This is a genomic window from Candidatus Aeolococcus gillhamiae, from assembly GCF_016464765.1.
GTDB classification, from domain to species: domain Bacteria; phylum Chloroflexota; class Dormibacteria; order Aeolococcales; family Aeolococcaceae; genus Aeolococcus; species Aeolococcus gillhamiae.
Map to the genome: position 1 here is coordinate 1 of NZ_JAEKNS010000038.1, position 42,400 is coordinate 42,400.

The following is a 42,400-nucleotide window of genomic DNA, read 5'->3' on the forward strand; positions in this document are numbered from 1 at the left end:
CGCCCGCGGATCAGCCGCGGGCGCTCGTTCAGCGGACCACGCTCAGCTCTGAGCGCCCCGACGTTGGCGGTTGTCACGCTGCCCGGCGAGGCGAGCGCTCCCCCGGGGGAAGGGAGCGCCGCCTCCGCTAGGAAGCGGGGACGAAGAGGAGACCGGTCGGCTTGACCCAGCCGGTGCTCACCGGGGTGATGAACCCTGTCTTCAGGTCGATGGTGCCGATGAAGCCGACCACACCCGAGTCGTTGGGTGCCTCGGTGAAGACGGTTCCCTTGGGCCCGGACCACTTGATGGTGTAGACGGCGTTCTTGCCGGCGTCGGTGACGAACAGGGTCCCGGAGTTCGCTGTCGTCCAGACGGTGTCGTCCTCCTGGTTGCCGATCGGCGTCTTGGTCACCGCCTGGTTGGCTGCGCCCGGGTTCGAGATGGTGATCAGGGCGGAGTCGCCCTGTGAGACGAGGACAACGTTGCCGTTCGGGTCGGTGGTGAATGAATCGGGATCGGTGAGGTTGAGGGTCACGGGCGCGTTGGCCACCGTGTCGGTCGCGGCCGCGTTGCCCATGAGCACCGGCCTGACCGTCGCGGAGTTGCCGGTGACGGTGATCTTGTCGACGGCAGGGAAGACGTTGTTGCCGTTGGCGTCGAGCGTGGGATTGGAGCAGGCGATGTACGTCGATCCGCCGACGAAGGCGAGGTCGTCGTAGCCGCCGCCGTGCGCCGTCGGCGACAGGGTGATCGACTGCGGCGTCGCGCTGGCCGGGTCGATGATGTTGAGCGCGGGGTTGCCGTCCTCATTGGAGGTCACCCACGCCTTGTGCGTGGCCGGGTCGATGCGCAGGCCGTCGGTGTGGCCGGGCACCGTCCACGTCCTCACGACGGTCCCGCTCGTCGTGTACTCGACGATGGTGCTGGTCTTGCCGTCACTGCCGTCCTTGGCGGTGACGTTCTGGTAGCCGACCCAGATATTGCTGCCGTCCTTCTCGATGGAGTCGGGGTTGGAGTACTTGCCACCACCGACCGCCCAGAGGGTCAGCGTCCAGCCGGGAGGGGCCACCAGGTGGTTCAGCAGCTCGGCACTCTGGGTGGACGTGGCGAACTGTCCCGGCGCCGGCGAGAACGCGGCGGCGTTCGACGACAACGGCGTGGCGGTGGTGGTGGAGCTGGAGCAGCCCGCCGTGAGCGCCGCGATGGCGATGGACCCGGCGACGACGATGCCGCGCTGTTTCCCCCGATGACCCATGGTCGAACCTCCACTCTCCCGTGCCGCGGCGGGCGGCGCACCGCTGCACAGGACACCACTTCGCCGGTTATGGACGTGGTAAGGAGCGGCGAGGGTTTGGTGGAGAGGCCGACCCGCCTACTTCCAGAGCCGGCGCCAGACACCGGCGCGACCGAGCGCCCTGCCGACGAGCTTGTTCTTGGCGCGGCGGGTGATGCGGCGTGGGTTGCCGCTGCTGACCGCCTCGATGTCGCGTGACGCGCGGGCGGCGCGGTAGAGGAATCGGGACAGGTTCACGCTGGGCCTCCTTGCCGCAAGCATCGTACGCGGCTCGAGCCCAACGCCGGGGCGACTGTCCGCGAAGGCACTGGGCTCGGCTATGCCGACTTCGCACCCCTGGTCACGCGCGCCGACTTGACCGCGCCCGGGCGGGCGCGGCCTGTTTTCCGCTGCCTGGCGAGTACCGCCGGGACGACGTCGCTCGCAACGCTGATCACCACTCGGTTGCGTCCCGCGCGCTTGGCCTCGTACAGCGCGGCGTCGGCGGCACGCACGAGCTGATCGGCGGTTCCGAGCCGCTCCGAGAACCCAGCCACCCCGAACGACGCCGTGACCGCACGATGGTTCCCGTGCGCGCCCAGCGACTGCTCGAGGCGCGTCCGGATCCGCTCGGCGACCTCGGCGCCTCCGACGACATCGGTTTCGTGGAGGAGGATGCCGAACTCCTCGCCACCGTAGCGGTAGGCGGTGTCACCCTCACGGAGCTCGCCGGTGAGCACCGCCGCCACCTCCTGGAGCACCTCGTCGCCGCGCTGGTGGCCGTGCTCGTCGTTGAATGTCTTGAAGTGGTCGACGTCCATCATCACGAAGGTCAACGGGCGTTGGTAGCGAAGACTCCGGCCCGTTTCAGCCTCGAGGTCGACCTCGAACCGGTGGCGGTTGAAGAGGTGCGTCAAGGCGTCGAGCTCGCTGCGCTCCTCCACCTTCTGGTGCAGACGGGCGGCCTCGATGGCGGTGCCGGCGTGGGTGGCGAGCGCGTCGAGGGATTCGACGGTAGCAGCGTCCGCGGTTCGCCCCTCAGAGTCGCGGACCTCGAGCACGCCGACCACCCGCGCGCCCACGATCATGGGAAGGGCCAAGCGGGTGCGCGAACCGTCCGGCCCGACGGCGGTGGCGTCGTCGCCATCGGTGGCGGTGCGGCCGTACTTGGCGGCCTTGCCCGCGCAACCTTCGCCCAGCGCCAACGGCTCGATGTCGATTGGCACACCGTTCGTTCCGTCACTGTCGTACGCGGCGACCAATCGATTCTGTTCGTCGTCGGTGAGCCACACGGTGGCTCTTGACCACCCGCTCACGACCGTCGCGCTCGTCGCCACAGCGCGGAGGACGTAGCGAAGGTTGAGGCTGCCCGCAACCTCGCGAGCGAGAGTCAGGATCTGCTGCAGGCGCTGAGCATTGTGAATCGCCTCCGACTCGCGAGCCAGCCGCGCCTCGCGCTCCTGGGCCAGCGACCGGGTCATCTCCGTCAGACCGCTGCTGATCTGGCGTAGCTCGAGCGGGCCGGATTCAGGAACTTTGGCGGCGAGGTCGCCGTCGCGAACGGCACGCATGGTGGCGAGGAGCCCGTCGACCGGCTGGACGATGTCGCGCTGCAGACGTCGATGCTGTCGCGCGGTGACGAACAACGTGATGGTGAAGAGGAACAACTCGAGTGCGGCGGCGACCCCCAGGACCAGGTACTGGTTGAAGCGCGCGGAGGACAGCTCGACGTCGATCTGGTTGGCCAGCGGGGTCTCAGCGGCCCGATACCGGTCGAAGAGGGTCTTGCCCGTGCTGAGGATCGGCTGCGCAGCGGCGACGCTGGTCGGTGCCGGTGCGGCGGCAAGGGGTTGCGCCCAGGTCGTGACCCAGATCTGCTGAGCGACCCGCGCCGGTATCAGGTAGGACTGCAGGATGGGACTGCCGGCCACCTCCGCATCAAGACGGGCGTTGAAGTCGGCGAGGTCCCGCGCGCCCTGGTTGTACGGCTCGAGGAAGGTGCGGTCGCGGGTGAACAGGTAGCCGCGCACGCCCGTCTCCTCGTTGAGCATCGCCTGCTGAACCTCGTGGGCGTTGTTGTTGACGTCGATCTCGCGGCCCAGCTGAGGTCCCACCACGAAGACCGACAACGCGAGAGTGATCAACGCGATGGCGAGCGCGCCCGCGATGATCACCGAGATCAGCCGGAAGGACGTCTGCAGCTGACGCGCGATGCTCGTCGGTGGGGAGGCGGGGGCAGTCATCCCAGCTGACCTTACGGGCGTGCCATCGGGGGAATGTCACGTGACCGTTGACAATCGCGCACAAGTCGAAACGGCGCTTGACAGCGGCTTCTGCGTGCGTCTACACTTACGGTAAGTGATGGCTAACGGAGAGGCGATGACCGCGCTCGGCGACCCGACTCGGCGGGCGATCTTCGAGCGGCTTGCGGACGGACCGCTGCCCGTCGGGGCGATCGCTCGCGGGTTGCCGGTGAGCCGGCCGGCGGTGTCGCAGCATCTGAGGGTGCTGAAGCACGCGGGGCTGGTGCGCGATCGCCCGGTCGCCAACCGTCGGGTCTACAGCCTCGACCCGCACGGTGTCGCCGAGCTGCGCGCCTACTTCGAACAGTTCTGGGACCACGCGCTTCGCGCATTCAAGACAGCCGCTGAAAAGGTGGAGGAGGAGACCCAGTGACGACACAGGCAGCCGACACGACCGTCCGCGCATCGGTGATGGTCGACGCACCGATCGACCGTGCGTTCACCGTGTTCACCAAGGAGATGGGAACCTGGTGGCCGTCGACCCATCACATCCTCCAGGGTGAGCTCGCCGAGATGGTGTTCGAGCCCCGCGTCGGCGGCAACATCTATGACCGCGCCACCGACGGCACCGAGTCCCGCTGGGCGCGCGTGCTCGCGTACGACCCACCGAACCGGCTGGTGTTCAGCTGGGACATCAGTAACCAGTTCCAGATCGAGGGCGACCCGGAGAAGGCGAGCCAGGTCGAGGTCATGTTCACCGCCGAGGGGCCGGGACGGACGCGCGTGGTGCTCGAGCACAGCAAGCTCGACGCCCACGGCGAGGGCTGGGAGCAGCACCGCGACATGGTCGGCAACCAGGACGGGTGGCAGCTCGGGCTGGAGGCGTTCGCCAAGGCGGCGGAAGCACAGAGCTAGCGCCTCGCGCGCCGCGCGCGTATCCGCGGTGCGTGCGCGCGCGTATCCGCGTGCGCGCGGGGGCGCGCCCGTCCGTGACGCGTGCGCGCGAAGAGCCCGTCTCCCCCTGCGGCGGCGGGCTCTTCGTCGTCCCCCGGGCCGCGGTCGAAGGCGTACCCGTGGTGCCAGAATCCGCGTCAACCGGGCCGACGGCCCGCGTCGTGGAGGGGGCTGTGCCTCGGTCAGGGCTGCTCTGGATCGGACTTGCAGCCGTTGCGGGGGCACTGCTGCCAAGCACGGCTGCGGCTGCGGGGGTGTCGTTCTCCACTCCGGCCGGCCTACCCGGGCTGCCACCACTGTTCGGCATCGTCTGCCCGAGCGCGATGACCTGCTACGCGGTCGGCGGCCTCAGCGGCGCCACGGTGGTGTCGACCAGCGACGCTGGCAGACACTGGACGACCACCACGGCGGCCGGCATCGACGAGCTCGACAGCGTCAGCTGTTTCAGCGCCACCCACTGCGTCGCCGTCGGACGTGCAGCAGGCACAGGCGCCGCAGCGATCACGCGCGACGGTCGCACCTGGACCGCCGCCGGCTCGCTTCCATCAGCGACGGCGCTCAGCTCGGTCTCGTGCGTCGCGTCGTCCCGCTGTCTGGCTCTCGGATCGACGTACACGACCTCGAGCTCGCAGTGGATCTCGTCGGAGCTGGTGTCGGTCGATGGCGGAACCACATGGACCGCGGCGGCGGCGCCCACCTCCCAGGGGATCCCCACGGGGCTCAACAGGGTGCAGTGCGCGACAGCGCAGCGCTGCTTCGTGGTGGGCGGGGGCACCTGGGTCAGCGACAACTTCGGCGGCTCGTGGAAGGACGTCTCACCACCGAATGGGTGCTCGGCAGGCCAGGGCTTCTGCCTGCCCGCGTACAGCGACCTCACCGGCATTGCCTTCACCAACGCGTCGCACGGCGTGGTGGTGGGCGGCGAGCAGTGCGGGGGCCAGGGGGTCACGCAATGCGCGTCCGCGTATTTCTCCACCACTGACGCGGGCGCGAGCTGGCGGATGTGGCCGGCACCGAACGGCAAGCAATACGCGTTCCTCGACGACGTCTACTGCAGCGGTGACCTGTGCCTGGTGGCCAGTGATTCGTCCGCCAGGTCCTCCATCCTGCAGACGTCCGACGGCACCAGCCTGACCAGCGTCGGGACAACCGCCGGAGTCGTGATCGCGATCACCTGCGCTCCAGCCGGACCGTGCATCGCGGTTGGCAGGAACGTCGACGCAGGGATCCTGCTGGTGTCCGGGGTGGGGATCAACCCCGCTGCTAGTGGCGGCGCTGGCGCTGGCACTGGCACTGGCGGGGGTGGCACAACGAACAACGTCGTGTCGAGCTTCAGCACGTCGCTGCCGACTCCCGCAGCGGTGGGCAGCTCCGCGCCGGCGCTGCTGCTCAGCGCGCTGCTGGTGCTCGCGCTGGTGCTGCTCGTCGTCTTCCCGTCGCAGCTCTTCAACCGCACCTATGACGAGAACCACGACCGGATCCGCGCGTGGTGGGAGCGCCGGCTGCCATGGACACGCGCCCGACGCGAACGCGCGCAGACCCGCGCCCTGCGGGGCGCGGCGGCGCTGGCAGCCGCGGTTCTCATCGGCGCCGTGCTCGGGTCTCTGCTCGACCCCCTCGCGGGTTTCAACGCCAAGAGCGCGGCGCTGTTCGCGGGGATCGTGCTGTCGTTCGTGATCTCCATGACACTGGGCGCCGCGGTGACCGCCGCATACCGGGGCGCGCGCCACCGCGGCACCCATTGGGAGCTGCGCGCGCTGCCGAGCGGGCTGGTGGTGGCCGCGGCCTGCGTGCTGGTCTCGCGCGTGGTCAACTTCCAGCCGGGGTACCTCTACGGGATCATCGGCGGGATCGCGTTCGCGGGCGCGCTGCCGCGGCGCGACGAAGGTCATCTCGTCGCGCTGTCGTCGGCGGTGACGCTGCTGGTGGCCGTGCTGGCCTGGCTGCTGTGGGTGCCGGTGAGTACCGCCGCGGCCAAGCCCGGAGCGGGGTTCGGGATCGCGCTTCTCGCCAACGTGCTCAGCGCGCTCTTCGTGGGCGGACTAGCGGGCGTAGTGCTGGGGCTGGTGCCACTGCGCTTCCTCCCCGGCGAGAAGCTCGCCGCCTGGCATTGGGGGGCGTGGGCGGCCATGTTCGCGGTGGCGATGTTCGGGCTGGTGCAGATCATGCTGCGTCCGCAGTCGTCGAGTGCGCACGTCGCCAGCGTGCCGCTATGGACGACGGTGGGATTGTTCCTCGCGTTCGGCGCCGCGTCGGTCGCCTTCTGGGGATACTTCCGTGCCACTGCCCGGCAGGAGGCTCCGCCCGGCTAGGTCGACGCGCGCCTCGCGGACGCGGATCAGTAGGCCCGGCTAGCCTTTCGGCTCATACCGCATCGCCACCGCCCCCGAGCCGAACTCCAGCTGGCTCACGAGCCTCAAATCGACAAGCCTCGAAAGCCCCGCGAACAACGTCGGCCCGTGGCCCGCGAGCCTGGGATGCACCACGAACTCGTACTCATCGATCAATCCCAGCTCCGTCAGCGCCAGCGGAAGCTTCACGCCACCCACGAACAGTCCCTGACCTGGCTCTTGCTTGAGCAGCTGAACGGCCTTTCCCAGATCCCCGCGCACGAGCTCCGCGTTCCAATCGACACGGTCGAGGGTGCTCGACACAACGTACTTCTTGGCGGCGTCGATCGTTCGGGCGAACTGTTCCATCCAATCGGGCCTCGCTCCCGTCGGCGCCGGCAGCCGCCACGCTGCCTCCATCATCTCGTACGTCACCCGGCCAAAGAGGAGGGCATCGGCCTGGCCGAGGTTCTCGACCGCGTGCCGATGCAGGTCTTCGTCCGCGACCATCGCACGATGATCGCAGCACCCATCCAATGTGACGTTGATGGAATACCGAAGGGGTCGCATGACGCAAGAGTACCGATTGGTCAGTGAGAGTCATCGAGCGGGGTTCAACGACGTCAGGCAGCGGCGGCCTCAGCTTGACGATCAGGTCGACGCCGTCACCGTCGCGCGGACGCCAGCCAGGCGGTCAGACGGTCCGATGTCGCGCTCGGCTGTGGTCGCAGTGAGTTCGCGCGCTCGGCCATGAGGCGAATGGACGGGTCGCTATCCAAGGCCCGGTGTCACGTTGGCTACGAATTGGCTGCCTCGGCCCGCCGACTCTGGAGATGAGCGCGCTCGGCGTCGTTGGTGACGAGCTCGAGGGCGCGGTCGTACGCCACGAGAGCGTCGGCGGTACGGCCGAGACGAACTAGCAGCTCGGCCCTGGTGACATGCAGCAGGTGGTACGAGTCGAGCGCCTCGGCGACGTCGTCTGCGAGGCCGAGCCCCCGCGCCGGTGACCCGCACTCGGCGATGGCGACAGCGTGGTTCAGCGCCACGATCGGCGACGGCGCCAGCGCGCGCAGGGTGGCGTACAGCGCGGCGATCTCCTCCCAATCCGTGGCCTGGACAGAGTCCGCGTCGCAGTGCAGCGCGGCGATGGCCGCCTCCACCTGGTAGCGGCCGGGGCGGAGGTGCGCGAGCGCGCCCTCGAGCACGACATGACCTTCGTCGATCATCTCGTGGTCCCAGCGCGAGCGATCCTGGTCGCGGAGCAGGCGCAACTCGCCGCCGTCGCCCTGGCGTTCATCACGACGGCTGTGGGTCAGCAGCATCAAGGCGAGCAACCCGGCTGTCTCCGGCTCCTCGGGCATGAGCGCAGCAAGGAGCCGGCCGAGACGGATGGCCTGGTCGCACAGCGAGTGGCGCACGACGTCGTCGCCGCTGCTGGCGAGGTAGCCCTCGTTGAAGACCAGGTAGATCACCGCGAGCACTGACGACAGCCGTTCCGCGAGCAAGGGTTGCGGTGGCACGCGGATGGGGATGTGCGCGGCGCGGATCTTGTGTTTGGCGCGCACCAGGCGCTGCGCCATCGTCGACTCCTGCACCAGGAACGCGCGCGCGATCTCCGGCGTGGTGAGACCGCCGATGAGGCGCAGCGTCAGCGCGATGCGAGCCTCCATCGCGAGCGCCGGATGGCAGCACGTGAACAGCAGCGTCAGGCGGTCGTCGGGGATCGGCGTGCCGTCGAAGGGCGACGCCGGGTCGCTGTCGTCGTCGATGTTGAGCCGCAGCGCGGCCTCGCGTGCAGTCGCCTGGGTGCGCTCACGACGGAGGTGATCCATCGCCTTGTTGCGCGCGGTGGTCATCAGCCACGCGCCGGGACGATCCGGGGTGCCGTCGCGCGGCCAGCGTTCGACGGCGGCGGCGAGCGCTTCCTGGACGGCGTCCTCGGCGAGGTCGATGTCGCCGAGCAGCCGTGTCAGGGTGGCGACGATGCGCGCCGCCTCACCGCGGAAGACGCCGACGAGCGCATCCTCGGCGGTGACGGCAACGCGCGGAACGTCAGTGTTCGACAAGTGGGCGGATCTCCAGCGTCGCGCCGTCGACGAGCGGAACATCGCGGCCGATCTCGATCGCCTCGTCAAGGTCGGCGCAGTCGATGAGGTAATAGCCGCCGAGGTGCTCCTTGGTCTCCGCGTGCGGCCCGTCGGTGACGATGGTGTCGTTGCCCTGGCGGCGCAGTGTTGTGGCGGTGGTGACGTCGGCGAGCTCAGCGCCGTCGACGAGCTTGCCGCGCCGACCCGTCGCCTCGATGAACTTCTCGTGGCGTGGGAGCATGTCCTCGCGACGCACAGGTGTGTCGGCCGGGGAGCGGATCAGCAGCATGTACTTCATGGCGTGGCCTCACTGTGGCGGCGGATCGGGTGACGATGTCTGTGCATCGTAGAGAGTGGTCGAGCGATGGACGGCGCCCCGCTCATAGCGAGGCGCCGCCCGACGCGTCACTACATCGACCAGACGGGTCGAACCTCGATGGCGCCCTTGGCGGCGGCCGGGATCTTGGCTGCCCAGTGGGCTGCGTCGGCCTCGTCCTTGCACTCGATCTCGTAGTAGCCGACGAGCTGCTCGGCGCCGCTCGCGACCGTGCCCGTGCTCGCATCCGTGCTGCCGTTGCGCACCCGCACCACCTGCCCGGCGGCAGAGGGCTGAAGGGGCTCGCCGGCCAGGAACGCGCCCGCCCCGCTGAGCTCCTCCTGCAGCGCGCCGTACGCGCCCATCTCCGTGTCGAATCCCGGTGTGCCGGGCCTTTCCGCTTTGCTCTCGTCCTGCCAGAGCAGGAGCACGTACTTCGGCATCGGTTGTCCTCCAGACCTTGTGGGCCGCCGGGGTGGCCGCCCTCTGTCTGTACGACGCAGCGGGGTGGCCAAAATCGACAGCACCCCGTCGTCGCATCAACCACGCGGGATAGCGCGGGCGCGCGCGGTGTCAGATGGCGCGGAGCAGCGGGCGCCCCTGTCCGGTGAACCGCTGCGGCCGCTCGCTCGCACGCATAGCCGCGACGCGGTCGATCGCTTGGCGCAGGAGGTCGTCGACCGGCATGGCCAGCTGTCCCGCGTTGTCGTTGGCGTAGGCGAGCAGCTCCGGGTTGGACCGGGCGAAGCGGAGGGTGGCGTCGATGACCTTCCCGGGCTGGCTGCTCATGGCTGCAGGGTGAGGCCGGCCGGCGACAGCTGTGTGTCGCGCGGCAGGTGCCTGCTGGCCGATCTGGTTAGAGTCCGGGGCCTATGGCTGACAGGAAACCGGCCCAGAAGAGCACGGCGAAGGCCGCCAAGAGCACCAGTACCACCGCCAAGGCGTCCCAGTCTTCACAGCCGAGGAACGACGCGCGATGAGGGAGCTCATCAAAGAGCGAGGGCGGCCGGAAGCAAGGCGGAGGAAGAAAGCGCCGTGCTCGCCAAGATCGACGGTATGGCTCCAGCGGATCGCGCCATGGCCAAGCGGATCCATGCTGTTATCAAAGCCAGCGCGCCAGAGCTCTTCGCGAAGCTCTGGTATGGGATGCCCGCGTACGCCAGGGACGGCGCCATCGTCTGCTTCTTTCAAGACGCCGGGAAGTTCAAGATGAGATACGCGAGGCTCGGCTTCACGGACAAGGCGAACCTCGACGATGGAAGCATGTGGCCGAACGCCTTCGCGCTCATGAAGCTGACCGCCGCCGACGGGAAGAGGATCGGCGCGCTCGTGAAGACGGCGGTGAGCTGAGGGCCGAGCTCGGCCCACGTCGCTCTAGTCGCCGCTGAGAGCTGCGGTTCGCTCCAGCGCAGCAACCGCAGCCGGCCGGCTGCGACGACCGAGCCCGCACGAGGTGGCGACGTCGACCTCGCCGCCCACGTTGCGCTCGATGACGTCGCGGAGCTTGCGTTGCTGCTCGAGGTCCTGGTCCTCGTGCACGAAGCCGGCGATGAAGCGCGTGCGGTGGGGGATCACGAGGCGACGCAGCGGCGCGTACCACGCCTGGTCGGTGCGCGGCACCTTCTCCGCGGCGGCAAACGGCGCGTGGATGTACTCCAGCTGACGGCCTTTCGGCCACGCCTTGACGATGGCGTTGGAGAGCAGCACCACCGGGGTGGAATCAGTCAACGTGGCGAGCGCGCGATGGTTCATGTCGCCAAGGCAGAGATGCACGCCGAAGCGCGCACCCTGCGGCGCCTCGCGTGCGAGACGGGCGATCCCGCGCCCAAGGAAGGTCGCCATCAGTCCGCGCAACGGACCGGGCATGCGCGCGACGAAGATCAGCTCGGCAGGGACCTCGATCTGGAAGACGACGTCGTTGCCCGCGCGGCGGTGGATCTCGCGGATCTCGCGGAGTGTTGCCGTGCGGAACGCGGCGCGGTGGCGGAAAGCGCCGATCGGCCCCAGGGTGAAGAGCGCCATGTCGAGGTCGCCGGGCACGCCCGCCTGGAACGCGAGGGAGCTGTCGCCTTGCTCGTCGCGCACGCGCTGGAAGGTGGGCCAGCTCTGCTCGAACGCGGCGACGTGGCCGAAGTCGAGCGTCTCGCCGCGCAGGGTGTGGCCCTTGCGGACGCGCAGGACCGGCGTGTTGTCGTAGTCCGACCAGTCGCCCTCCTTCTTCAGCTCGAGGTCGGGGTGACGGCGGAGCGCGTCGATGATGTGGACGATCCAGTGATGGCGCTCGCCCGTCTCGCCGTCGGGCAGGGTGCGCAGCCGCGAGCCGAGGTGGGTGGTGGCGAGGTGCATGGCGTCGTCGGCGCTGTCGGCGGGGATGCTGCCGACGAGGTGTGCGGCCCTGGTCACCGGTTCTCCCTCATCGCGGCCGAGTCTATGCCGTTGGGCGGGGCATCGCCACGAAATCGGCCACCACGCGGGCGAGCTCCTCGCCCTTGTCCTCCTGGAGGAAGTGACCGGCGCCGACGATGGTGGTGTGGGGCTGGCCGGCGGCACCCGGGATCTCCGCGCGCAAGGGTGCGTCGGCGCCGCGGGTCACCGCGTCGGAGTCGGAGAAGGCGCACAGGAAGGGCCGGTCGAAACGTCGAAGAGACTCCCACGCGCGCCGGTTGGCGGGCGCGGCCGGGTCGTCCGGGCTGGTGGGGACCAGCAGCGGGAACTGGCGTGCGCCCTCCTTGTATGTCTCGTCGGGAAAGGGAGCGTCGTAGGCGGCGACGACGTCGGGTGTGAGGTCGGTGACGCATCCGCCGCTGACAATTCGCCCGACGTGCAGCTCCGGCGTCTCCTGGCTGTAGCGCTGCCAGGCCAGAAACGCATCGCCGGGATGCTGGTCACCGGTCGGCAGGGCCGTGTTGGCGGCGACGACGCGGGCGAATCGCTCGGGGTGCTCAGCGACGAGGCGCAGGCCGATGAGGCCGCCCCAGTCCTGGGCGACGAGCGTGATGTCGTGCAGGCCGATCGCCTCGATGGCGGCCCAGGTCCAGTCGATGTGCGCCTGGTAGGTGTAGTCCTCACGGCGCGACGGCTTGTCGCTGCGTCCAAAACCGACGAGATCGATGGCGACGGCGCGCAGCCCGGCGTCGACGAGCACCGGGATCATCCGGCGATACAGGTACGACCACGACGGCTCGCCATGCAGCAGCAGCACCACCTGCCCGTCGGGCGCTCCCTCGTCGACGTGGTGAACGCGCAGGCTCGTGCCGTCAGGCGCTGCGACCTCGACGTAGTGAGGTTCGAACGCGTAGTCGGGCAGGTCGACGAAGCGGTCGTCCGGCGTGCGCAGGATCTCCACGGGCACCTCCTCGGCTGCTGTGGGGGCGCAAGGGTAGAGGCTCAGGACGAACGAGTTCTGCATCCTTGCGGTCCGCCGCCCCTGATCGAAGGCCGCGTACCGCGCCGGCTCGCCCAGTGGCGTCAGTCAGCTGTGGCCGGCATCGTGGGCGGTGTGCGGATGGCAGTGGTGCGCAGCTGCCTCCCGCTGCTCTCCCATCCCGAGGAAGGCCACCAGCCATGGCGCGTTGACGACCGGACCGTTGTTGCCACGGGCCTCGCGACGGGCCTGGCGCCGCGCCCGCGCCTCGAGGCGGGCGAGCATGCTCTCCTGCTCGCGGATCTGTCCCAGCTCGGTGATCTCGAAGTCGTGCATGGCTGTCACTCCTGGTTGCGGTCGCAGTTTCGACCCTCACCCACCGTAGGTCGGGGTCGGTTTTGCCGCGAGTGGCAGAAACGACAATCTTCGATAGGTTTGTGCCAAACTCCGAGACATGCTCCAGAAAGTGGTGGCGGCGATCGGCCAGCGCGTCGCGGCGTTCGAGCTCGGCGTGCTCAGCGAGGTCTTCGGGCTCGACCGTTCGGATGACGGCCTGCCTGTGTACGACTTCAAGGTCTGCGCGGTGGAGCCTCCCCCGCTGCGGAGCGACGCCGGGTTCTTCGTCGACACGCCGTACGGGCTCGAGGAGCTGGAGACAGCCGACCTCATCGCCATCCCGGCATGGAAGTTGGGCCACGAGCCGCCCGAGGAGCTCCTCGAGGCGCTGCGTCGGGCTGTGGCCCGCGGCGGGCGCGTGATGAGCGTGTGCACCGGCGCGTTCGTGCTCGCCGCCTCCGGTTTGCTCGACGGCAAGCGGGCGACGACGCACTGGCGCCATGCCGGCGAGCTGGCACGCCTCTACCCGGCGATCGACGTCGACCCCAACGTGCTGTACATCGATGAGGGCTCTGTGCTCACCAGCGCGGGGACGGCGGCGGGGATCGACCTCTGCCTGCACATCCTGCGCAAGGAGCACGGCGCCACCGTGGCCAACGCGGTGGCGCGGCGCATGGTGGTGCCGCCGCATCGCGACGGCGGCCAGGCGCAGTACATCGAGGCGCCCATGGTGGAACACGACCGCGGCGACGATCTCGCGGTGGTGCTCGACTGGGTGCAGGCGAATCTCAACAAGCCGTTTGGCGTCGACCACCTGGCGCGGCGCGCCAACATGTCACTGCGCACGTTCAACCGGCGCTTCGCAGCGACGACGGGGACCGCGCCGCACCGGTGGTTGATCAACCAGCGCGTGCAGTTGGCGCAGCGACTGCTCGAGGAGACCGACCTTGACGTCGAGCAGGTGGCCGAGCAGACGGGGTTCGGCACGGCCGCAACGCTGCGCCAGCACTTCGCGCGGCAGCGGGGGACGTCACCGCAGGCGTATCGGCGTCAGTTCTGCGAGGTGACACCGAGCGTGCGGCAGAGCCACGGCAACGTCGATGCCAGTGGAGATGTCGCGCATCAGAGCTGCGTCCCGCCGAGCCGAGCCTCGATGGTTGCGGCGACACGGCTTCGCGGCACCCGGTAGCGGTCGAAGCGGCTGCCCTTGCCGATCGCGACTCGCAGTTCGATGTGGGCGGTGGGAATGTCCGTGCGGGTCAGGTGGGGGACATCAATCGCAGGGATCAGCCAGGCGTTGTCGTCAAAGGCGTTGTGGTCGCGTCGCCATGCGAGGATGACGAAATCGACGTTTGGCGAGGCGACGAAGGCAGGTCCGCTGAAGGCGATCTCACCTTCGGTGTGCGCGTCGGCGACGATCATGCACTTCACCTGAACACCGCGGATGGCGCCCGTCGGTCTGTGGCGGACCAGGTACTCAACCTCCTCCACGTCCGGAAACGACTTGAACGTGTTAAGCGTTGCCGGCGCGCCGAGGAGACGCATCACCTCCAGCTCTGCGAGGTGACCCAGCAGCTTCTTTTCAGGCGGTGGAACGGGCACGGGCGGTAGTGGTGCAGGAAGCGCAGCACGGGTTGGCACACCCGCGGACGGAAAGAGACGGGTGGACAATTCGCTGAGTGCGCACGAATACGGCCACGACTTGGTGCCGGGATGCGGCGGATAGGGAAGGAACAGACCCACCTCCGGCCTGGCGGCTCTCCGCGGGTGGGAGCCGAGGGTGAGGACCGTGTCAGCGTCCATGACGTAGACCGCGTCGGCGAGGCGAACCGTCGAGGGATCGAGGTACGCCATCACGAACGTGACATGCGGGTCGTCGAGGGCGTTGCGGTTCACCACGACCTCGATGCCCTTGTGCGTGAGGACTGCGCGACCCTTCACCTGGACCGCACACATGGCCTCGTCGTCGACGCGTCGAACAATGCCGTCGACGCCTCGGTCGTCGAGCGGGAGGAAGACGTGGGTGACCCGCTCGGCGTTGCCGACCACGGCAGCCCAGACGAGCCACTCCACGACTTGACCGACGGCGCGATTGGACGGGACCAAGAGGTCGTCGGCGAGCACGCGTTCAGGTTATAGCGAGCACGGGTGGCCAGCGCCAGGGGCGCGGAGGTACGGTCCCTCTGTGCCGAGCGACGAGGTCACTGCCCTCATCGAGATTGCGATCCGCGAGCGGACAGTGCTGCGCGTCCGCTACCGGACCACAGACGGTCACGAAGAGATGCACACGATCGAGCCGCTCGCTATCCGATTCAACCAGGCCGGCCACCGGGTGCTGTGGTGCTGGGCCCGCGACGGCGGCCACATCGAGCAGTTCCTCTGGGACGGGATCGAGAGCGCGGTTGCCACCGGTGAGACATTCCCGCTCCGGCCGTGGTCGGACCCGGAGGCGGAAAGCCAGGTGTGAGCAACGGCACTTACCTGGACTACACAGGACGCGACGACCTGCTGGGCGGAGGGGCGAGGCTCATCGCCATCGACACGCCCAAGGGCCAATTCAGCGTGTGGACCAAGCGTGTCGGCAACAACCCCTCGGCCAGGCTGCTGTTCCTCCACGGGGGACCGGGCGCCACGCACGAGTACTTCGAGGCCGCCGACAGCTACCTGCCGCAGGCAGGAGTCGAGTACTACTACTACGACCAGCTGGGTTCGGCGTCCAGCGATCAGCCCGATGACCCGGAGCTGTGGGACCTCGATCGCTTCGTTGAGGAGGTCGAGCAAGTACGACGCGCGCTCGGGCTCAGCAGCGACAACTTCTTCCTGCTCGGTCATTCCTGGGGCGGCATCCTCGCCATCGAATACGCGATGAAGTACCAGCGGCACCTCAAGGGACTCGTCATCTCCAACATGATGGCCAGCATCCCCGCGTACAACGAGTACGCCAACACCGTCCTCATGCCCGCGATGGACCAGGACGCTCTGCGCGCGATCAAGGAGCTCGAGGCGGCTGGCGACTTCGAGAACCCGCGTTACATGGAACTGCTGATCCCGCACCACTACGTGCACCACGTGCTGCGCATGCCCGCCGACGAGTGGCCTGACCCGGTGAACCGCGCGTTCGCGCACACCAACCAGTCGATTTACGTGCCGATGCAGGGGCCGAGCGAACTCGGCGCCAGTGGGAAGCTCGTCGACTGGGACCGGTTCGATGACCTGGACCGGATCACAGTGCCGACGCTGGTGATCGGCGCGACCCACGACACCATGGACCCTCGCTACATGGAGAGGATGGCCGAGCGCCTCCCGGACGGGAGGTTCCTGCTGTGCCCGGACGGGAGTCACATGGCCATGTACGACGACCAAGTGCGGTATTTCGACGGACTGACCGCGTTCATCACTGACGTGGCCGGGCCGGGCTGATCCGGCGAGAGCCGCCCAGCGACTGCTCGAGGAGACCGAGCTCGACGTGGAGCAGGTGAGCGAGCAGACCGGCTTGGCACCGCAGCGACGCTGCGACAGCACTTCGCGCGGCACCGCGGGACGTCGCCGCAGGCCTATCGACGCAGTTTCGGCAAGGCGACAGCGTCCGGCGCGTGCTAGCGCCGAACCAAGAGAGAAGAGCTGGCGCGCGTCTCAGTCCTGCTCCGCCGCGGGCGGCATCTGCTCATGCCAGGGTGTCGTCCGCTCGTATGCCGCAGCCAACTCGAAGACGGTCGCGTCGTCGAAGCGGCGGCCCATGACCTGCATGCCCACCGGCAGCCCGTCGTCGCCGAAGCCCATCGGCAGCGACAGTGCGGGCTGCCCGGTGAGATTGGCGGGGAGAACGAGGCTGCACCAGTCGTCGAAGAAGGGATCGACCGCCACGCCGTCGATCGATGGTGGTGACAGGATGTCGACACCGAAGGCGGTCAGCTGCATGCACGGCGATACCAGCACGTCGTATTCAGTGAAGAACTCCGCCCACGCGCGCGTGTACGCACTGCGAGCGTGCAGTGCATTGACGTACTCCCAACCGGCGAGATCCCGACCGGCGCGGATGAGGTCCGCGCTGCCCGCGCTCATCTGTGGCTCCCAGTCCTGGAGCAGAGGCCCTTCGGACGCATAGCCCTCGCAGCAGGCGAAGAGGTTCCACATCGCCATGGGGTTGCCGGTTGGTGGATGCGCCTCGGTGAGCCGACACCCCAGGTTCGACAGCGTGTCAAGCGCACGGGCAAACGCACGGCGCACGTCGGGGTCGACGGCTGCGAACCCCATGTCGACCGAGACGGCGACGCGCAGTGCTTCGACTCCACGCTCCTCGGTTGCCGCCGCCACGTAGTCCTGTGCGGCAACCGGGTACGTCATGTCGTCGACCGTCGAAGGGCCCGCCATGACCGACAGAGCCAGAGCCGCATCGCGAACCGATCGCGTGATCGGCCCGTCAACCGACAGGGTCTTCCAGCCCTTGAAGCCCGGCTCCTTCGGCACCAGCCCGAAGCTAGGCTTGTGGCCGACGATGCCGCAGAATGACGCGGGGATCCGGACCGAGCCGCCGCCATCGGTGCCGAGCGCGATCGGCGCCATTCCCGCGGCGACCGATGCCCCGGCTCCTCCACTCGAGCCGCCCGGGGTGCGGTCGAGGTTCCACGGGTTGCGCGTGAGGCCGAACACGCGGTTGTCGGTGGTGCCGCGGTAGCAGAACTCGGGGTTGTTGGTCTTGCCGACGATGACGGCGCCCGCAGCGCGTAATCTGGCCACTGCCTCGCAGTCGGCGTCGGGCACGAAGTCTCGATAGGCGAGCGATCCGTTGGTGGCGACAGCCCCGCGCATCCAGATGTGGTCCTTGATGGTGATGGGAACGCCGAGGAGCGGCGCCTGCTCACCGCGACTCACCTCCTCGTCCGCCTCGCGTGCGCGAGCCAGCGCGTCCTCGGCAAGGACGACGGTGAACGCGTTGATCGCCGGGTTGCCGCGCTCGATCGCCTCGAGCGACGCCGTGACCAGCTCGACGGCGGAGATCTGCCTGGCGCGGACAGCGGCCGCCGACGACAAGGCGTCGGCGGCCAATCCGTCCGGAGGCACCGGTCCTAGTCCCGTGCGTGGGCCACGGCGAGCTGCTCGAGGTTGACGTCCGCGCGGGCAGCCACGGCGCGTTCGTTGGCGGTGTCGATCGAGCGGCTCAGCAGGAAATACAGGATGCCCGCTATTGGCAGCCCGATGAAGATCGAGATGTCCGCCCCGCTGAGGTCCTTGGCGACGAAGCCCTCGTACAGCGTCCCGGTGTTGAAGAACGGGATCATCGCTGCGAACCCAACCAGGTACGCGATGATGCCGCGCCATCCCCAGCGACCGTAGATCCCATTCGGCTTGAAGATCTCGGTGATGGCGTAGTGGCCGCGGCGCACGATGTAGTAGTCCACCAGGTTGACGGCGGTCCAGGGGATGAAGAAGTAGAGGACCAGCAGCAAGAAGTTGGTGAAGTTGGTGAGGAAGTCGGCCGAGCTGACGAGTGCTCCGACCAGGCCCAGCCCGGCAGTGATCCCGATGGTGATGATGCGCACCAACAACGTCGGACGGATCCGTTTGACGGAGTCGATGGCGCTGATGAGGGTCAGTGACCCTCCGTACATGTTCAACGCCGTCACCGAGATCAACCCGAGTGCTGAGAAGACGAGGATGACGCCACCGAAGCCGCTGAACAGCTTGTTGCCGGCATCGTGGATGGCGCCGATGGTGTCGAAGGTGGCGCCCGTCGCGAGCGACGCAGCAAGCAGTGTCCCCAGCGCCATCAGCCAGATGGCCCCCAACGCGGAGCCTCCGTAGGTCCAGTAGAACGTGCGGCTGACAGTGACGCCTGGTGGGAGATACCGCGAGTAGTCCGACACGTAGATCGCCCAGCTGATCTGGTACCCGGCAACGACCCCGAACTGCGCGAGGAAGGGGGTTACGTGGAACTGACCGAGGTCCCAGGCGTTGCCGGGAAGCCCGACCTTGGTGATCACCACGATGGTGAAGATCCCGAAGAACACGACGAATGCGTAGGTGAGCAGCCGCTCAACGCTGTGGATGAGGTCGTATCCGACCAGGGCCACCGTGAACGCGATGACCGTGGCGATGATGATCCAGAGCTTGACGTCGCCGCCGACGGTGACATTCATCCCCTGGCCGGCGAGGATGGTGTTGAACACGTTGAAGCCGGCGTACTGGAGATAGGCGAAGAGCCAGACCAGCAGCGCGCCGATGTACCCGAACTGAGGACGCGACTGGATCATCTGCGGCAGTCCCAGCTGCGGTCCCTGTGCCGAATGGAAGGCCATGAAGAACGTGCCGAACAGGGTGCCGGCGATGATCGCCAGCAAGGACCAGATGACGTTGCCACCGGTGGTGATGCTCACCAGGCCGACGGCGAGCGTCGCGATCTGAGCGTTGCTCATGAACCACAGCGGTCCGAGGTGCCAGAGCTTGCCGTGCCGCTCGCGCAGCGGCACGTAGTCGATGGACCGGACCTCCAGGCCGCTGGGCCGCCGGCCGGTGCCTGGGTCAGTGGCGGTTGCCATTGGTGTCCTCCTTGACTGGTGGTGCCATGACTGACAGCAGCTCGTACGCAACGTGAGCGGCGGCGATCCCGGTGATCTCCGCGTGGTCGTATGCCGGGCTGACCTCCACGATGTCGGCGGAGACGACATGCAGCCCGGCCAGCCCGCGAACGACGCCGAGGAGCTCGCGGCTGGTCATCCCTCCCGCCTCCGGTGTGCCTGTGGCCGGCGCGTGGGCGGGATCGAGCACGTCGATGTCGATCGACACGTAGACGGGCGCGGAGCCGAGGCGCGCGCGCATCCGGGCGACGACGCCGGCAACGCCGAGCTCCTCGATCTCGGTGCAATGCAGCGTCTGGAAGCCCAGCTCTGCGGTGTCGGCCAGGTCCACCCGGTCGTACAGCGGGCCGCGGATGCCGATGTGCATGCTGTGTGAACGATCGATCAGGCCCTCCTCCGACGCGCGGCGGAATGGCGTCCCATGCGTGTACGGCTCACCGAAGTACGTGTCCCACGTGTCGAGATGGGCGTCGAAGTGGAGAACAGCCACCGCGCCGTGTCGAGCGTGCACGGCGCGCAGCAGCGGCAGAGCAATGGTGTGGTCGCCACCGAGCGTGAGCAGGCGAGCGCCGGTCTCGAGCAGGGGCGTCGCGGCCGACTGGATCTGGCCGATGGCCTCGGCAATACTGAAGGGGTTGCAAGCGACGTCGCCGACGTCGGCGACCTGCTGCCCCTCGAAGGGCGCAATGTCGAGCGCCGGGTTGTACGGGCGCAGGAGCCGGGACGACTGGCGGATGTGCGCCGGGCCGAATCGGGCGCCCGGGCGATAGCTGACGCTGGAGTCGAAGGGAACTCCGAGGACAGCGACGTCGGCGCGCGTGACGTCCTCGATGCGCGGCAGCCGCGCGAACGTGCTCAGCCCGGCGTAGCGCGGGACGACCCGGCCGTCGACGGGCCCGACAATGTCGTGATCCTCCGCCACGCTCTCCCCTTGCGGATCCACCGCCCGAAGCCAGGCGGCGGTGTCCGACGGCGGGATGATGACAGAACCTGAGGGCAAGGAAACGAGCCCGTGTTTTCGGAGCCCCCGCCTGGCGTCCGGTGCTCAAGGGCGGCAGAGCGCGTGTTCCATACTGGTGGTCATGACACGCGCTGACCGCAGCGACGAGACTCACTGGACGCGCAGCAGTTCGGCTGCGGCCGGTTCGTGAGCCGCCTGCTGGTGCCGCCTGGTGAGGGACGCGGCCTTCGTGTGCGGGCAGGTACTCCGTTCAAGGTGGTGGACGTCGATGGGGGCCAGGTGGGTGACCTCTTCGCGTTCACCGCCGACGACCCTGGCGAGTACGCGAGCGCTTCACACACGCGACCGTCCACCGGGCGACTGTTTCCTCGGCCAGGCCAGAACGTCCTCACCAACCTCCGCCGACCCATCCTCGAACTGGTGGAGGACAACTCACCCGGCTACCACGACACCCTGTACGCGGCGTGCGACGCGGCTCGCTATCGCTCGCTGGGCGTCGACGCGCCCCACCGATCGTGCGCGCAGAACCTCGGTGAGTCCATAGCCGCGCTCGGTTTGCCCGGCGTGGTCGTTCCACAGCCGCTCAACGTCTTCATGGACGTGCGGGTGGACTCAGACGGCGAGATGAGCAGTCGTCCAGCTTCGAGCGGGGCTGGCGATCACCTCATTTTCCGTGCGCTCCTTGACTGCTACGTGATTCTTTCGAGCTGCCCGATGGACATCGTCCCAATCAGCTCCGGGGGCATCACCGCACTCGCCATCGACGTGGACGACCAGCTATCGACCGGTACTGCGCCTCTGCGAGGTAGCGCCCCCGGCGGAGAGCTTCAACCGAGCAGCCGGATGACCGCCTGACGGCGGTACTCGAAGATGCGGTCGAGGTCGCGGCGCACGAGCAGGCGATGTACGAGCTCGCCGAGAGCGCCGAGCGGCAGCGCGTAGCGGACGCAGTCGCGCGAGAGCGCTCCCTCGGGATGCGGCTCGACCTCGTGCGTGTGTTCCCACAGTGCGTAGGGGCCGCGCAGCTGCCGGTCGACGAAGCGATGGCCGGGCTCCCAGGCGTCGATGCGCGAGATCCATCGCAGCGGCACTCCGTGAATGTGAAGGAGATACTCGAGGCGGTTGCCCACGCGCATCTCCGCGGGCTCAGGGCTGACCATCTCGAAACGCAGCCACGGAGGCGTGATCTTCTCCAGGTTGCCGGCGCGCGCGAAGAAGGCGAACACCTCGTCCACCGGCCGGCGGATGACCTGGGTGCGCTCGAGCACGTGCACGGTCATGCCGCAGCGCTCAGCACGTCGCGCAATGCAGTGTCAAGGTGCGGGTGCACGAAGACGTAGCCGAGGCCCTCGAGCTTGGCCGCCGAGACTCGCTGGCCACCGATGACCGTCATCGACATCTCGCCGTACAGCGCCCGGACCACGAAGCCAGGAACCGGCAGCAGCGCCGGACGGTGCAGTGCGTGTCCGAGCGCTCTGCTCAGCTCGGCGTTGGTCGCCGGGTTGGGGCTGACGACGTTGATCGGACCGGCCGCCGCACGGGTATCGAGGCAATGCAGGAGGGCACCGACGACATCGTCGATGTGCACCCACGGGACGTACTGCCTGCCGCCCGCGATCGGGCCGCCGACGCCGAACTTGAACGGTGGCGCCATCTTCTCGAGTGCGCCGCCGTGGGACGAGAGAACGACACCGGTGCGGCTCACCACGACGCGCACGTTCGGTGCGGCGGCCGCGGCGAGCGACTCGTGCTCCCAGTCCACGACCAGGCGGGCGAGGAAGTCCGTACCGGGTGGCGACTGTTCGGTGAGCCACGCGTCGCCATGGAGGCCGTAGAAGCCGGTGGCGGACTGCGACACGAACGTCAGGGGCGGTGACCCCGTTGCGCGCGCGTGGATGGCCCGGGTGAGCAAGCGCGTCGAGCGAAGGCGCGAATCACGAAGCTCTCGCTTCACTGCTGCGGTCCAGCGCTGCCCGATCGGCTCCCCGAGCAGGTGGATGATCGCGTGGGCGCCGTCCAGGGCTGCGGAGGGGGGCGACTGGCGGGTGGGCGAGCGCCACGCGTGCACCTCGACGTTGCCGAGGACGGCGCGGGCGCGCTCGGCGTCGCGGGAGAGGGCGACGACGTGGTCGCCGCGGGTGTGCAGAGCGGCGACCACGGCGCGACCGATGGTGCCGGTGGCACCGGTGACCACCACGCGCCTCACGACGCTGCCCTCGCCGGGCGCCGCTCGAGAAGGTCGAGCAACTGTGGCGCGCCGCCCGCCCAGCCGTCCGCGCCGAGCGACCGCGCGGTGTGCTCGTCGATGCCCGAGCCGCCGACCATGATCGGCATCGCGAGGCCGGCAGTGCGTAGCGCGGCGACGAGCCGACCGGCCTCTGCGCCGCGCTCGGATGTCGTCACCGCGATGCCCACGGCGACGACCCGGGGCAGCCGTTGCACGCAGTCGACGAACGATTCGGTGGGCACGTTGGCGCCGAGGTCGATGACCACGAAGCCGCTGCCACGCAACAGGTCAGCTGCGAGCGCCGTCGGCATCGCGTGCAACTCACCGGCCGGGGCCCCGAGGACCACGATGCCACGGCTGCGCCCCGGCCGGCGGAAGAGCGGCCCAGCGCGGCCGACCAGCCGGAACATCACTGTTGTGGCGCAGTGTTCGTCGGCAACGCTGATCCCACCGCCCTCCCAGCGCTGGCCGATGAGCCGCAGGGCGGGCACCAGCACCTGCATGTAGAGCTCGGCCGGAGTCGCGCCGCCGCCGAGAACCGACTGCACGACCGACCACGCGCCGGGCTCGTCACCTGCGACAAGGCGGTCCACAAGCTCGGGGACGCGCCGGGGGTGCGCGGTGTGGCCGCGCCCAGGTGCGGTCGAGGCGCCGCGCGAGACGAGACGGTCGACGTCGGCGCGATGCACCACCCACTCGCCGTCACGCTTGCTGGCGGCGAGGCGGCCGGTGCGCACGTAGCGGTAGGCGGTCATGTAGTGGACGCGCAGGCGCTCGCTGGCCTCGAGGAGAGTCAGGGTGGAGGGGACCGGAGTGCCGGTGCCGACCCGGCGTGGCGAACGTGTCTGGCTCATTTAGTGATAAATGGTAGCAGAACCGCTCGGCCGCCGCCGCTGGCCGTTGAGTGCGACCTGCAGGAGCGCGGTGGGCGTGGTCACTGGCGCCGCGGACGCACCACCAGGTCGCCACCACAATTGGGGTCGACGGAGAGAATGTTCACGTACCACTCAGGTGCGTGCGTCGAGTCAGCGACATACGCGGCCACCTGCGACCTGGGCCGGTTGATCACGGTCTCGGTCAGCACGTCGACAGCCATGGCGTCATTAGGACGCGGCCGCCGGCGACTTGTCCAGAGGGGCAGGCCTCGGCCACGTCAGAGATCCAGTAGCGGGTCAGTTGCGAGGCCCCGGTAAGCGCTCACCGGGGCCTCCGTTGCAATGGGGTTTGCTGCGGCATTGGGCATCACCTCCTTCAACCAAAGGCGTTGAGCGCTGGGCGGGAGCACCGCGAGCGGCATGAATGCCATATATTGGCCGGTTTGTGCCAAATTGCCGCTATGCTTCTCAGGGAGGGGATTGAGGCCGCCCTGGCGACGGGCGAGAGCTTCGCCCCTCGTCCCTGGTGCAGCCGGACGCCAAGAGGTAGAGGATGCGTCTGTGAGCGCATCGACGGTGCTGCCATTCCTGGCCGTGTCGGCGCTGGTGATCATGACCCCGGGGCCTGACACCGCCCTGACCATCCGCAACGTGCTGCTCGGTGGGCGTCGCGGGGGCTTCTTCACCGCCCTCGGGGTCTCGGCGGGGCAGGCCACGTGGGCTATGGCGACGGCCGCGGGCGTTGCCGCGCTGCTCGCGGCCTCACGTCCGGTCTTCCTCGCGGTCAAGTTCGCCGGCGCCGCGTACCTTCTGTTCCTCGGCGCCACCATCCTGTGGGCGGCGCTACGGCCGCGCGGCACTGCGCGTGGCACCGCCGTCCCGCGGGCGACGACACCGTTGAGCGCCCGCGCGGCGTTCCGTCACGGTGTGATCAGCAACCTCGCCAACCCCAAGATGGCGGTGTACTTCACCGCCGTTCTGCCGCAGGTCGTGGGAACTTCCCGCGACTCCTTTCCTGCACTGGCCGGGTTCGGTATCGGGTTCTCGCTGCTGACTTTTGCCTGGCTATCACTGTATTCCGTGGCGGTCGCCTGGGCGGGCGCGGTGTTGCTGAGGCCGCGGGTGCGGCGCGCGCTCGAGGCGACCACCGGCGCGGTGCTCATCGCGCTCGGTGTGCGCGTTGCCGCGGAGGCGCGGTAGGGGCGGGCGTGAGCTGCCGCCCGCGTGGGCTGCGCGTCGTCGAGCGGGGGTCGAGGTAGGCGGCCGCGACCGTTCGCACGACCATGGTCCATGACCGATGACAAGTGCATGCAACGCGCGGGTCGCCACGACGCCAAGGCGCGGCCACGATAGCGTCGCGCGGCTGGCGGCTCAGTCCGCTGAACAGTCGTGGCAGCTACGGATGGTGGACGACGGTTCCAGCCGAGGGACATACTGGCCGCCCACCACGGAACGGAGGACCGCAGATGTACGGAACAGTGGCGCGCTGGACTGTCAAGGAAGGCAAGGAGAAGGAGCTCGAGCAGCTCTCCAGGGAGCTGATGACCGAGTCGCCTCCCGGATCTCGCAGCGTCGTTGTCTACCGCGCGGACGCGAATCCACGCGAGTACTGGGTCACCAGCACGTGGGACAGCAAGGAGGCCTACACGTCGAACAGCAACACGCCACAGCAGGACCAGCGGTTCCGGCAGTTGCGAGAGCTCATGGACGCCGACCCCGAGTGGCACGACGGCGAGGTGGTGTTCCCCGAGGGCTGACGACGGCCTAACGTCACCTCCGCGCGCATTCGCGCTCGACCGCGTCGGCAAGTTCCCACGCGCAGTCCATCCACAGCTGCAGCTCGTCCACCGTGGGGGCGAGCTCGTACACGCGGACGTGGCAGGCGCGGCTCAGGCCGTCCCAGACGACGCTGACGCGGCCGGCGAGCTCGCGGTCGTGGAGGAAGTCGCCGAGGCACAGCAGCTGGCAGCGGCAGGTGGTATCGCGCATGCCCGGCGCACGCAGCTCCCACAGCTGGTCGAGCGCGGCCTCGAGCGCCTGGCGCGTCAGCAGTGCCGCACCGCGCGCCCACAGGCCGACGGTTGCCGGGCTCTCGATGCGCACCAGGTCGCGCGCCGCCGACACGAGGTCGTGCGCGTCGTCAGTTGCTACTGGCACCGTGGGTCTCGCGAATGCGCTTACCGAGCTTCTCCGCCGCGCGGACGAGCGACACCATGTCGCCGGAGATCTTGTCGTGCGAACCGCGGTTGGCGAGTCGCACGACGGTCACAGCGTCGGGCATACGCTCGCTGAGCCACTGCATGACGTCGCCGGCACGCGTCGAGTCATTGAACAGTGCCAGGGCCAGCCAGGTGGTCAGCTTGGTCGGCTCCTTCAGCACCGTCTCGATCTCCGACTGGGTGCTGCCGTCGCGGAACATGCGCCGGGTCACCGCCTCGGCGCACGCCGCCTCCAGCGCGTTGCGACAGAAACCAGGGACAACGCGACGCGCCTCGTCTGGCAGATGCTTGCTCTGAGCGACGGCCATGGCGTCGTCGATGTAGCGCGTTACGGGGTCGAGCACCGGCACCAGCTCCACCACCGATCCCTCCCGCCGGAAGACCTCGATGATGGTCGCGGACATCTCGAGGCGACGCACGGCGTCGGGGAGGCGATCGTCGTGGGTGAAGACGAGCACCTGCCGCTCGCGTGCGACGCGGTTCAGGACGCGCGCCAGGCCCTCGACCTTCACCGGGTCCATAGCCTGGACGGGGTCGTCGATGACGAGGAACCGGAACGGCGACTCCGGCATCGACGCGCGCGGTAGGAACAGGCTGAGCGCGAGGCAGTTGAGCTCACCCTGGCTCATCACGCCGAGGGCGCTGCCGTTCTCCCCATCGATGCTGACGTCGAGCGTGAGGCGACGCAGGTTGGAGCTGCCGGTGCCCTCGAGGCGAAGGTCGCCGAGCTGCACGCTGCTGCTCTGGCGCAGCTCCTCCCAGTTGCGCTGCACCTCGCCGGCGATGGGCTGGAAGCGCTGGTTGCGGAGCGACTCGTGCGCGTCCTTCAGCCACGCCTCCGCCGCCTTGAGGCGCGGCAGCTGCGCGCGTTGTGTCTCGGCCGCGCGTGCGTCGGGGAGCCACGCGCTGAGCTGTTGCTGCATCGGCCGCCAGCGGTCCTCGCGGCGCTCGAGCTCGGCGTTGGCGGCACTGCGCACCGCGGCGGTGGCGGCGATGAGGTCGGGCGCGACGGTGTCGAGGTGGGTGGCGAACGCGAGCGGGTCGTCGCCGACAGGCGGTGAGGTCCAGCGGCGCCACTGCGCGTCGGCGGCTGCGACGTCCACGCCGACCAATGGCGCGTCGCCGAACACCGGCGGAGGGGAGCCGATGAGGCGCCGTGCCTGCGCTGCGATCTCCGCGGCGCGACGGTGCACCTCGTCCACGGAACTCGCCTGCGCACGGAGCTCGGTGATGCGCTGATTGGCTTGCACGCGCCACTCGTAGGTGAGGACGCCGGCGGTGCCGCAGACTGGGCAGTCGAGGCCCTCGTGCGGCGCGTGCACCTTGAGTGCCTGCTCGAGTAGGACGGCCGTGTCGCGCGCTGCCGCGGCGTCACTGCCACCGATGCGACCGAGCTCGTCGTTGACCTCGCGGAGCCGAGCGGTGACCTCGCGCACCTGGGCGCGGTCGATGACGGGCAGTGTGCTCAGCTCGCGCAGGGTGCGCAGCGCGGTGTGCTCCTCGACCGCCGCGAGGCCGCCGGCCACGACCTTTTCGACGGCGGCGAGGTCCCATGTCTTGCCGCTCAGCGCGATCCGGACCGCGTGGGCGCGTTCGTCGTCGACCGTTTGCAGCGCCGCGGTGAGCCGGGTGGCGGCAGCCTGCTGGTCCTTCACCTGCCTCTCGGCAGCGAGGCGTGCGTTGCGGAGGAGTCCCTCGGCGGCGGCGATGTCGGCGAGGCCGAGAATGGACGCGAGGGCGTCGTACAGATCGGTCGGCTTACCCTCGAGGATGCGGCCAAGCTCGTTGTGCGAGAGCAGCGGCGGGTAGCGGCGCAGGGCCTCGTCCCAACCCTTCTCTGCGAGGGTCGTCTTCTTCCCGTCGATGGTGAGCACGGACCCTGAGACATCTGCGGCGTCCGGCCAGGTGCGCGTGACCTTCAGAGTTGACGGGCGACCCTCGACGCCGAAACTCGCCGTGATCTTGGGGGGCTGCTGATGGAGGTTGCGCCAGCCCTCGACCCAGACGCGGGGGCGGCCAACCCAGCGCTGGTTGGCGCCCGTGAGCAGCATCTCGAGCGCTTCCGCGAGGGACGACTTGCCGGAGCCGTTGCGGCCCACGACCAACGTGAGCCCGGGGCCAGGTGGCAGCTTCAGGGTGACCGGCGGGCCGATTCCGCGGAAGCCTTCCACCTCGATGGAGGTGAGGAACGTGCCGGCAAGCGTCGGCGCGGTCGTCCTCGGCTTCGTGGCGGCGCTGGCCGTCGCACCGGACAAGACGGCGGTAAGGGTGTCGGACCCCTCGAAGGCGGCGAAAACGAGTTCCGCAGCGTCGGCCTCCTTCGGCGGATGGTCAGCGAGCTGGCGGGCGACGAGACCAAAGAGGGTGGGATCGGGCATAGCTGGCGGTCACTACTCGGTGGACAGGACAGTGCCACCGGCGTTGATGATCTCCGCCCCGCCGCAAAGCTCGGAATGCGCGAGCGCGGCATTCTCGATGAGCCGCCGTTGGAACTGACGGCGCATGTCGAGTTGATGCGCCCTGTTTCCGATCACCACCCCGGGATCCGTCGCGTACTGATACTGCGCTGTCCCACCGCGCTTCAGGAGGGCCGACGCCATTGAAGCTTGGTGTGGAGGTCGAAGGGCCTCGGCTGTGATGGACTGATCGGCATGGCCTTGTCGTCCCTTGGTAATGGTGCGTCTTACCTTGGCGTCGTTGACACCGCTGGTGCTGGCTGCCGTCATCGGACTTGGATTGGCTCGGATCGGCACCTGCCGGCCGGAGATTACCTGACCTCGACTCAACCGCACACCATCTCTGCGTCGCAGTAGCGCGGCTAGGTCCGTTCCTCGTTCCCGCGTCCACGGTGGGGCCGCCGGGCGACAGGCGCGTGTCGGCTAGGAGGAGGATGCGCTAGCTCCGTGCTTGAGTCCATCGAACAGCAAACCCACCAGACGCTCGGAGGCCTGCGCCGCCTCTTGGTCGGTCGACATACAGATGCCCCCGACGGCGCGGAGCAGGTCGGATCCCTGGATGTCGCGGCGAACAGTTCCGGCAGCGACGCCCGCCGCGAGGAGCTTGTCCGCCGCGGCCGTGGCGCGCCCCTTCGTCTGCGCGAAAAAGTCGGCGTTGCTGTGCAGCATCGGCTTGAGCACCGACAGCATGCCCCGCTTGGTGGCGACGTGGCGGACGAACAGCTGCATCCACTCCTCCAGCGCCTTGTCGGGCGGAAGGGTCTCGAGGAGGCGGTCGGCCTCCGCGCAGAGGACGTCGACCTCGTGGCGGTACACGCCCTCGACGAGTGCGTCGCGCGTGGGGAAGTGCCGATAGAGGGTGCCGATGCCGACGCCGGCGTCCTGCGCGATGTCCTCGAGAGGCACGTCCGCGCCCCTGGCGGCGAAGGCGGCGGCCGCCGCACCGAGGAGGGCATCGCGGTTGCGGACCGCGTCGGCGCGGAGCGGGCGGTCTGTGGAAAGCGGAGCGGCCGTGGCCTCTGCCCCGCTCTCGGCGGCTGCGATTTCAGCTTCCACGACGGGTCACCATATACCTGGGTTGCAAAAGGGAGGGATCCTCCGTATACTACCGGAGGAAGCTTCCGTTTCGCCATCGTACCACCTGGAGGTGTCACATGCCACCCACCGAAACCGTCGTCCGGCCAGTGCGCCGGGCCATCCACCCGGGCCTCGTGCTCGGGATCATCCTCACCGTCCAGCTGATGGTGGTGCTCGACGCCACCATCGTGAACATCGCCCTCCCTGACATCGCCAGCGCGCTGAACTTCTCGCCGGCGAGCCTGTCGTGGGTGATCACCGCGTACACGCTGGCCTTCGGGGGCTTCCTTCTGTTGGGCGCTCGCGCGGGCGACCTCCTCGGCCGCAAGCGCGTGTTCATGGCGGGTATCGGCCTCTTCACATTCGCGTCCTTTCTCGGCGGGCTGGCGCCGAACGGCGGCCTGCTGCTGGCGGCGCGCGCGCTGCAGGGCGTGGGTGGGGCACTTGCCGCTCCGTCGGCCCTGGCCTTCCTGATGATCATGTTCCCCGAGGGACGCGAGCGGCTCCGTGCACTCGGCTACTACGCCGCAGTGTCCGTGGGCGGCGGTGCCGTCGGCCTGATCCTCGGCGGCTTGCTCACCCAGGTTGCGTCGTGGCGCTGGGTGCTGTTCGTCAATGTTCCGATCGGCCTGGTCGTGCTCGTACTGGCGCGTCGTTCACTGACCGAGACCCCCAGCCGCAACGGGCACTTCGACATCCTTGGCGCGCTGACCTCGACCGTGGGTGTCACCTCTCTCGCATACGGATTCGTGCGGGCGGCCAGCAATGGCTGGAGTGACCTGATGACCATCGTTGCCTTCGGTGTGGGTCTCGTGCTCGTTGGGCTGTTCGTGGTGCTCGAGCGGCGCGCGTCAGAGCCGATCACCCCGCTGCGCCTTTTCGCCGACCGCAGTCGCAATGCCTCCTACCTAGCGCGACTCTTCCTCGTGGCCGGCATGTTCGGCATGTTCTTCTTCCTCACCCAGTTCCTCCAGGATGTTCTCGGGTACGGACCACTGCGGGCGGGCCTGGCGTTCCTGCCGTTCAGCGTGGTGCTCTTCGGGATGTCGCAGCTCAGCGCGCGGCGGTTGGTCGCCCGCTTTGGCGGCAAGGCGGTGATGGTGGTGGGCTTTAGCGTGTCGACCCTCGCCATGGCGCTGATGACGCAGCTGTCGGCGACGAGTACCTACCTGTGGGTGTTGATCCCGGTGCTGCTGTTCGGCGCGGGCAACGGGCTCGCGTTCGTGCCGCTGACCGGGGCTTCGTTGACCGGCGTGCGCCAGGAGGATGCCGGGGCGGCGTCCGGACTGGTCAACGTAATGCAGCAGATGGGCGGCGCGCTGGGGCTCGCGGTGCTTGTGTCGGTGTTCGGGTCTGCCGGGCGCGTGATCCCCGGCCAGTCGGTGGCGGCCGCCCGGGCTGCATTCGTTGTGGGCGCTGACCACGCGTTCATCGCCTCTGCGATGTTCGTGGGCGCTACGGTGCTAGTACTCGCTGTGGCCATACGCGGGCGGCGCGCGACCGCCCGCGCCGCCGCGGCGGCGGCCGCGGAGCCGGAGTGGGTGCGGGAGATTGGCCCCGCCGCCGCCCTGACGGAGGCCGTCGAGGCCTGACGTCGTCGGGGCCTTCGCATCCCATCCTGCTGAGTAGTAGGGTGGGGTGCATGCCACTTCGATTCGGCCGACAGCAGCAAGACGCGACCACGACCAGGGCAGCTGCCAAGCAGGCTGCCAGGCCCGCGGAAGCGGCCGGTTGGGTGCGTCGTGTGTACGGCGAGCGCGCGTCGGCACTGATCACAGAGCTCGCGAGAATGATGCGGGCTGCCGAGACTGAGGCGAATGTTCCGCGCACCGAGGAGCCGTCGGAGGAACCCGCCGGCACCGACCGGCAGACTCTCCACGACGACCTGCTCGAGCTGCGCAACTTGATGATTGCTGTCGACGTCAGTGAGGACGACCACGACCGCGACCTGCGTCTGCGCGCGGCTCTGTCGGAGGCCATCGGAGCCGCCAGCAGCCTCGCGTCGGCATCCCACAACCAGCCGACCGCGGCCTATCTTCGGGTTGCGAAGCCGGCAATCGACCGGGTCCTGGGCGCAGCTGGCGAGCCCATCGCCTGATACTCGTAGAGCTGGCGCAAGTCCAGCCTGTGTCCGCTTCGCAGCCTTCCGCTTCGTTGGGGCGCCGGTAGAGCACTATCCTTCCAAGCTGGATGTCGCGAGTTCGCGTTGGCCTCCTGGTCCAGTCCTCCTCAAAGCTGAACAAGGTCGACCGCGAGGCCGAGCGCGCAAGAACGACGCTGCTTTCGGCCAAACACTGCGGAGCAGACCACAGGACTTCCACAAGGCTTCCGGTGCGAGCGCCGCCGCGCTACGAAACCTGGTGAGCCGGCTTCTGGGACCGCCTGAGGTCAGCCAGCTCGGACAGGTACCTCGAGCGCTAGCTTGTCACCCTCTAGGCCTTGCGGGACTGCCACGGGATAGCTACCGTTGAAGCACGCGAAGCAGAAGCCTTCACCGCTCGGCTGACCCATCGCGCGCCGCAGCCCGTCGATGCTCAGGTAGTGGAGACTATCCGTCTCGAGCAGCCGACCGACCTCCTCCACGCTGTTGTGCGCAGCGATGAGCTCATTCCGCGACGCGATGTCAATGCCCATGAAGCAGGGCCACATGATCGGCGGGGAGGCGATGCGCATGTGCACCTCCTTGGCCCCGGCCCGGCGCAACTCCTCGACGATCCGTCGCGACGTATTACCGCGAACGATCGAGTCGTCGACGAGCACAACGCGCTTTCCGTCGAGCACGTGCTTCATCGGGTTGAACTTCAGCCGGATGCCAGACTCGCGCAGCTTCTGCGACGGTTGGATAAACGTGCGAGTGATGTAGCGGGACTTGATCATCCCCTCGACGAAGGGCAGTCCCGACTCGTTGGCGAACCCAATGGCCGCCGGCGTTGCGCTGTCCGGCACCGTGATGACGATGTCCGCGTCGGCCGGCGCCTCGCGGGCCAGCTCGCGGCCCATGTTGCCGCGGGACTCATACAGCGACTGGTCCATCATCACGCTGTCCGGCCTGGCGAAGTAGATGAACTCGAAGGAGCACATCGCTCGCTTGGTCTGGGTGCGGCGGATCCTGGTGCTGCGCATCCCTGAGGCGTCAATCGACACGATCTCCCCGGGCTCGACGTCCAACACGAACGAGGCACCCACCACGTCGAGCGCGCACGTCTCGCTCGCCATCACATAGCCAGTCCCACCCGGCGCGTCGACGTCACCGAAGCGCCCCAGCACCAATGGCCGGATCCCCAGCGGATCTCGCGCCGCGACCATCGAGTCGCGCGTCAGGAAGATCAGGCAGTACGCCCCCTCAGCTCGAGGCAGAGCGGCAGCGAGCACCTCATCGAACGTCGCACCGGGTGTCCGGCACAGCATCAGCCCGAGCACCTCGGTGTCACTCGTCGTCTCGAACTGCACCTCCTGCGCACGCAGCTCCTCACGCAGTTCGGCCGCGTTGACGAGGTTGCCGTTGTGGGCCAGCAGGAACGGACCGACCGTGGGGTGCTTGAACAGCATCGGCTGCGCGTTGGGGAGCCGCGTGCTGCCGGTGGTGCTGTAGCGCGTGTGGCCGATGGCGATGTGGCCGTGCAGGTTGTCGAGCGATTCCTGGTCAAAAACCTGGGACACCAGCCCCATTTCCTTGACCATGCTCATCGTGTGGCCGTCGCTGACCCCGATGCCCGCCGACTCTTGCCCGCGGTGCTGAAGCGCGTACAGCCCGAAGTACGTCAGGTTGGCGACGTCCTCCCCGGGATAGTAGATCCCGAACAGGCCGCACTCCTCCTCCATCCGCTCGTCGCTGAGCGGGCTGGGGGCGCGGTGATCCTGGAAGGGATCATCCGCGTGGCGCGCATGGAACTCCTCCAGTGTCATGCGCGCCGACACGTTGTCAGGCAAGAGCGCTCTCGTATGCGGCCCGCGCATCGGACAGCGCGACCTCGAATGCCCCATCCACCTGGATGTGGTCTCCGCCGGTCGCCCCCAGGCGCGTCAGCGGAACCTGGTGCCGTCCAGCCAGCTCTTGCAGGGAGATGGACGCCTCCTTCGCGTGGCTGATGAGGAATCGGGACTGGCCCTCTCCGAAGAGTATACCGGCCACCTCTGAATTGATCGGTACGGCTCCGGTCACGGCCTCGATCGCAATGGACGCGCCCCAGCCCCCGAGGATGCAGCATTCGGCCAGAGCGGTGGCCAGGCCGCCGTCGGACAGGTCGTGGCAGCTCCGAAGCAGCCCCGCCGCGATCGCCTCCAGGACGAAGCTCTGGACACGGCGCTCCAGGTCGAGGTCCAGCTCGGGCCGCGGACCGCTGTTGGTGTCATGGGCGAGACGCTGGTACTCGCTGCCGCCGAGCTCGGCGGTGAGGGGGCCTACCAGCGCGATCTTGTCGCCATCGGCGGCGAACCCGGCGGTGGTGCGCTTCTCGACGTCCTCGATGTGCCCGACCACCCCGATGACCGCAGTCGGATCGATGCTGATGCCATTGCTGTCGTTGTACAGGCTCACGTTGCCGCTGACCACCGGGGTGTCGAGGGCGCGGCAGGCTTCGGCGATGCCCTCGATCGCCTCCTGCAACTGCCAGAACACCTGCGGTTTCTCGGGATTGCCGAAGTTGAGGCAGTTGGTGACCGCCAGCGGGGTGGCCCCGGTGGCGACGACGTTGCGGGCCGCCTCGCACACCGCGATCGCCGCGCCGACGCGCGGGTCGAGCGCTGCGAAGCGCGCGTTGCCGTCGGTGGAGAGCGCGATCGCACCGGTGGTGCCGCGGACACGCACCAGAGCGGCGTCGCCTCCCGGCGGGATGACGGTGTCGTCGCCGACCTGGTGGTCGTAGCGACGGAACACTGGGCGCCGACTACCGATGTTGGGGCTGGCGAGCAGCTTCAGCAGCGCCTCACCGGGCGTCCACGGCATTGACTGCGCGAGCGGGTCTTCGCGGAGCAGAGCGCTGAGTCCGGACGGTCGGAGCGACTCCGGGTGCCGCAGCGGCACCTCATCGACAAGCATGTCGAGCGGCAGGTCGCACACAACCGCGCTGGAGTCGCGCACCACCAGGTGCCGCGAGTCGGTGATCATCCCGATGACGTCGGAATGCAGGTCCCAGCGGTCGAACCACTCCTTGATCATGCCGACGTGCTCCGGCGGCACCACCAGCAGCATCCGCTCCTGGGACTCGCTGAGCATCACCTCGTACGCGTTCATGCCGGACTCACGGCGCGAGACGTGGTCGACGTCGATGTCGATCCCGCAGCCGCCGCGGTGAGCGAGTTCGGCGGTGCTGCTGGTGAGCCCGGCGGCGCCGAGGTCCTGCATGGCCACGACGCGCGGGTCGCCGGCGAGCGCGAGGCACGCTTCCATCAGGCACTTCTCGAGGAACGGGTTGCCCACCTGCACGGCGGGGCGGCGCTCCGCGCTGGTCTCGCTCAGCTCGACCGACGCGAAGGTTGCGCCGTGGATGCCGTCGCGGCCGGTGTCGGCGCCGACGAGCATGACCGCGTTGCCGGGGCCGGCGGCGACGGCGCGGGTGAGCTTGCCGTGCTCGATGATCCCGACGCACATCGCGTTGACTAGACAGTTGTAGCGATACGACTCGTCGAAGTACACCTCGCCGCCGACGGTCGGCACGCCGATGCAGTTGCCGTAGCCGCCGATGCCAGCGACGACGCCGTCGAAGAGATGACGCTGCTTGGGCTCGTCATACGGACCGAACCGCAGGGAGTCGAGTAACGCCACCGGGCGCGCGCCCATGGTGAAGATGTCACGGAGGATGCCGCCGACGCCGGTCGCCGCGCCCTGGTACGGCTCGATGGCGCTGGGGTGGTTGTGCGACTCGATCTTGAACACCGCGGCGAGGCCGTTGCCGATGTCGACCGCGCCGGCGTTCTCGCCCGGGCCCTGGAGCACGCGCTCACCGGTGGTGGGCAGCCGCTTCAGCAGCGGCTTGCTGGTCTTGTAGCCGCAGTGCTCACTCCAGAGCGCGCCGATGATGCCGAGCTCGACACGGTTGGGTTGACGGTCCAGCTTCTCGACCGCCAGCTCGTATTCCTCGAGCGTCAGCGCCACCTCGGCGAGCTCGGCGACGGAGATCTCCGTAGCTGTGCTCACAGAGCGCCCGCGAAGACGCCGTCGCGCGCGAATCCGGACACCACCGCCTGGAACAGCTGCATCCCGTCGCTGCTGCCGAGCAGCGGCTCGCAGGCGCGCTCCGGGTGCGGCATCATGCCGAGTACGTTGCGCTGCGCGTTGACGATGCCGGCGATGTCGTGCATGGAACCGTTGGGAGTGGCGTCACCGACGGGCAATCCGTCGGGCGCGACGTAGCGGAAGACAACGCGCCGCTCGAGCTCGAGTTCCTGGAGTGTCGGCTCGTCGGCGACGAAGCGGCCCTCGCCATGCGAGACCGGGACGCGTAGCACGGTGCCCGGCGTGAGCCCGGTGGTGTACACGGTCGAACCGGTCTCGACGCGCAGGTTGGCCATCTCGCAGCGGAACTCGAGGCTGGAGTTGCGGGTGAGCGCACCGGGCAGCATGTGCGCCTCGCAGAGGATCTGGAAGCCGTTACAGATGCCCCACACCAGACCGCCGGCGTCGGCGAACTCGGCGACCGACTCCATTAAAGGAGCGAAGCGGGCGACCGCGCCGGTGCGCAGGTAGTCGCCGTACGAGAAGCCACCGGGGAGGATGACGCAGTCAGCGCCGCGCAGTCCTTTGTCCTTGTGCCAGAGCATCACCGCCTCGTGGCCGGCGAGCTCGACGGCGTGGGCGCAATCGCGGTCGGACCAGGTGCCGGGGAAGACCGCGATGCCGAACCTCACGTGCCCCGATGATACCGGCGCGCGGCGACTGGCCGCGGCCGGGTGCCCGACGCGCGGGCCTCAGGTGCTCGGGGCGCGCACCTCGCGCAGCGCCTCTTCGAGCTCCTCGGCGGTGATGTCGACGTCGTCGCCTCCACGCGCGCTCAGCTGGCGGGCTGCCTCACGCACGACCGCCGGACTGTCGTCAGCCCGCGCTGCCAGCGCCGTGAACACACGCATCCGTCGCGCCGTGCTGGCCAGGAACAGCGCTCGTTCGTGCGCCCGCAGGACAGCGACCCCGACACGCACGACCGGGTTGGGTACCGCCGCCCGCCGCCACACGGCGTGCACGCGGAACTCGACGACGCCCGTGTCGCGCCACTTCCACACCTCCCAGTCCATCTGGCCCTCCTCCACGTGGCCTTGGAGCGTGCGGTAGCTCCACCCCCACAGGCGCACGTCGCGACCGTCGTGCGACTGGGTGGCGTCGCGCACCTCGCTGACGCGGACGCCGGCGTACACGTGGAGGAGGCCGAGCGCCCGCAGCTTGAGCAGCAGGGTCCTGCCCATCAGCGGGACGTCGGGGTCGTAGTAGGCGCGGACGATCGACGGGTCGGCGAAGGCGTAGCCGCGCAGCAGCGCCCGAGCCAGCTCCCAGGTGCCGCCGGGGACCGGGTCGCCGGGGGGCTCAGAGCCGAGGTCCTGGCAGAGGTCGTCAATCTTCCACCCGGTGGCGGCGCTGGCGTGCTGGAGGTCGCCCGGGTCGAAGTTGATCGGTGCACGGGCGAGCGCAGCCAGCCGCCGGCGGACCCGCGGCGGCCCGAGCAGGCGGTCACGACGCGACATTGAAGTCCGCGATGCGATGCGTCTCGATGTCGACGCCGCCGGTCATCCGGCCGCCGGCGATGCGGGTGACGTTCTCGAGGAACGACAGCCACATGTGCAGCTGCACCTCCTTGGCCATCCGCAGGTGCTGGTACAACAGGTTCGACCAGAAGTCGCTGCTCCGCGCCCAGGACTCGATCTCGAACACGACGCCGTCGTCGTCGCGGGCGCGGAACTCGATCTGACCCGCCTCGAGGTGGCCATGCAGCGTCGCGAGCCGGAACGACGATGGGCCGACGGCGATGACGCGCACCGGGCCGTCCCACGGTCCCGGCATGCGGACCACGTACTCGTCGCCGACCGCCATCTTGGCTCTGTCGCCACGCGTCTTCTGGAAGCTCGCGAGCTTCGTCGGCGCGGCGCTGTTGAGGTCGCACTGCACCGCAGCCATCAACTCCGCCGCGTTCATTCGACCGCGGCGGACGCTGGTGCGGTAGCGGCGATGGAACAGGGGACCGTGGCCCTGCTCGGCGGGCTGGACGTCGGCGGCGTCGACACCGTGGGGATAGGTCGGCGGCAGGTCGCGGCCGTCAGTGCGCTTGGCGATGAGCTCGCGGCGGTGCAACGGCGTCGTGCGCCACATGTAATCCCAGGAGGTGAGCGCGACGCCCGTCGGCCAGCCGAGCGCCGTGAGCCAGCGGCGGCGGCGGTCGAGACGGTGGGGCACGCCCCGAGGCTAGTGGAAGGCCGCCCTACAATGCGGGTGTGATCAGCCGCCAGCTGCACCGTGCTGGCCTGCGCGCGGGCCACATGCAGGCGTTCTCGCTCGCCTCGATCGGGCTGTGCATCGGCCTCTGGATCCGCGCCAAGACGGTCGACCAGGACGAACGGGGCAACGCCGAGAGGCGCGCGCTGTTCGTCGGCCTCTGGCCCCCGACCATCTGGCTGATCGGCGACAGCCTCGAGCGCCACGAGTAGCCGGAGAGGCTCCGCTCAGGCGCCGGTGGCGGCGGGCTCCAGCTGCATCTCGAGGCCGATTCGGTAGTCCTCGATCACCGGGTTGCGCAGCAGCTGCTCGCACATCTGCGTGGCCTTGACTCGGGCGGCGTCCTCATCGTCCGCCTCCAGCTTGAGCTGGATGTACTTGCCGACGCGGACGTCGCTGACGCCGTCGAAGCCCAGCTGCTCGAGACCGCTGCGCACCACCAGGCCCTGGGGGTCGTTGACCACCGGCTTGAGGGTGACGGCGATGGCGAGGTCGAAGATCACGCCCCTCGAGTTTAACCGGGGGCGGGAGTCGGCGGTTTCATACCGATGGGGGATTCCCTGAGGCTGGACAGCGACCCACACTGCTCGAGCAATGGGGAACCCATCCCTCGCCCGTGTTCGCGGCCCGAGGCGGGCGAGAGGCGGCACGGCTCAGGTGGCCGTGGCGGTCGCCAGGCTCCTGATCGCGGCGCTGCTCGGGAGTGCCGTCGTCGCGTGCGGGGGTTCGGGCGCGCAACCGCAGACCACCTCCTCGGCGACGGTGAGGGCGGCGCCGAGCGCCCCGCCTCTCGACGACTGCATCCAGCCGAGCGACCACGCGCGTGAGGTGGTGTTCTCGGCCGGCCGGGAGCAGTTGATCGGGGCAGAGTTCGGCAGCGGGTCCCTGGGTGTGGTGATGTCCCACGAGTACTTCGCCAACCTCTGCGGCTGGGTCGGCTATGCGGAACGGCTCCGTGACCTCGGTATGCGAGCCCTCGCATTCGACTTCGGGTCCGACCTCGTGGCAGACGTGGTGGCCGCGGCCGGTCAGCTTCGGCGCGACGGAGCGACCAGGATTGTCCTCATGGGCGCCTCGATGGGTGGCGCGGCCTCCCTCATCGCAGCGCTGACCGTGTCACCCCCTGTGGCCGGCGTCGCCAGCCTGTCAGGACCATCGTACTACCAGTGACTGAACGCGTCGGCAGCAGCGGCGCAGCTGAGGGTCCCCGTACTGTTCATGGATGCCGCCCAGAGCAGGTCATTTCCCGAGGATGCCAAGGCGATGTATGCCGCGTGCCCATCGCCCCACAAGCGGCTGCTCCTGCTGTCTGGAACCGATCATGGAACCCAGCTGCTGCACTATGCGGTGGCCGCGCAGGCTCAGGCTGCCCTCGACACCTTTCTTGCGAGCGCGGCCGCGTAGCTGATCACTCTCGCTGCGGCAGCTGCTGCAGCACCCAGCGATTGCCATCGGGGTCGTTGAAGGTGACGAACAGCCCCCAGGGCTGCGTGTCGACGTCGCTTGTCTCGACGCCGCGCGAACGCAGCTCCTCCATGGCCGCCGCAGCATCGGCGATGACGACCTGGATGCTGTTCTGCGTGCCCGGCTCCATCTGGGTGATGCCCTCGCCGACGGCGATCGAACACGCGGATCCCGGGGGCGTGAGCTGGACGAAGCGCAACCCCTCCGAGACCCGCACGTCGTAGTCGATGGTGAACCCGCACTTCTGCGCGTAGAAGTCCCTGGCGACGTCGACATCCGTCACCGGCACGAAGATGAGCTCGATTTTCCAGTCCATGGCGCGTCAGCTGAGCTCCAGGTCGCAGATGCGCCGGGCTGCCTCGAGGTAGCGCTTGCGCGTGCCCTCGACGACGTCGGGCGGCAACTCCGGTCCGGGCGGCGTCTTGTCCCATGACAGCGTCTCGAGGAAGTCGCGCACGAACTGCTTGTCCATGGAGGTGACCGCCTGGCCCTCGTGCCACGCCGAGATCTCCCAGAACCGCGAGGAATCCGGGGTAAAGATCTCGTCGATGAGAGTCAGCTTGCCGTCGATGTGGCCGAACTCGAACTTGGTGTCGGCGAGGATGACGCCGCGCTGCTCGCAGTGCGCGGACGCGTAGGCGAAGAGCTCGAGCGAGACGCGCTCCAGCTGCTCGGCGAGATCCTTGCCGACGACGTCGGAGAGGTTGGCGCGGCTGATGTTCTCGTCGTGCCCGGTGTCGTTCTTGGCGGCAGGGGTGAAGCGGGGATGGTCGAGCCTGCCCGACTCGAGAAGGCCGGCGGGGAGCGGCTCACTGGCGAGCGTGCCCTCGTTGCGGTACTCCTTCCAGCCGCTGCCGGAGATGTAGCCGCGCACGACGCACTCGATGTCGATGCGCTCGGCGCGGCGCACGCGCATCGAGCGTTGCAGCCAGTCGTCGCGGTTGGCGGCGGGAACTGCGTTTTGGTCGTCCGGGAGAAGGTGGTTGGGAACGATGTGCTGTGTCTTGTCGAACCACCAGCGCGACATCTGGGTGAGCACGCGGCCCTTGTCGGGGATCGGCGTCGGCAGCACCACGTCGAAGGCGCTGAGCCGGTCGGTGGCGACCATGAGGAGCGTGCTGTCGTCGAGCTCGAACGTGTCGCGCACCTTGCCGCGACGGAAGACCGTGAGGCCCTCTGCTTGTGCTGTGGTCATCACCGGCATCAGAGACGTCCTCCTCCCAACCCCGCCTCGACGGCGAGTTCCTGTGCGACGGGCTCCGAATCCGACGCCCCGCCGCCCTCTGTCGACAATCCGAGCCGCTTGTACGTGTCGTCGATGTGGTGCAGGAAGCCCTGCACGTCGAGCGCGCGCTGCAGCCGCTCGTCGCCGAGCGCGCTGCGGATCTCGTCGTCGCGGTCGACCAGCTCGCGGAAGCCGGCCTCGCCGTCGCGGGCGCGACGGGCCAGCTCCTGCACCGCGCGGTATGCCTTCTCGCGAGGCCACGCCGCATGGGTGATGAGCGCACCGAGGACGCCCTGTGAGAAGACCACGCCCCCAAAGGCGTCGATGTGCGTGCGCATGTTCTCCGGCTTGATGCGCAGGCCGGTCACAACGCGCGTCGCCAGGCGTAGCGAGTACGCGGTTGCCGCGCACGCATCGGGCAGGATCACGCGTTCCGCGGACGAGTGCGAGATGTCGCGCTCGTGCCAGAGTGCGACATTGTCGAGGGAGGTCATGGCGTAGCCGCGCAGCACGCGAGCGAGGCCGCAGATGCGTTCGCACAAGATGGGGTTGCGCTTGTGCGGCATCGCCGACGACCCCTTCTGGCGCGTGCTGAACGGCTCCTCGGCCTCGTCCACCTCGGTGATCTGCAGCAGCCGGATGGTGGTGGCCAGGCGCTCGAGGACCGCGGCAAGGATGGCCATCGTCGAGACGAACGACGCGTGGCGGTCGCGCGCGAGCACCTGCGTCGCAGCGGGCGCGACGGCGAGGTCGAGCCCCTTGCAAACGTGCTCCTCGACGAGCGGTGACACCGACGTGTGCGTCCCGACTGCGCCGCTGATCTGGCCAACGGCGATCTCGGCGGTGGCGGTGCGGAACCGCTCGCGCGAGCGGCGCACCTCGTCGTAGTGGTTGGCGAGCTTGACACCGAGCGTGAGCGGCTCGGCGTGGACGCCGTGGGTGCGGCCCATCATCAGGGTCAGCCGGTGCTTCTCAGCCTGTCTGGCGAGCGCCTGCTCGAGGGCCGCGGCGTCCTTGTCGATGATTGCGGCAGCGTCGCGCAGTTGCGTGGCCAGGGCGGTGTCGACGATGTCCGACGACGTCAACCCGAGGTGGATGAACCGCCCCTCCTGGCCGAGGGTCTCCTGGACGGCGGCGACGAACGCGGCGACGTCGTGGCCCTGCTCGGCCTCGAGCTGGTTGATCCGCTCGACGTCGATCTTGGCCCGGCGTAGGGCGGGGAGCACGTCCTGCGGCACCATGCCGATCTCCGCCCAGCCCTCGGACGCCAGGAGCTCGATGTCCAGCCAGCGCCGGAGCCGTGATTCGTCGCTGAAGATCTCGGCGATCTCAGGGGGCGTGTAGCGGGGAATCACAGCTGCCTCGATTCTACGGACGGCGCCTCATGGCACGTCCTGCGCGACGGCTGTGCAGACCAGGGCCTGGCTCGGGAAGGTGGGGGTGGCAATGCTGGTCCGGCCGCCCCGGCCGTGAAGGGAACCCGGCCCGCGCCTGGCGGCTACCTGACCGACGCCTCCAGCGCGGTTCGAGCGTCGGTGAGCGGGAGGTCGACGACCGCGTTCGGTGAGGCGGTGGGGTCGAAGCGCAGGTCGGTCGTATCCATCGCCAGCGCTGCCGCGGCCTTGCGCGAGAGCGGCGACATGACGCGCAGCATGGCGCGGGGGATGTGGCGCACTGTGCGCGTGTCGCCGCGAAGGCTCTGCAGCTCGGCGACGAGCTGCGTGAACGTCAGGTTGTTGGGTCCGCCGACGTCGAGCGTCTGACCGCGCAGGCCGGTGTCGACGGCGGCGCGCGCCACGACGGCGGCGACGTCGTGCACCGACACGAAGTTGATGGGGTTGTCGCCGCGACCGAAGACCATGGGCTTGGCGAGGATGTCAGCCCACAGCTCGACGAACGCCGTGGCACGAACGATGGTCCATGGCGCGGTGCTGGCGCGGAGGTGCTGCTCGGCGGCGTACTTGGCGCGGAACAACTCCATGGGGCTGTCAGCGGCGGCGCCGACGATCGAGACCAACAC

Annotated in this window: 48 protein-coding genes; 15 read left to right on the forward strand and 33 right to left on the reverse strand. The window is 68.8% G+C overall.

Going from position 1 to position 42,400, the window contains the following annotated elements:
- Positions 1 to 127 precede the first annotated feature (127 nt).
- From JF886_RS02975 to JF886_RS02985, 3 genes are all read right to left on the reverse strand, one after another.
- Positions 128 to 1,237 (reverse strand): hypothetical protein, encoded by a 1,110-nt coding sequence (locus JF886_RS02975; RefSeq protein ID WP_337309453.1) that lies wholly within the window; start codon positions 1,235 to 1,237, stop codon positions 128 to 130.
- Positions 1,238 to 1,354: 117 nt separating this feature from the next.
- Positions 1,355 to 1,513 (reverse strand): hypothetical protein, encoded by a 159-nt coding sequence (locus tag JF886_RS02980; protein WP_337309455.1) that lies wholly within the window; start codon positions 1,511 to 1,513, stop codon positions 1,355 to 1,357.
- Positions 1,514 to 1,593: 80 nt separating this feature from the next.
- Positions 1,594 to 3,498 (reverse strand): sensor domain-containing diguanylate cyclase, encoded by a 1,905-nt coding sequence (locus tag JF886_RS02985; protein ID WP_337309457.1) that lies wholly within the window; start codon positions 3,496 to 3,498, stop codon positions 1,594 to 1,596.
- Positions 3,499 to 3,616: 118 nt separating this feature from the next.
- Here JF886_RS02985 and JF886_RS02990 point away from each other — a divergent pair, with 118 nt between their 5' ends.
- The 3 genes from JF886_RS02990 to JF886_RS03000 all read left to right on the forward strand — a co-directional run bounded on the left by JF886_RS02990 (position 3,617) and on the right by JF886_RS03000 (position 6,764).
- Entirely contained in the window at positions 3,617 to 3,931 is a 315-nt protein-coding gene (locus JF886_RS02990; protein WP_337309548.1) for an ArsR/SmtB family transcription factor, read from the forward strand.
- Positions 3,928 to 4,413, forward strand: coding sequence for an SRPBCC family protein (locus tag JF886_RS02995; protein WP_337309458.1), 486 nt, complete (start codon positions 3,928 to 3,930; stop codon positions 4,411 to 4,413). The genes JF886_RS02990 and JF886_RS02995 overlap by 4 nt, the downstream gene beginning before the upstream one ends.
- A gap of 212 nt (positions 4,414 to 4,625) precedes the next feature.
- Entirely contained in the window at positions 4,626 to 6,764 is a 2,139-nt protein-coding gene (locus JF886_RS03000; protein ID WP_337309460.1) for an FGLLP motif-containing membrane protein, read from the forward strand.
- Between the two features lie 39 nt (positions 6,765 to 6,803).
- Here the strand turns inward: JF886_RS03000 and JF886_RS03005 are convergent, their stop codons facing one another.
- The 5 genes from JF886_RS03005 to JF886_RS03025 form a co-directional block, all read right to left on the reverse strand.
- On the reverse strand, positions 6,804 to 7,352 hold the full coding sequence (locus JF886_RS03005; protein WP_337309462.1) for a dihydrofolate reductase family protein: 549 nt from the start codon (positions 7,350 to 7,352) through the stop codon (positions 6,804 to 6,806).
- A gap of 227 nt (positions 7,353 to 7,579) precedes the next feature.
- Positions 7,580 to 8,848: an RNA polymerase sigma factor gene (locus JF886_RS03010; RefSeq protein ID WP_337309464.1), complete on the reverse strand. Its 1,269-nt coding sequence runs from the start codon at positions 8,846 to 8,848 to the stop codon at positions 7,580 to 7,582.
- Positions 8,835 to 9,167 carry a YciI family protein gene (locus JF886_RS03015; RefSeq protein ID WP_337309467.1) on the reverse strand — a complete coding sequence of 111 codons (333 nt, stop codon included), beginning with the start codon at positions 9,165 to 9,167 and terminating at the stop codon, positions 8,835 to 8,837. Before JF886_RS03015 ends, JF886_RS03010 begins: the two co-directional genes overlap by 14 nt.
- A gap of 110 nt (positions 9,168 to 9,277) precedes the next feature.
- Positions 9,278 to 9,628 carry a YciI family protein gene (locus JF886_RS03020; RefSeq protein ID WP_337309470.1) on the reverse strand — a complete coding sequence of 117 codons (351 nt, stop codon included), beginning with the start codon at positions 9,626 to 9,628 and terminating at the stop codon, positions 9,278 to 9,280.
- A 130-nt stretch (positions 9,629 to 9,758) separates the two neighbouring features.
- Positions 9,759 to 9,974: a hypothetical protein gene (locus JF886_RS03025; RefSeq protein ID WP_337309472.1), complete on the reverse strand. Its 216-nt coding sequence runs from the start codon at positions 9,972 to 9,974 to the stop codon at positions 9,759 to 9,761.
- A 246-nt stretch (positions 9,975 to 10,220) separates the two neighbouring features.
- On the opposite strand from JF886_RS03025, the gene JF886_RS03030 reads away from it, so the two are divergent.
- On the forward strand, positions 10,221 to 10,535 hold the full coding sequence (locus JF886_RS03030) for an iron chaperone (RefSeq protein ID WP_337309474.1): 315 nt from the start codon (positions 10,221 to 10,223) through the stop codon (positions 10,533 to 10,535).
- Positions 10,536 to 10,559: 24 nt separating this feature from the next.
- Here the strand turns inward: JF886_RS03030 and JF886_RS03035 are convergent, their stop codons facing one another.
- The 3 genes from JF886_RS03035 to JF886_RS03045 all read right to left on the reverse strand — a co-directional run bounded on the left by JF886_RS03035 (position 10,560) and on the right by JF886_RS03045 (position 12,885).
- Positions 10,560 to 11,588, reverse strand: a complete 1,029-nt coding sequence (locus tag JF886_RS03035; protein WP_337309477.1) for a hypothetical protein — start codon at positions 11,586 to 11,588, stop codon at positions 10,560 to 10,562.
- Between the two features lie 25 nt (positions 11,589 to 11,613).
- Positions 11,614 to 12,531, reverse strand: a complete 918-nt coding sequence (locus tag JF886_RS03040) for a haloalkane dehalogenase (RefSeq protein ID WP_337309479.1) — start codon at positions 12,529 to 12,531, stop codon at positions 11,614 to 11,616.
- 126 nt (positions 12,532 to 12,657) lie between these two features.
- Positions 12,658 to 12,885 carry a hypothetical protein gene (locus JF886_RS03045; RefSeq protein ID WP_337309481.1) on the reverse strand — a complete coding sequence of 76 codons (228 nt, stop codon included), beginning with the start codon at positions 12,883 to 12,885 and terminating at the stop codon, positions 12,658 to 12,660.
- Positions 12,886 to 13,003: 118 nt separating this feature from the next.
- Here JF886_RS03045 and JF886_RS03050 point away from each other — a divergent pair, with 118 nt between their 5' ends.
- Positions 13,004 to 14,074: a helix-turn-helix domain-containing protein gene (locus JF886_RS03050; RefSeq protein WP_337309483.1), complete on the forward strand. Its 1,071-nt coding sequence runs from the start codon at positions 13,004 to 13,006 to the stop codon at positions 14,072 to 14,074.
- Here the strand turns inward: JF886_RS03050 and JF886_RS03055 are convergent.
- Positions 14,008 to 15,009, reverse strand: a complete 1,002-nt coding sequence (locus JF886_RS03055; protein ID WP_337309485.1) for a hypothetical protein — start codon at positions 15,007 to 15,009, stop codon at positions 14,008 to 14,010. The two genes, JF886_RS03050 and JF886_RS03055, sit on opposite strands and share 67 nt — an antisense overlap.
- A 61-nt stretch (positions 15,010 to 15,070) precedes the next feature.
- Here JF886_RS03055 and JF886_RS03060 point away from each other — a divergent pair, with 61 nt between their 5' ends.
- Together JF886_RS03060 and JF886_RS03065 are read left to right on the forward strand one after the other, a co-directional pair.
- Positions 15,071 to 15,352, forward strand: coding sequence for a WYL domain-containing protein (locus JF886_RS03060; protein WP_337309486.1), 282 nt, complete (start codon positions 15,071 to 15,073; stop codon positions 15,350 to 15,352).
- Positions 15,349 to 16,305, forward strand: coding sequence for a proline iminopeptidase-family hydrolase (locus tag JF886_RS03065; RefSeq protein ID WP_337309488.1), 957 nt, complete (start codon positions 15,349 to 15,351; stop codon positions 16,303 to 16,305). Before JF886_RS03060 ends, JF886_RS03065 begins: the two co-directional genes overlap by 4 nt.
- Positions 16,306 to 16,518: 213 nt before the next feature.
- On the opposite strand, the gene JF886_RS03070 is transcribed toward JF886_RS03065, so the two are convergent.
- The 3 genes from JF886_RS03070 to speB are packed head-to-tail and all read right to left on the reverse strand — an operon-like array spanning position 16,519 to position 20,382.
- On the reverse strand, positions 16,519 to 17,946 hold the full coding sequence (locus JF886_RS03070) for an amidase (RefSeq protein ID WP_337309490.1): 1,428 nt from the start codon (positions 17,944 to 17,946) through the stop codon (positions 16,519 to 16,521).
- 5 nt (positions 17,947 to 17,951) lie between these two features.
- Positions 17,952 to 19,421: a purine-cytosine permease family protein gene (locus tag JF886_RS03075; protein ID WP_337309492.1), complete on the reverse strand. Its 1,470-nt coding sequence runs from the start codon at positions 19,419 to 19,421 to the stop codon at positions 17,952 to 17,954.
- Positions 19,405 to 20,382, reverse strand: coding sequence for an agmatinase (speB, locus tag JF886_RS03080; RefSeq protein ID WP_337309494.1), 978 nt, complete (start codon positions 20,380 to 20,382; stop codon positions 19,405 to 19,407). Before speB ends, JF886_RS03075 begins: the two co-directional genes overlap by 17 nt.
- Before the next feature lie 225 nt (positions 20,383 to 20,607).
- On the opposite strand from speB, the gene JF886_RS03085 reads away from it, so the two are divergent.
- On the forward strand, positions 20,608 to 21,276 hold the full coding sequence (locus JF886_RS03085) for a DUF1989 domain-containing protein (RefSeq protein WP_337309497.1): 669 nt from the start codon (positions 20,608 to 20,610) through the stop codon (positions 21,274 to 21,276).
- Here the strand turns inward: JF886_RS03085 and JF886_RS03090 are convergent.
- From JF886_RS03090 to JF886_RS03105, 4 genes are all read right to left on the reverse strand, one after another.
- The gene (locus tag JF886_RS03090; RefSeq protein WP_337309499.1) at positions 21,249 to 21,701 is read right to left on the reverse strand and encodes an SRPBCC family protein; all 453 of its coding nucleotides are present in this window, start codon (positions 21,699 to 21,701) and stop codon (positions 21,249 to 21,251) included. The two genes, JF886_RS03085 and JF886_RS03090, sit on opposite strands and share 28 nt — an antisense overlap.
- Complete coding sequence (locus JF886_RS03095) at positions 21,698 to 22,627, reverse strand: TIGR01777 family oxidoreductase (RefSeq protein ID WP_337309501.1); 930 nt, start codon at positions 22,625 to 22,627, stop codon at positions 21,698 to 21,700. The genes JF886_RS03090 and JF886_RS03095 overlap by 4 nt, the downstream gene beginning before the upstream one ends.
- Positions 22,624 to 23,502: a B12-binding domain-containing protein gene (locus JF886_RS03100; protein WP_337309503.1), complete on the reverse strand. Its 879-nt coding sequence runs from the start codon at positions 23,500 to 23,502 to the stop codon at positions 22,624 to 22,626. Before JF886_RS03100 ends, JF886_RS03095 begins: the two co-directional genes overlap by 4 nt.
- Positions 23,503 to 23,582: 80 nt before the next feature.
- On the reverse strand, positions 23,583 to 23,744 hold the full coding sequence (locus tag JF886_RS03105; RefSeq protein WP_337309504.1) for a hypothetical protein: 162 nt from the start codon (positions 23,742 to 23,744) through the stop codon (positions 23,583 to 23,585).
- Positions 23,745 to 24,084: 340 nt separating this feature from the next.
- On the opposite strand from JF886_RS03105, the gene JF886_RS03110 reads away from it, so the two are divergent.
- Together JF886_RS03110 and JF886_RS03115 are read left to right on the forward strand one after the other, a co-directional pair.
- Positions 24,085 to 24,723 carry a LysE family translocator gene (locus JF886_RS03110; protein WP_337309506.1) on the forward strand — a complete coding sequence of 213 codons (639 nt, stop codon included), beginning with the start codon at positions 24,085 to 24,087 and terminating at the stop codon, positions 24,721 to 24,723.
- Positions 24,724 to 24,989: 266 nt separating this feature from the next.
- A complete protein-coding gene (locus JF886_RS03115; protein ID WP_337309508.1) occupies positions 24,990 to 25,280 on the forward strand; it encodes a putative quinol monooxygenase in 291 nt (96 codons plus the stop codon).
- Between the two features lie 13 nt (positions 25,281 to 25,293).
- Here the strand turns inward: JF886_RS03115 and JF886_RS03120 are convergent, their stop codons facing one another.
- From JF886_RS03120 to JF886_RS03135, 4 genes are all read right to left on the reverse strand, one after another.
- A complete protein-coding gene (locus JF886_RS03120) occupies positions 25,294 to 25,680 on the reverse strand; it encodes a hypothetical protein (RefSeq protein WP_337309510.1) in 387 nt (128 codons plus the stop codon).
- Complete coding sequence (locus tag JF886_RS03125) at positions 25,664 to 28,120, reverse strand: AAA family ATPase (RefSeq protein WP_337309512.1); 2,457 nt, start codon at positions 28,118 to 28,120, stop codon at positions 25,664 to 25,666. Before JF886_RS03125 ends, JF886_RS03120 begins: the two co-directional genes overlap by 17 nt.
- A gap of 12 nt (positions 28,121 to 28,132) precedes the next feature.
- A complete protein-coding gene (locus JF886_RS03130; protein ID WP_337309515.1) occupies positions 28,133 to 28,468 on the reverse strand; it encodes a hypothetical protein in 336 nt (111 codons plus the stop codon).
- Positions 28,469 to 28,621: 153 nt separating this feature from the next.
- A complete protein-coding gene (locus JF886_RS03135) occupies positions 28,622 to 29,254 on the reverse strand; it encodes a TetR/AcrR family transcriptional regulator (protein WP_337309516.1) in 633 nt (210 codons plus the stop codon).
- A 98-nt stretch (positions 29,255 to 29,352) separates the two neighbouring features.
- On the opposite strand from JF886_RS03135, the gene JF886_RS03140 reads away from it, so the two are divergent.
- Entirely contained in the window at positions 29,353 to 30,867 is a 1,515-nt protein-coding gene (locus JF886_RS03140; protein WP_337309518.1) for an MFS transporter, read from the forward strand.
- 50 nt (positions 30,868 to 30,917) lie between these two features.
- Positions 30,918 to 31,373, forward strand: coding sequence for a hypothetical protein (locus JF886_RS03145; protein WP_337309520.1), 456 nt, complete (start codon positions 30,918 to 30,920; stop codon positions 31,371 to 31,373).
- Positions 31,374 to 31,663: 290 nt separating this feature from the next.
- On the opposite strand, the gene purF is transcribed toward JF886_RS03145, so the two are convergent.
- The 5 genes from purF to JF886_RS03170 are packed head-to-tail and all read right to left on the reverse strand — an operon-like array spanning position 31,664 to position 37,652.
- Positions 31,664 to 33,205 carry an amidophosphoribosyltransferase gene (gene purF / locus JF886_RS03150; RefSeq protein WP_337309522.1) on the reverse strand — a complete coding sequence of 514 codons (1,542 nt, stop codon included), beginning with the start codon at positions 33,203 to 33,205 and terminating at the stop codon, positions 31,664 to 31,666.
- Positions 33,198 to 35,411: a phosphoribosylformylglycinamidine synthase subunit PurL gene (gene purL / locus JF886_RS03155; RefSeq protein ID WP_337309524.1), complete on the reverse strand. Its 2,214-nt coding sequence runs from the start codon at positions 35,409 to 35,411 to the stop codon at positions 33,198 to 33,200. Before purL ends, purF begins: the two co-directional genes overlap by 8 nt.
- Positions 35,408 to 36,121: a phosphoribosylformylglycinamidine synthase subunit PurQ gene (purQ, locus tag JF886_RS03160; protein WP_337309526.1), complete on the reverse strand. Its 714-nt coding sequence runs from the start codon at positions 36,119 to 36,121 to the stop codon at positions 35,408 to 35,410. Before purQ ends, purL begins: the two co-directional genes overlap by 4 nt.
- A 60-nt stretch (positions 36,122 to 36,181) precedes the next feature.
- Positions 36,182 to 36,946, reverse strand: coding sequence for a DUF1990 family protein (locus JF886_RS03165; protein ID WP_337309528.1), 765 nt, complete (start codon positions 36,944 to 36,946; stop codon positions 36,182 to 36,184).
- On the reverse strand, positions 36,933 to 37,652 hold the full coding sequence (locus tag JF886_RS03170) for a DUF1990 family protein (protein ID WP_337309530.1): 720 nt from the start codon (positions 37,650 to 37,652) through the stop codon (positions 36,933 to 36,935). The genes JF886_RS03165 and JF886_RS03170 overlap by 14 nt, the downstream gene beginning before the upstream one ends.
- A 38-nt stretch (positions 37,653 to 37,690) precedes the next feature.
- Here JF886_RS03170 and JF886_RS03175 point away from each other — a divergent pair, with 38 nt between their 5' ends.
- Complete coding sequence (locus JF886_RS03175) at positions 37,691 to 37,903, forward strand: hypothetical protein (protein ID WP_337309533.1); 213 nt, start codon at positions 37,691 to 37,693, stop codon at positions 37,901 to 37,903.
- 15 nt (positions 37,904 to 37,918) lie between these two features.
- Here JF886_RS03175 and purS read toward each other — a convergent pair whose 3' ends face one another.
- Positions 37,919 to 38,194 carry a phosphoribosylformylglycinamidine synthase subunit PurS gene (gene purS, locus JF886_RS03180; RefSeq protein WP_337309536.1) on the reverse strand — a complete coding sequence of 92 codons (276 nt, stop codon included), beginning with the start codon at positions 38,192 to 38,194 and terminating at the stop codon, positions 37,919 to 37,921.
- A gap of 160 nt (positions 38,195 to 38,354) precedes the next feature.
- On the opposite strand from purS, the gene JF886_RS03185 reads away from it, so the two are divergent.
- On the forward strand, positions 38,355 to 38,861 hold the full coding sequence (locus tag JF886_RS03185) for an alpha/beta hydrolase family protein (protein WP_337309538.1): 507 nt from the start codon (positions 38,355 to 38,357) through the stop codon (positions 38,859 to 38,861).
- A gap of 48 nt (positions 38,862 to 38,909) precedes the next feature.
- Positions 38,910 to 39,095 (forward strand): hypothetical protein, encoded by a 186-nt coding sequence (locus JF886_RS03190; RefSeq protein ID WP_337309540.1) that lies wholly within the window; start codon positions 38,910 to 38,912, stop codon positions 39,093 to 39,095.
- Positions 39,096 to 39,099: 4 nt separating this feature from the next.
- On the opposite strand, the gene JF886_RS03195 is transcribed toward JF886_RS03190, so the two are convergent.
- The 4 genes from JF886_RS03195 to JF886_RS03210 all read right to left on the reverse strand — a co-directional run.
- A complete protein-coding gene (locus JF886_RS03195) occupies positions 39,100 to 39,471 on the reverse strand; it encodes a VOC family protein (RefSeq protein WP_337309542.1) in 372 nt (123 codons plus the stop codon).
- 6 nt (positions 39,472 to 39,477) lie between these two features.
- A complete protein-coding gene (locus JF886_RS03200; RefSeq protein WP_337309544.1) occupies positions 39,478 to 40,350 on the reverse strand; it encodes a phosphoribosylaminoimidazolesuccinocarboxamide synthase in 873 nt (290 codons plus the stop codon).
- Between the two features lie 8 nt (positions 40,351 to 40,358).
- A complete protein-coding gene (gene purB / locus JF886_RS03205; RefSeq protein ID WP_337309546.1) occupies positions 40,359 to 41,735 on the reverse strand; it encodes an adenylosuccinate lyase in 1,377 nt (458 codons plus the stop codon).
- Positions 41,736 to 41,878: 143 nt separating this feature from the next.
- On the reverse strand, positions 41,879 to 42,400 hold a 522-nt coding region (locus JF886_RS03210; protein WP_502711384.1), incomplete at its 5' end, for an SDR family oxidoreductase.

Excerpts from the sequence above, each read along its gene's own strand:
- JF886_RS03105 (WP_337309504.1), bottom strand. The coding sequence starts at position 23,744 with ATGGCTGTCGACGTGCTGACCGAGACCGTGATCAACCGGCCCAGGTCG.
- JF886_RS03090 (WP_337309499.1), bottom strand. The coding sequence starts at position 21,701 with ATGACCGTGCACGTGCTCGAGCGCACCCAGGTCATCCGCCGGCCGGTG.
- JF886_RS03100 (WP_337309503.1), bottom strand. The coding sequence starts at position 23,502 with ATGAGCCAGACACGTTCGCCACGCCGGGTCGGCACCGGCACTCCGGTC.
- JF886_RS03190 (WP_337309540.1), top strand. The coding sequence starts at position 38,910 with ATGGATGCCGCCCAGAGCAGGTCATTTCCCGAGGATGCCAAGGCGATG.
- JF886_RS03140 (WP_337309518.1), top strand. The coding sequence starts at position 29,353 with ATGCCACCCACCGAAACCGTCGTCCGGCCAGTGCGCCGGGCCATCCAC.
- JF886_RS03005 (WP_337309462.1), bottom strand. The coding sequence starts at position 7,352 with ATGCGACCCCTTCGGTATTCCATCAACGTCACATTGGATGGGTGCTGC.
- JF886_RS03125 (WP_337309512.1), bottom strand. The coding sequence starts at position 28,120 with ATGCCCGATCCCACCCTCTTTGGTCTCGTCGCCCGCCAGCTCGCTGAC.
- JF886_RS03025 (WP_337309472.1), bottom strand. The coding sequence starts at position 9,974 with ATGAGCAGCCAGCCCGGGAAGGTCATCGACGCCACCCTCCGCTTCGCC.
- JF886_RS03115 (WP_337309508.1), top strand. The coding sequence starts at position 24,990 with ATGTACGGAACAGTGGCGCGCTGGACTGTCAAGGAAGGCAAGGAGAAG.
- JF886_RS02985 (WP_337309457.1), bottom strand. The coding sequence starts at position 3,498 with ATGACTGCCCCCGCCTCCCCACCGACGAGCATCGCGCGTCAGCTGCAG.
- JF886_RS03075 (WP_337309492.1), bottom strand. The coding sequence starts at position 19,421 with ATGGCAACCGCCACTGACCCAGGCACCGGCCGGCGGCCCAGCGGCCTG.
- JF886_RS03050 (WP_337309483.1), top strand. The coding sequence starts at position 13,004 with ATGCTCCAGAAAGTGGTGGCGGCGATCGGCCAGCGCGTCGCGGCGTTC.
- JF886_RS03045 (WP_337309481.1), bottom strand. The coding sequence starts at position 12,885 with ATGCACGACTTCGAGATCACCGAGCTGGGACAGATCCGCGAGCAGGAG.
- JF886_RS03145 (WP_337309520.1), top strand. The coding sequence starts at position 30,918 with ATGCCACTTCGATTCGGCCGACAGCAGCAAGACGCGACCACGACCAGG.
- JF886_RS03130 (WP_337309515.1), bottom strand. The coding sequence starts at position 28,468 with ATGACGGCAGCCAGCACCAGCGGTGTCAACGACGCCAAGGTAAGACGC.
- JF886_RS03200 (WP_337309544.1), bottom strand. The coding sequence starts at position 40,350 with ATGACCACAGCACAAGCAGAGGGCCTCACGGTCTTCCGTCGCGGCAAG.
- JF886_RS02975 (WP_337309453.1), bottom strand. The coding sequence starts at position 1,237 with ATGGGTCATCGGGGGAAACAGCGCGGCATCGTCGTCGCCGGGTCCATC.
- JF886_RS03195 (WP_337309542.1), bottom strand. The coding sequence starts at position 39,471 with ATGGACTGGAAAATCGAGCTCATCTTCGTGCCGGTGACGGATGTCGAC.
- JF886_RS02990 (WP_337309548.1), top strand. The coding sequence starts at position 3,617 with ATGGCTAACGGAGAGGCGATGACCGCGCTCGGCGACCCGACTCGGCGG.
- JF886_RS03015 (WP_337309467.1), bottom strand. The coding sequence starts at position 9,167 with ATGAAGTACATGCTGCTGATCCGCTCCCCGGCCGACACACCTGTGCGT.
- JF886_RS03020 (WP_337309470.1), bottom strand. The coding sequence starts at position 9,628 with ATGCCGAAGTACGTGCTCCTGCTCTGGCAGGACGAGAGCAAAGCGGAA.
- JF886_RS03165 (WP_337309528.1), bottom strand. The coding sequence starts at position 36,946 with ATGTCGCGTCGTGACCGCCTGCTCGGGCCGCCGCGGGTCCGCCGGCGG.